This window comes from Neisseria sp. 23W00296 (assembly GCF_044772855.1).
Classification (GTDB): Bacteria; Pseudomonadota; Gammaproteobacteria; order Burkholderiales; family Neisseriaceae; genus Neisseria.
In genome coordinates, this window is sequence record NZ_CP173024.1 from 1566320 (window position 1) to 1620449 (window position 54130).

Consider the following 54130-nt stretch of genomic DNA (forward strand, 5'->3'; position numbering starts at 1 on the left):
CCGAACCGCAAACCTGGATAGGTTTCGCCACCCTGCTGCTGCTCGAAGTGGTGCTCGGCATCGACAATCTCGTATTCGTCGCCATACTGGCGAACAAAGTCAAACCCAAGCTGCGCGACCGCGCCCGCATCACCGGCCTGTCGCTCGCCGTCCTCCTGCGCATCGTCATGCTCGCCTTTATGGCGCACATCATGACCCTCACCTCCCCCTTCATGCACCTGGGCGCCCACCCCGTTTCCGGCAAAGACCTCATCATGCTCGCCGGCGGCCTCTTCCTCCTCTACAAAGCCACCACCGAGCTGCACGAGCGCCTCGAAGGCGCCAACCACTTCGCCGTCTCCGACAGCCACAAAAAACACTCGCCCTTCTGGGGCGTCGTCGCGCAAATCCTCATCCTCGACGCCGTTTTCTCCATCGACTCCGTCATCACCGCCGTTGCCATGGTCGAACACATCGTCATCGCCATGGCCGCCGTCGTCGTCGCCATGGCCGCCATGATGTGGGCGAGCAAAGCGCTTACCGAATTTGTCGACCGCCATCCCACCGTCGTCATGCTCTGCCTCGGTTTTCTGCTGATGATAGGCTTCAGCCTCATCGCCGAAGCCTTCCACTTCCAAATCCCCAAAGGCTACCTCTACGCCGCCATCGGCTTTTCCGTCCTCATCGAAATCTTCAACCAGATTTCGCAGAAAAACACCAAGAAAAACGACTACGCCGGCAGCTCCTGGCGCCAGCGCACCGCCGAAAACGTGTTGGGCATGATGGGCATCCGCGAAAGCATACTGGCGGGCGGCGAAGGCGGCAGCGAAGACAGCGAACACTTTGAAGAAAACGAAAAATCCATGATACGCAGCGTGCTCACCCTCGCTGAGCGCCCCATCCCCGGCGTGATGATTCCCCGCCGCGACATCGAGCGTCTCGACATCTCGCAAAGCAAGGAAGAGCAGCGCCAAACCCTACAAACCACGCCCTACTCCCGCCTGCTCGTCGTCGGCAAAGCGGGCGTCGACGAACCTTTGGGCTACATCAACAAAAAAGACCTGCTCGCCCAACTGCTCGACACGGGCGAGCTCAACATTCAGGCGGCCTTGCGCCAGCCGCTCGTCCTGCCCGACAGCACCACCGCCCTCAACGCCATCGAACTCTTCCGCAACAGCAGCGCCGACTACGCCCTAGTCGTCGACGAATTCGGCGCCGTGCTCGGCATGGTCACCATGAAAGACCTGCTCGAAACCATCGCCGGCGAATTTCCCGAAGAATTCGAACGCGAAGAAGACGCCGTTATCCAAGCTGACGGCCAAACCGACAGCTTCACTGTCGACGGCAGCCTTGAATACGTCGAACTTGCCCCCCAGCTCAACCTGCCGCCGCCCGAAGAAGACGCCCCCTTCCACACCGTCGCCGGCCTGATTATGGAAGAGCTGGAAAACCTGCCCGAAGTCGGCGAAAGCACCGACTACCACGGCTGGCGCTTCACCGTATTGGAAAAAGAAGGCCAACGCATCGAGCGCGTGCAAATCAGCCGCATCCCCGACGAAGAATAAAAACGCAAAGCCTGAGGCCGTCTGAAAATTTCAGACGGCCTCAGGCTTTGTATATAGAGGAACAACACAAGAAACTACGGTGTTGATTCGCCTCAGATTTTTGTGTTAGCTCACTATAAAACAAGCGCCGCTTCCATTCCCGTACAGCGGGAATGACGCCGACCGGACAAATCCGGCATTTTGCAAAAACTTTACAAACAGAACACCTCCACATCCCGCACGACACAAGAAGGCCGTCTGAAAGCACAGCTTGGCTGCAACCCAAGCCGCCATACGCTTTCAGACGGCCTCAAAATCCCTTAGCCGTCAAACAGAATTTCCACCGCCCTCCTTTACAGAACACAAACGCAGAAACCGCGCTGCCCGGGCGGTTCGGCCGCCAGCAAAGGCTGCCCCGCCGCTTTGCGGACGATTTACAAAACCTCAGGCCGTCTGAATGTGCCAAGCACAAAAAGGCCGCCTGAAAAAGCCCGCCCGCAAACGCAGACAGTTTTTTCAGACGGCCTGATCCTATTGCCCGTCAGCCCGCTTCAAACGTGTTGCACTGATTGATGTCGCCGCTTTCCAGCCCGCGTTTGAGCCAGTACATGCGCTGCTCGGATGTGCCGTGGGTGAAGCTGTCGGGCACGGCATAGCCCCTGCTGCGCTTTTGCAGGGTGTCGTCGCCGACGGCCGCTGCGGCGTTCATCGCCTCTTCGATGTCGCCCGCTTCGAGCAGGTTTTGCCGCTGCGCGTATTTCGCCCATACGCCCGCGAAGCAGTCGGCCTGCAATTCGAGTTTCACCGACAAGCGGTTGGCTTCGGCCTTGCCCGCCTGCTGCTGCATTTGGTGTACCTGCGGCAGGATGCCGAGCAGGTTCTGCACGTGGTGGCCGACTTCGTGGGCGATCACATAGCCGAAGGCCGTGTCGCCCGCCGCGCCGAGTTTGCTGCGCATTTCTTCGTAAAACGACAAATCGAGATAGACTTTTTTGTCGGCCGGGCAATAGAAAGGCCCCATCGCCGCCTGCCCCGTGCCGCAGGCCGTGCGCGTGCCGCCGGTGTAGAACACAAGGGTGGTCGGGCTGTATTTGGCGTTTTGCCGCGCGAAATATTCGCTCCAGGTTTTTTCCGTATCGGCCAACACCACGGCCGACAATTCGGCCAGTTGCGCTTCTTCCTGGCTGCTGACGCGCGTCTGCTGCGTGCTGCCGACGCTCAGTTGTGGCGAGCCGCCGACGATGCCCGATAAATCGACGCCGTAATACGCGCCGACGAGGACGACAATCAGGCCGACGATGCCCATGCCGCCCCCGCCTCCGCCGCCGCTTTGCCCGCGACGGTCTTCGATATTGCTGCTTTGTTCTCTGCCTTGCCAGCGCATGATGTGGTTTCCTTTATTTGAGATGTGGAGAGTGTTTTTAAACTTCGTTGAAACTTTGCTTTCAGACGGCCTCTGCGTTTTTACGCCTGAAAATATGCGGATACCGTCATTCCCGCGCAGGCGGGAATCTTGTTTCGGATAAGGCCTCAAACCGTTTTTCAAAAATTGTCGGATATCGACCAAGATTCCCGCCTGCGCGGGAATGACGCCGGTTGTTTTTTCAGACGGCCTACCATTCCCCGCGTTTGAGTTTTTCGATTTGGCGGCGGTCGCGCTTGGTCGGCCGCCCTTCGGGATAGGCCGTGCTGATGCGCGAGGCCTGGTCGAGAAGCTTCTGCGCTTCGCGTTCGGCCGCCACTTTTTCGTCTTCGCGGTAGAGCAGGCGCGCTTCGGACGCGGGGCGGCGCTGGTGGTTGAGGGCGAGCACGGTGATTTCGTAGGGCAGCGAATTGAGCGTCAGGCGGATAACGTCGCCCGCCGCAATGTTTTTGCTGTTTTTCACCTTCGCGCCGTTTACCAAAACGCGCCCCAGCTCGATATGCTTCTGCGCCAGCGCGCGGGTTTTGAAAAAGCGCGCCGCCCACAGCCATTTGTCCAAACGCATCGCGGTTTCCGCCACCATTTCCGTCCCTTTCCTACCTGCTGCAAAAGGCGGCAGTTTAACACGGCAGATGCGTCAGAATAAAAACTCTAAGGGGATGAAATAGCGCTTGCCCGCCTACCGTTTATCGCGTAAATTGCGCGCCTTGTTTCGCAAAAGCGCGCCATCCGCGTATGATATTGCGCGAAAACCCGATTAAAAAGTGAGAACGTCCGAATATGAAACCCGTCTTTCTTGACTTCGAGCAGCCCATTGCCGAACTGACCAAAAAAATCGAAGAATTACGTTTCGTCCAAGGCGAATCCGCCGTAGACATCAGCGACGAAATCGAACGTTTGCAGAAAAAAAGCAGCGATCTGACCAAATCCATCTACGCCAAACTCACCCCCGCACAGGTCTCGCAGGTTTCCCGCCACCCGCAGCGCCCCTACACCCTCGACTACATCACCGCCCTGTGCACCGACTTCCAAGAGCTGCACGGCGACCGTCATTTTGCCGACGACTACGCCATCGTCGGCGGCCTGGCGCGTTTTAACGGCCAAAGCGTCGTCGTTATCGGCCACCAGAAAGGCCGCGACACCAAAGAAAAAATCCGCCGCAACTTCGGCATGCCGCGCCCCGAAGGCTACCGCAAAGCCCTGCGCCTGATGCGTCTGGCCGAAAAATTCCGCCTGCCCGTGCTCACCTTCGTCGACACCCCCGGCGCCTATCCCGGCATCGGCGCGGAAGAGCGCAACCAGTCCGAAGCCATCGGCCGCAACCTCTACGAACTGACCAAGCTCAAAACCCCCGTTATCTGCACCATCATCGGCGAAGGCGGCTCGGGCGGCGCGCTGGCGATTGCCGTCGGCGACTATGTCAACATGCTGCAATATTCCACCTATTCCGTGATTTCCCCCGAAGGCTGCGCTTCGATTCTGTGGAAAACCGCCGAAAAAGCCGCCGATGCCGCCGCCGCGCTGGGCATCACCGCCGACCGCCTGCTCAAACTCGGCCTGATCGACAAAGTGATCGACGAACCGCTGGGCGGCGCACACCGCAACTACGGCGAACTGATGAACAACGTGCGCGAAGTGCTCACTGACCAGCTCCGCGCCGCGCAGGACATGCCGCAGGCCGACCTGCTCGAACGCCGCTTCGGCCGCATCATGGCCTACGGCCGGTTCGTCGAAAAATAAACACATGGCAAAGGCCGTCTGAAAGCGTTTTTCAGACGGCCTTTTTCGTTTTACCGTTAAAAAACTTTCCGCAAACACCCTATCCCCCATCCTGCCCCGCCTTTGCAGCGGGCAGCAGCGCGGGCAAAACCAAACATTGAGGCCGTCTGAAAACGGATTTTTCCCAAGCCGAAACCGCGCTTTCAGACGGCCTCAAACAGACAAAACAGCAAATGAAGAAAAAGAAAACCGGCAAACAATACCTCGGCCTGCTGCTTGTCTGCCTCAACGAAGGCTGCGACGACACCCTGCCCGACTACGGCGGCCTGGACCTTACCAACCGCAGCAGCATCCGCAGCATGGTTGCCGATTACATCGCCCCGCATTACCGCAGCTTGACCCCGTCCGAACAATTCCGCGTCAAAGAAAGCCTGCGCTACGGACTGAACTTCTGGCCGGAAAGCGACTTGGCGGACGCGTTTCCCTACGAATCCGTCGTTGCCGTCCCGCCGCAGATGCCCGTCCGCGAACTCTTCCGGCAAATCTGGTACGACCTGTTCGACGGCGAAGAACCGCTGGTTGGGAACCCCGAAGACTACGAAGAAATCCCGCCGTGTTAAACACCACCACGCACGAAACCCCCGCCGTCTTCATCAGCGGCGACAAGGACGGGCGCAGAATCGAATTTGCCGCCGATGCCGCCGCCTCCGCCGCACTTGCCCGACTGATGGCGCAAAACCGCAGCATCCGCCTGCCGCTGCCCGCCGACCCCGATGCCGCCCTGCCGCGCCCGTTTGCCTTTTTGCAACTGATCTGCGCCGATGCAAGCGGCGGGCTGCTGTCTGTCGGCATCAGCGACTCAGGCGACACCATCTGCCTCACCGGCGATGCCGCCTACGCCAAACTCATTGCCGCCTTGGAATATTTTTTCGACAGCGGCGCACAGGCGGGCGACCATTTCCATCTTGATGCCGCCGCACGCGACAGCCTGCTCCACTCCGCCGCCCCGGCATTGGTATTCGTCTGCCTGTAGGGCAGCACTGAGGCCGTCTGAAAACAGCCGCCAAAACCGATAACGCGCAACCCGGATACCGTCCGAACAAAGGAATCAAATAAACCAAACCGCAGGCGATCCGCCATATCACAGGCCGTCTGAAAGCCTTTTCGGTTTTCAGACGGCCTCTGCCAAAGCAAACGGCGCGCTTGCCGGACAACAAAAAGAAAGCCCTGCAATTTCTTGCAGGGCTTTCGGAATGCTGGCACGCCCACGGGGAATCGAACCCCGGTTACCGCCGTGAAAGGGCGATGTCCTAACCGCTAGACGATGGGCGCGTAGTTTTTCTGGCGCACCCGGAGCGATTCGAACGCCCGACCCTCTGGTTCGTAGCCAGATACTCTATCCAACTGAGCTACGGGTGCGAGAAAGATGCGGATTATATGGGCCGGCATTAGGGCTGTCAAGCATTCTTGCTGAAAATTTTCCGCCACGGCGGTAAAATACCGCCTTTTTCTTGAACGGTAACGGAATTTTAATGACGGATTCTTTGCGCTGGCGCGCTTTGGCAGAGTTTTTGACGGCATTCGGGCGGCCTGCGGTGGTGATCGATTTGGAAACCACGGGCGGCAATCCCGACAGCGACCGCGTCACCGAAATCGCCCTGCTGCGTTTCGACGACGGCGGCGTGACGCGCTATACGCATCTGGTCAATCCGCAGCGCGGCATCCCCGCCTTTATCGCCGCGCTGACGGGCATCGACGACGGTATGGTGGCCGGCGCGCCGCCGTTTGCCGCGCTGGCAGGCGAACTCTTGCTGCTACTGCGCGGCTGCGTGCTGCTGGCGCACAACAGCAAATTCGACTACACCTTTCTGCGCCGCGAGTTCGCCCGCTGCGGCCTGCATTTTGCCGTGCCGACGCTGTGCACGGTGCAGCTTTCGCGCCGCCTCTACCCGCAGTTTTTCAAGCACAGCCTCGAGAGCATCATCGAGCGCCACGGCATTGCCGCCGCGCCGCGCCACCGCGCGATGAGCGACGTGCTGGCGCTGGCAGACTATTTGGAAACCGCAGCAGCGGATTTGGGACGGGAAACGCTGGCGCAGCAGGCCGGCAAGCTGCTGCGTCCCCGTCTGCCGCCGGCCGGTTTGTCCGATGCGCTGGAGCGGCAGCTTGACGCTTTGTCCGACGGCCACGGCGTGCTGCTGTGGCTTGATGCGTCAGGCAAGCCGCTGCATCTGGCGGCGCACCGGCAGACGTTTTCCGAAGCGTCAGAGCTGCTGCACAAACAGAAACCTTTGCGCGCGGCGGCGGAAATCCGTTTCCTGCCCGCAGCAGGCGCGCTGCACGCGCTGATGCTGAAAGCGCAAACAGCGGCGGAATACGGTTTCAGGCCGTCTGAAAACGCGGCGGATCAGGAATATCTGACCGTGCGGCTGCGCAGCAATGAGCGCGGGCATTTGCAGGCAAGGCTGGTGCGGCTTTCAGACGGCCTGTCGGCAGAAAAGCCCAACGGCCTGTTCCTGCACAAGAAAGCGGCAAAACGGGCGCTGGACACATGGGCGCGCGAGCAGGGTTTGTGCCCCGCGCTGCTCGATATTCTGCCGCCTACCTTCGCCAAAAACGCGCCCTGCCCTGTGGCCGCTTGCGGCGGCTGCGGCGGCGAATGCGCGTCTTCAGACGGCCTGAATGCGCACAACCGCAAAACGGCCGATGCTGCGGCTCTGCTGCCGGTGGCGGACTGGGGCAAGGCGCACACGCTGGAAATCACGGAAACGGACGAGGCGCTGGGTAGCCTGTCGTTTTCCTGCTCGGGCGGCGCGCTGCTGATGCCCGACGGGCTGTGGTATTTCGACCGTTCGCTGCCTGCGGTGCTGAAAGAAAAGCTGCGTAAGGAGCGGCATACGGTTAAGGTGCTGGCTTAGGCGGCGCGGTGCTTTTGGCGAAAGCCGCTTGGCAAGGCGGGGGCATCGGCTGCGAAACCGGCTGTATCAGCCACAACAAAAGGCCGTCTGAAAAATATTTTCAGACGGCCTTCAAGCGGATACGGCTGGTTTATTTGCAGTATTTGGAAACGTCTTGGTTGAAGCGTTCGATCAGCGCTTCGCGTTTGTCGGTACGGGCGCTTTGCGCGTAGGACAGGTTCATCTGCGCGGTTTTGCAGTTGGCCTCGGCGGTCTGTTTGTTCTGCTCTTCGATTTCTTTGTTGCGTTTTTCCGCTTCTTTGTTCTGCTCGGCCAGCTTGGCGTTCAGCGCACTCTGCTGGTCGGCCAGCGACGGCGCGGCGTTGGGATCGCCCACTGTGGTGACGGAGGCGGGCTGCGTGGTGGCGCTGGCAGGCGGGGTGACTTTGTGGGTGCGGATGTTGATGATGGTGGACTGGGTGGGTTTGAGGCCGCGCGGCACGTCGGAATAGACGTTGCCTTTGCCGTCTTTCCAGCGGTATACCTCAGAACCAGCCGCATACAAACTGCCGGACACCAGCAGGCCGCCCAAAACCAATGCTTTTGCAATACGGGTAATGTGCATCGTTCAACTCTCTTCTATGTTCGTTATTCGGAATGGCGCGGATTGTACCGCATTTATCCCTATGCCGTCATGTTATCGCCCGTTTTGCCGCCAAACTGTTTGGGGCGGGCGCGGCAAATTTGATACAATGCCGTGCATCTTGCACAAACTGAAAGTTAAAGCATCATGCGTATCGTAGAAAAAGCCTACACCTTCGACGACGTCCTGCTCGTTCCCGCACATTCCCAAGTGCTGCCGCGCGACGTTTCCCTCAAAACGCAGCTCACCCGCGACATCTCGCTCAACCTCCCCCTCCTCTCCGCCGCCATGGACACCGTAACCGAAGCCCGCTTGGCCATTTCGATGGCGCAGGAAGGCGGCATCGGCATCATCCATAAAAACATGACACCCGAACAGCAGGCCAGAGCGGTGGAAAAAGTCAAACGCCACGAAAGCGGCATCGTTAAAGACCCCGTTACCGTTGCGCCCGACGTGTTAATCGGCGAACTGCTGGAACTGCGCGCCCAACGCAAACGCAAAATGTCCGGCCTGCCCGTTGTCAAAGACGGCAAAGTGGTCGGCATCGTAACCAACCGCGACCTGCGCTTTGAAAACCGCCTCGATTTGCCCGTGTCCGCCATCATGACCCCGCGCGAACGCCTCGTTACCGTGGCCGAAGGCACCAGCATCGACGAAGCGCGCGAACTAATGCACACCCATAAAGTCGAGCGCGTTTTGGTACTCAATGCCGACGACGAACTCAAAGGCCTGATTACCGTTAAAGACATCATCAAAACCACCGAATTTCCCAATGCCAACAAAGATTCCGAAGGCCGTCTGCGCGTGGGTGCGGCCGTCGGCACGGGCGCGGATACCGAAGAGCGCGTACGCGCACTGGTAGCGGCAGGCGCAGACGTTATCGTCGTCGATACCGCACACGGCCACAGCCAGGGCGTGCTCGACCGCGTGAAATGGGTTAAAGAAAACTTCCCCGGCGTGCAGGTTATCGGCGGCAACATCGCCACCGCCAAAGCCGCGCTGGACTTGGTTGCCGCAGGCGCAGATGCAGTGAAAGTGGGCATCGGTCCCGGCTCCATCTGCACCACCCGCATCGTTGCCGGCGTGGGCGTACCGCAGCTTACCGCCATCCACAATGTTGCCGAAGCCCTCAAAGGCACAGGCGTACCGCTGATTGCCGACGGCGGCATCCGCTTCTCCGGCGACGTGGCTAAAGCCCTTGCCGCAGGCGCGTCCAGCGTGATGCTCGGCGGTATGTTTGCAGGCACGGAAGAAGCCCCCGGCGAAATCGAACTCTACCAAGGCCGCTCCTACAAATCCTATCGCGGCATGGGTTCGCTCGGCGCAATGAGCCAAGGCTCGAACGACCGCTACTTCCAAGACAAACAGGAAAGCGCAGACAAATACGTGCCCGAAGGCATCGAAGGCCGCGTGCCCTACAAAGGCCCGATTGTCAACATCATCCACCAGCTCACCGGCGGCCTGCGCTCCAGCATGGGCTACCTCGGCTGCGCCACCATCCGCGATATGCACGAAAAAGCCGAGTTTGTCGAAATCACTTCCGCAGGCATGAGCGAATCGCACGTCCACGACGTACAAATCACCAAAGAAGCGCCGAATTACCACCGCTGATTGGCGATACCGATTTGACGTGATGCAAGGCCGTCTGAAAACGTAAAACGGGTTTTAACTCCGTTGAAGCTGCGCTTTCAGACGGCCTTTTTGCTTTGCCGCGGGCTTAAGCCTGCCGCTCGCGCATCAGGCGGATGATTTCCTGTAAGGCTCCCAGCTCGCGGTCTTTCTGCGCCAGCATTTCCGCTTGGTGTTTCTGCATCAGTTGCAGCTTGTCGATTTCGGCAGCCATTTGGATTTGGCTGTCGTAGATGTTTTGGTAGTTATCGGATGAAATGTTGTTGACGGACATGCTGTACCGCCCGTCTTCCTGCGCGATCAGGTTGAGGATGTCGGTGTCAAAGATTTCGGCGATCTGTTCCAGATGCGGCAGGTTCAGGCGCGTTTCGCCGCGTTCAATTTTTAGCGTAGCCGTTGGCCGACAAGCCCAGCCGCACGGCCAGCTCCTCCTGCGACCACTGCCGCTCTTCGCGCAGCGCGCGGATTTTCTCGTAGATTTTCATAACAACACTTTTCGTGTGTACCGCTCCACTTTTTGCTGCTGGCAGCATAATGTAAACGGCGTTTACAATTATTTAACCGATGGCAGCGGATTTTAGACGGTTTGGTCGCAGCCCGCCAGATCGGTTCACATTCGATTGTAAACTCTTACCAAGAACAACAAATGAAAACATTTTTTCGGCGCGCGCCTTTGCCGTATTGCTGGCTGCCTCCGCGTTAATCGCGGCAAACATAGCGCAGGCAGAACCGACGACGGAGGAGAAAAAACAGGCAGTAAGAGCCGCCATAAAAGCAGCAAGAGCGGAAGCCTGTGATGCCGGTTTTGAAAAAATCATGGTGCAGTCGGAACTGCCGCAGCCGGTTTATTTGGTGCTATAGGAAACAAGTGCCCCAGATTACTTTAAAGACCCCGATACAGGAGAAACAAGATGTTCGGGCGGTTCGGGCACGAATTACTACGGTCTAGCGCGGGTGGTGCAAACGGGAAACCGTTTTACCGTTACCGATAAAAATCTCTTCGACAAAATGGACAGAGCCAACGGAATCAATCCGAATCAGGATTATGAAGATCAGTCCAAAGCATTGAACAATCGTTTTATCCAATCCATAAAAGTTCTTGATGGCAGCCGCATCAGGGTAGTGGCAGACAAATACGCCCCGGCGCGGGAAGACGACTTTCAGGGAAACAATTTTCCCACCCGTCGCTGGCAGTACGAGATCAGTGTAACTAATATGAAGCTGCCGGATGCAAAACTGGTGTGCAAGCCGGAATACGTCGTCGACATTAAAGGCGAAAGCGTTATTTGCAAAAGATAGCCCTCTCAGATCGTCTGAAAAACCTTACAAATCCGTTTCAGACGATCTCTTTCCACAAAACCAAACACATTGAAAAGCGAGTTACCCATGACAAACAAAAAACTGATCCCCCTTGCTGCCGCTGTGTTCCTGCTGGCGGGCTGCCCTTTGCAGCAAGGCGACGACGAAACGAAAAAAGAGCTGGCCGCATTGAAAGAGCAGCTGGCGCAGCAGCAGAAACAGGAAGCCGAACGCGCCGAAAAAGCGAAGCTGGAAGAACAGGAAGTCAGACAGCAGCAGCGGGAAGATGAAATCTACCGCCAAGCGCAAGCGGACATGGAACTGAGGCAGGCATTTGAGGCGGAAGAGCAAAAGCAGGCGCAGGAAGAACAGGCCAAACAGGAAGCGGAAAAATCCAAGCAGGAGGCGTTGAAGAAAAAACCTGTGGAGAAGCTTGCACGTTATCAGGCGGTAGTGATCAGCGAGTCGGGCTACGGCGCACTGAACCTGCGCGGTTCGCCTTCGGCGCAGTCGGTGGTGGTTACCGAATTGCAGGACGGCACGGAAGTACAGGTTATTGCCGAAACCGATGTCTGCCACAATGGCGCCGCCTCGAAGCAACGCACGCGGTCTTTGTTTTTTATCAGAAGATTTTCCAAAAAATTCCACAAACCGCGTGCGTGGTTGTGCCACATACTCTACCTTCACAGCAGAGGCCGTCTGAAAACCCTGATTCGGGTTTTCAGACGGCCTTTTTGCTTTGCTGCGGCACAAACGTCAATCGCGCAGGCGCATTTCGGCGGCGCGGGCGTGGGCGGTGAGGCTTTCGCCGTGGGCGAGCAGGCTGGCGGTTTTGCCCAGCGTCTGCGCGCCCTGTTCGGAGACGCGGATAAGGCTGGAGCGTTTTTGGAAGTCGTAGGTGCCCAGCGGCGAGGAAAAACGGGCGGTGCGGCTGGTGGGCAGGACATGGTTGGGGCCGGCGCAGTAGTCGCCGAGGCTTTCGCTGGTGTAGCGTCCCATAAAGATTGCACCCGCGTGGCGGATTTTTTCCGCCCAGCGTTCGGGGTTTTCGACGGAGAGTTCGAGGTGTTCGGGGGCGATGTGGTTGGCGATTTCGCAGGCTTCGTCCAAGTCGCGCGCCAGTATCATCGCACCCCTGCCGCCCAGCGAGGCTTCGATGATGGCGCGGCGGGGCATGTCGTTTATCAGGCGGTTCATGGCCGTCTGAACGTCGTCGAGGTAGCTTTGCGAGGTGGCAATCAGTATGGCTTGGGCGATTTCGTCGTGTTCTGCCTGACTGAAGAGATCCATGGCCACCCAGTCGGCAGGGGTGCTGCCGTCGGCGATGACGAGGATTTCTGAGGGGCCGGCCACCATGTCGATGCCGACGACGCCGAAGACGCGGCGTTTGGCGGCGGCGACGTAGGCGTTGCCCGGGCCGGTGATTTTGTCGACTTGGGGGATGCTTTGTGTGCCGTAGGCGAGTGCGGCAACGGCCTGCGCGCCGCCGACGGTGTAGGCGCGGGTGACGCCGGCAACGTAGGCGGCGGCCAGTACGATGTCGTTGCGCTCGCCCTTGGGGGTGGGGACAACCATGATGATTTCGCCGACACCGGCGACGTGGGCGGGCATGGCGTTCATGATGACGGAGCTGGGGTAGGCGGCTTTGCCGCCGGGAACGTAGATGCCGACACGGTCGAGGGGGGTGATCTGTTGGCCGAGCAGGGTGCCGTCTTCGTCGGTGTAGCTCCACGATTCCATTTTCTGGCGGCGGTGGTAGCTTTCTACGCGGTGGGCGGCGGTTTGCAGGGCGGTTTGGATGTCGCGCGGCAGGCGGTCGAAGGCGGCCTGCAATTCGTGCTGCGTCAATGTGAGGTCGGCCATGCTTTGCGCGGCGGTGCCGTCGAAGCGGTTGGTGTATTCGATGAGGGCGGTGTCGCCGCGCCGCTGGACGTCGGCGCAGATGTCGGCGACGATGCGTTCGGTTTCGGGGTTTTGCGCGGTTTCAAAGGCGAGCAGGGCTTGGAGTTCGGCTTGGAAGGCGGGGGAGCGGGTGTCGAGTTTTTTCATGGTGTTGTTCCGTGGGCGGATTTGGTTTGGGTGTGGCGCACATGTTTTCAGACGGCCTTTGCGGTGTTTGAGGCCGTCTGAAAATGTTTGCGCGGCGGGCGGGAGGCGGGCTGCTTTATACCATTTGCCGCAGGGTGCGGACAACGGGGCGGGGCAAAGGTTGAAGCCGTCTGAAAATCGGGTTTTCAGACGGCCTGTACACTATCTTGCCGGAATATTTTTTAACTCAAAGTTGAAGCCTATCTTGTCGATTTTGGCTTCCTTGGCAATTTCTACCGCAGAAATTACTGTTTCATAGTCGGCATCTTTCGAGGCATCAACCGCCAAAACAGCATTGTTTTTTGGGTTTTTTGCTTTTATTTCAGCAACTACCTGCTCAAATGCCGATTTTAAATTTTCTTTGGCGATAGGTGTGGTCTCTCGGTTTAGATAGTATTTTCCTGCATCATCAACGGTAAGCCACACGGGATCAGTTGGCTGCTTCCCATCTACATCTTGAGCATTTTCTGATACTGTGGGCAAGTCAATTTGGATGGAGTGGGTCAGCACGGGCATGGTGATCATAAACACGATCAGCAGCACCAGCATCACGTCTACCAGCGGGGTGACGTTGATGTCGCTTACCGGTGCGTCGTCGTCGCCGTCGTTCATCGAAAAGGACATGGCTTACTCCTTGTCTTTTTTGTTCAGGATTTGCGCGTGCAGGTCGTGGCCGAAGGCGTTGAGGTCTTGCAGCAGGGTTTTGTTACCGCGCACGAGGAAGTTATAGGCCAATACGGCAGGAATGGCGGCGAAGAGGCCGACGGCGGTGGCAATCAGTGCTTCGCCGATGGGGCCGGCTACGGCAGCGATGCTGACTTGGCCGCTTTGGCCGATGTTGAGCAGGGCTTTGTGGATGCCCCATACGGTGCCGAACAGGCCGATAAACGGCGCGCTCGAACCGATGGAGGCAAGGGCGGTGAGGCCGCCGTCGAAACGGCGCATGATCTGGCTGATGCTGTATTGGATCTGGCGCAGCAGGTACGGGCCGAAGGGAACGCCGGATGCGAGGTTGGCATCTTTGTTGCGGTGGAAGGTTTCGTCGGTTTTCACTGCATCAAGCAGCATGTCGCTCATCGGCGATTCGTGTTCGCGGGCAATTTTCACAGCCTCTTCCAGCGATTTGGCATTCCAAATCAGCTCTTTGACGCGGGCGTTGCCGGCTTTGGCGCGGCGCAGTTTGATGGTGCGGACTATCATCACCGTCCAAGTGGCCAGACTCATGATGATGAGGATGATGAAGGCGGTGATCAGAACGAAATCGCCTTGTTTGAAAACGTGTAGTAAATCCATATTGTGCTGCTCTCTTTTGCTGTTGATTTGAAATTGGTCGACGGAGGCCGTCTGAACGCGTGTGCCGTTTTTTCAGACGGCCTCCGAGGGATTAATCGTTAAGCTCGAAAACGATTTTCGCGCCTTTGAAGCGTACCCATTTGCCGTGGGTTTGGTAATGCCCCGACATCGCTCCGCGTTTGGCCGCGGCGTCTAAGCGGGCATAGCCGCTGCCTTTGGTGATTTTCACCTCGGTGGCGCGTCCACTCGGATCGACGAGCACCTCCATCACAATCGTGCCGGTTTCGCCGTTTTCGACTGAAAGGGGCGGATAAGACGGTGTGGCCAGTCTGCCTCCGGCTTTGACGATGGCATTGCCTGCGCTGCCGCCGGCACCGTCACCACCACCGCTTCCGCCGCCGCTGCCGGGGCCTCTGCCCGACCCGGTGCCGGGGCCGTCTCCCGTGCCGTCGCCGCCGCCTCTGCCGCCGCCCGTTCCCGTGCTGCCGGGTTTGCCGTGGGCTTTCGGATCGGTGCCCTGCCCCTCGCCGCTGCCGGTACCGCCGGGAGCGGTGAATTCCGGTTTTTTCGCCGGAGGCGGCGCGGGAGGTGCGGGCGGAGCCGGTTTCGGCTCGAGCTTGGGTTCGGGTTTCGGTTGCGGCTTGGGCTCGATTTTTTCTTCCGGTTTTTCCTCTTTCGGAATGCGGATATCGGCTTTACGGTCGTGCGTAATCACCGGTTTGAGCTTAGGCTTTTCAGGTTCTTTCACTACCGGCTTCGGCTTCTCGATCGGTGGCCGGGGTTTGGGCTTCTCAGGCTCGGGCTGCGGCTCTGCCTGCTGAGGTTGCTCCGGCGCCGGAGCAGCCTCCGGCTCGCCCCCGCCTCCGCCGCCCGGCGGACCGAAAGCGGCCAAATCGACAAACTCCATATCTTCCACATCGGGAAGTTCGGGCTTGTTGTTGAGCAAAAGCAGCAGCGCAAACAGCGCCGCGTGCATCAGCACAACGAATCCGAAAACGGAAAAGGTTAATAGGCGGTCATTTTTCATAGGGACGGCATACTAATAAAAACAATTTTTGCTTGCAAGGTATTTTTTGCAGTTTTTTGTTTTTTCTTTACATATTCTAAACGGTATTAATTTGGAGATATTTGGGATTTGGCATTGATATATTTGAAATAACGATCGGTATTAGTACTGAACATTGCAGATAGCGTCACGGTATGTTTTATTCAGACCGTTTTGATTGAGATTCCGAAAATTATAAAAAAAGCCAAACCGGAATCCGATTTGGCTTTTTTCAGGATTTTGGTGGGTCGTGAGCGATTCGAACGCTCGACCAACGGATTAAAAGTCCGCTGCTCTACCGACTGAGCTAACGACCCATCGAATAATCGAAGTCGCGCATAATATCGGCGGAGCAGTCGGGCGTCAAGCGTTTTTTGTCTGCGGTGTTTTGACTTCGCTGAGGCTTCGCTTTCAGACGGCCTGACGCTGTTGTTGCTTGTTTAATGCTTAATCTTCTTATGCGTAGCCGGTTTTCAGAACGGTAATGCCGGTTTGGCCGAAAGACAGGGTGGTTTTCAGGCTTTCTATGGCGGCGCAGATGCGTTGGGTGACGGCTTCCGCTTCGGCCTGGTGTCGTTCGGTCATGCCTTCGGGCATTTTGCCGAAGAGGGCGGCGTCGAGCAGTTTTTCGGCGTGGATGCCGGGGCGGTGGTTGTGGATGACGGCGGGATCGGCGTCTCCGAACAGCGTGCCGACGACGGCGGCGCGGGTGAGGGCGATGCCGAGGGCGGCGTCTTCGCCGCCGAAACGGCGGAACAGGGCGTCCTGCGGGAAGCCGCCGCAGACCAGCAGGACGCTGCGGCGGAAGACCATATTGCCGCCGACGGTCATTTCCAGCCGCTGCCAGGCTTCGGCGAAGGCGGGATGGGCGGTGTAATGTTCGGGAAAACCGGCAGGACGCAGTTTGAGGCGGACGAGGGCGAGGTAGGGGATGGTTTCGAGGGCGAGATATGCGGGGGCGAGGGCTTCGGTTTCGTAGGCATCGTCGGCATCGAGAAAGGCGGCGAAATCAGCATCGCTCTGTAACACGCCCCAGTTACGGGCTTGGGCGGCGCCGACGTTTTGCGACAGGCGTGTGCAGCGGATTTGCGGGTGTTGTGCGGTAAGCTCCGCCATCACCTCGGCTGTGCGGTCTTGCGAGGCGTCGTCGACCAGCCAGACTTGACGCACGCGGCTTTGCGCCAACGCGCTTTCGGCGGCGGCGCGCAGGGTGGCGGCGGCGTTGTAGCAGGGAATAATGACGTCGAGGGTGGGCTTGTGGTCGGTTTGCATGATGGAGGCCGTCTGAAAAAATAATGGAAGTGTACTGGTTTGAGGCCGTCCCCGCCTTTACCCCTTCAGGACATAAACGCGGCGATGATGTTTCTGAAGGGCGGTTTGCGCTTTCAGACGGCCTTAATGGTATCCTGCCTCTGCCTTAATGTTAAAAGGAAGGTGCCGACTGCTGCGGAACGGTTTGGCGGCGGCATCGGCAAACAGGTAAACGAAAGGGGGTTTTATGTCTGACAAACTGACGCGTGCCGAGGCGGCGGTTTACCGTCTGCTGACGCTTGCCGACCGGCCCGATGAAACGGTGGAAGTTCTGTTCGGCAAACCGTTTGCGGCCGAAACGGGCGAATGGGTGTGTCCCTGCCGTATCGTCGGGGCGGGCAGGGACATGTGTTTTCGGGTTTTCGGTGCGGACGGCGTGCAGGCTTTGCAGTTGGCGTTTGCCGTTATCGACGGCGCGATGGCGGACAAAGGTTTGCGGTTGCTGTGGGACGGCGAAGCCTTCGGCGGTTTTAATAGTTAACCAAAATAGAAAATATACAGCGTTGCTGCGCCTTAGCTCGAAGAGGGCGGCTTTCTACGGCATTTAAAATGCCAAGAAAACCTGCCCCGTATTACCCATACTGTCTTTGGCTTGCGGCCTTGTATCTTTCCTATTTTGTTTCACTATACTGCGCCTGTGCTTTGAGTTTGGCCAATTCGGCCTTCACTTGGCGGACTTTGTCTTCGGTGAACAGCTTGGCGAGGTTGCGCCAGATGCTGTGGTAGCCGTAGGGACCCTGCTGCATTTCGCGTTTGGCTTCTTCTATCGGCCAGTTTTGGTAGACGATGCGGTACATGGCGGAGATAAGGCCGGTGCGGTCGGCGCCGTGGTAGCAGTGGATGAGAACCGCGCCGTGCGCCTGGCGCTGCTCGATCAGGTAGAGGGTTTCGGCGATTTGGCGCGGGGTGACGCGCCAAGTGAGCAGGGGTTTGTTGAGCAGGGCGAGGCCGTGTCCGGCGAGGGCGGTGTCGTTGTCGTTGCGGTCGAAATAGCGCAGGTTGACGACGCTTTTGACGCCCAGATCGGCAAGCTGCGGGGCATCGGCGCGGGTGAGCTGCTCGCTGCGGTAGAGTTTGTCGTCGATGCGGTAGAGGTTGGCATCCGCTTTGACGGGGGCGGCCCATTGGTAGGATTCGGCCGTGGCAGCGGCGTGAACGGCAGCGGGGATAAGGGCGCAGAGAATAAGGGCAATCAGGCGGGACATGGGTTTTCCTTTTGTCGGCGGAGCGGCTAGGGTATCATTCGCGGCTTTTTTCGGCCAACAGGTTTTTCAGACGGCCTCTGTATTTGGAAATTTTAAGAGGCGTAATTACCTCTTTACGCAAGAAGTCTTGTTATTAACTATCTAAAAGGAAATGCCATGCAGCCATTGGATCTAAAAGACATTCCGAATAGTGTGTTCCTTGAGGATATTGAAGAGCTCACAAGGGAATTTCCCGTTGAATTTCCTCAATTGTTTGAAAAATAATATCTTATTTGGATATAGATGCAAAATATGTCTATATCAATGATTTTATTGAGGATGAAAGCAGAAGCAATCATTTTTACGGTTATTTTTTTGATGCCCTCAATAAAAAGCTTTATCAATACTCGTTTGAAGAAAATAGTTAGCGTTTTCAAGAAGTAAATATTGAATCTTTAACAATGAAAGATACATTCAGTATTAAGGTATTAAATCTTCTGGGTAAACGGCAAGCATAAATTGGCTTGCCAAGCCCAATATTTTTTAAGGAGCATTCATCATGGCTCAGTTTTTTGCCATCCATCCCGACAATCCGCAAGAGCGACTGATCCGGCAGGCGGCGGAAATCGTGCGCAAGGGCGGCGTGATCGCCTATCCCACCGATTCCTGCTACGCGCTCGGCTGCCGTTTGGGCGACAAGGAGGCGATGGAGCGGATTCTGCGCATCCGCAAAATCGATTTGAAACACCATCTGACGCTGGTTTGCGCCGATTTGGCCGAGCTGGGCATTTACGCCAAGGTGGACAACGCCCAATTCCGCCAGCTCAAAGCGGCCACGCCCGGCAGCTACACCTTTATTTTGCAGGCCACCAAGGAAGTGCCCAACCGCACGCTGCACCCGAAACGCAAAACCATCGGCCTGCGCGTGCCCGACAACGCCATCGCCCTTGCGCTGCTGCGCGAGTTGGGCGAGCCGCTGCTCTCGTGCACGCTGATGCTGCCCGAAGACGAAGAGCCGCTCACCGACCCCTACGAAATCCGCGACCGCCTGGAGCATTCCGTCGATTTAGTGATCGACGGCGGCTGGTGTGGCACCGAGCCGACCACGGTGGTGGACATGACCGACGGCACGGTTTTGGTGCGCGAGGGACGGGGCGACAAGGCCGTGTTCGGCTTGTGAGGCCGTCTGAAAAGGCCGTCTGAAAGGGTTTGCATGAACAAAATCACGGACATTCTGAAATTCACCGGCTGCCTGCTATTGCTGTTTGTCGTGCCCACGCTGGTTTACACACTGGTCGACATCAACCGCCGCACTGGGCAGATCGGCAACACCGCCGCGCTTTACCAAACCGCCGTGTTCGCCGCCGTCGCCGCGCCGGTGCTGATTCTGTTTTACCGAGCCTACCGCACCGGCCGCCCTATCGGCGGCTACTTTGCCAAACCCGCAGACATCTCCCTGAAACGCAAGCTCTGCTGGGGCGCGTTTTACCTCGCGCTGATGCTGCTGGCAGGCGAATACGGCCTGCACGTGTTGAACTTTTTCTTCGACACACCCGTGAAAGACACGGAAAACCAGCAGGCAATTATCGAATGGACACGCCATCTGCCCGTATCTGTAGTGCTGGCCGACATCGTGCTGTTCGCACCGCTGGCGGAAGAATGGCTGTTTCGCGGCGCACTGTTCGGCCTGTTCGGCCGCAGCATCGATCAGCCCGAAGGCCGCGCCCACGCGTTTTTATCGTCCTCGCTGCTCTTCGGCTTCATGCACTCGGGAACGGACATCCCCGCCCTCGTCCTATACGGCACGCTCGGCGCAGTGCTGTCCGCCGCCTATCTGCACCTGCGCGACATCCGCTACCCCATCGCTATCCATATGGCGAACAACGCCGTGGCCATCGCCTCCGTTTACCTGTCTTCCTAAAAACAAGGCCGTTCCCGCCTTCGCGGGAATGACGTTTCTGAAAGCGCAAAACGGCCTTTAACTTCGTTGAAGCTGCGCTTTCAGACGGCCTCCCACACCAAGAAAGACCACACACCATGAATTTCGACCCCGCCTCCTTCCTTCTAATGATCGCGCCCGCCCTGCTGGCCATCACCCTGCACGAAGCCGCCCACGCCTACGCCGCCCGCTACTGGGGCGACAACACGGCGGAAAAACTCGGCCGCCTCACCCTCAACCCGCTGGCGCATATCGACCTGTTCGGCACCATCATCGTCCCCTCCATCCTGATTGTCAGCGGCTCGCCCTTCTTTTTCGGCTGGGCAAAATCCGTGCCCGTCATTACCCGCAACCTGCGCGACGCCCGCCTCGGCTGGCGCACCATCTCCATCGCCGGCCCGCTGGCCAACCTCCTGATGGCCTTCGCCTGGGCGGTGCTGATGGGGCTGCTGCCCGTCGTCCCCGTTTCCTTCGGCGAAGCGCTGGCCGGAATGGCAAGCTTCGGCGTCTCGTTCAACGCCTTTTTATTCGTGCTCAACATGCTGCCCATACTGCCGCTCGACGGCGGCCGCTTCCTCGACAGCTTCCTGCCCGCCAAATGGTCGGCGCAGTTCCAAAAAATCGAACCTTACGGCACATGGATCGTCTTTCTCGCCCTGATCGCCGGCCTGCTTGCCCCGCTGCTCGCCTATCTGGCCGAGCCGCTAATCAACGCCGCCCTTTTCCTCTCCCTGCTTATCGGCACCCTGCTGACGGGCGTTGTTATGTAGAAACCGACGCAGAGGCCGTCTGAAAGCGCAGTTTTCCTCTTTCAGACGGCCTAGGGCGTGTTGACATTCAGCTTGCGAAGCGGTTTTTTGAGGAAAAATTCGCGCCTGCAAGGAAAAAAGCGCAGCAAGATTGAATATCTTGCGAGCATTTTTGACGCGGCAGGCGTGGATTTTTACCAAAAATACCGCCGCAAGGCTGATTGTCAACGCGCCCCAGGGGCTGTTGGCAATTGGTATTGCCAACAGCCCCTAATCGTTTATGGCATAATGCCGCGTTTTTAACACAGCTTAACCACCTGCCATGACACGCAAAATCCTCGTTACCTCCGCCCTGCCCTATGCCAACGGCAGCATCCACCTCGGCCACATGGTCGAGCACATCCAAACCGACATCTGGGTGCGCTTCCAAAAACTGCGCGGCCACGACTGCCGCTACTGCTGCGCCGACGACACCCACGGCACGCCGGTAATGCTGGCGGCGCAAAAACTGGGCGTGCAGCCCGAAGACATGATTGCGCGCGTGCGCGAAGAGCATCTGGCCGACTTTACCGGCTTTCTCATCGGCTACGACAACTACTACTCCACCCACTCACCTGAAAACAAAGAGCTTTCCGAAAAAATCTACCTCGCTCTGAAAGCCAACGGCAAAATCGAAAGCCGCACCATCGAGCAGCTTTTCGACCCCGAAAAACAAATGTTCCTGCCCGACCGCTTCGTCAAAGGCGAATGCCCCAAATGCCACGCCGCCGACCAATACGGCGACAACTGCGAAGTGTGCGGCACCACTTATTCCCCCACCGAACTCATCAAACCCTACTCCGCCGTATCCGGCGCCACGCCGGTATTGAAAGAGTCCGAACACTTTTTCTTCAAACTCGGCGAGTGCGCCGATTATTTGAAACAATGGACATCGGGCAGTACCACCCTTTCAGACGGCCGCGAGCAGCCGCATTTGCAGGCCGAAGCGCTGAACAAAATGAACGAATGGCTCGGCAAAGACGGCGAAACCACCCTTTCCGACTGGGACATCTCGCGCGATGCGCCCTATTTCGGCTTTGAAATCCCCGGCGCGCCGGGCAAATATTTTTATGTGTGGCTCGATGCGCCCGTGGGCTATATGGCCTCGTTTAAAAACCTGTGCAGCCGTCTCGGCCTTAATTTTGACGACTATTTCCGCGCCGACTCCGACACCGAGATGTACCACTTTATCGGCAAAGACATCCTGTATTTCCACGCCCTTTTCTGGCCGGCGATGCTGCATTTCTCCGGCCACCGCGCCCCCACAGGCGTATTCGCCCACGGTTTCTTAACCGTGGACGGCCAAAAAATGTCCAAATCGCGCGGCACGTTCATCACCGCCAAATCCTATCTGGAACAAAAACTAAATCCCGAATGGATGCGCTACTACATCGCCGCCAAACTCAACAGCAAAATCGAAGACATCGACTTAAACCTGCAAGACTTCATCTCGCGCGTCAACAGCGATTTGGTCGGCAAGTATGTGAATATCGCCGCCCGCGCATCCGGTTTCATCACCAAACGTTTTGAAGGCCGTCTGGAAGACGTATCGGGCAGCGAGCTGCTGGCCAAACTCGCCGCCGAGAGCGAAACCATCGCCGCCGCCTACGAAGAGCGCGAATACGCCCGCGCCCTGCGCGACATCATGGCACTGGCCGACGCGGTAAACGAATACACCGACGCCAACAAGCCGTGGGAACTCGCCAAGCAGGCAGGCCAGGAAGCGCGCCTGCACGAAGTGTGCAGCGAGCTGATTAACGCCTTTGCCGTGTTGAGCGTCTATCTCGCGCCCGTGTTACCGCGTGTTGCCGAACAGGCCGCCGCGTTTTTGAACATTCCCGCACTTTCATGGAACATGGCCGCGCAAACCCTGCCCGCAGGCCACGCCATCAACAAATACGAACATTTAATGCAACGAGTGGAGCAAACCCAAGTGGACAACTTAATCGAAGCCAACAAACAAAGCATTCAGGCTGCCGCCGCACCCGCCGAAGCCGAGAGCCAATACGAAAAAGTCGCCGAGCAGGCATCGTTTGACGACTTTATGAAAATCGACATGCGCGTGGCCAAAATCATCAACTGCGAAGCCGTAGAAGGCAGCACCAAGCTTTTGAAATTCGACCTGGATTTCGGCTTTGAAAAACGCGTTATCTTCTCCGGCATCGCCGCCAGCTACCCGAATCCCAGCGAACTCAACGGCCGCATGGTGATTGCCGTGGCCAACTTCGCCCCGCGCAAAATGGCCAAATTCGGCGTATCCGAAGGCATGATTCTCTCCGCCGCCACCGCCGACGGAAAATTGAAACTCTTGGACGTGGACGCAGGCGCACAGCCGGGGGATAAAGTGGGTTAAACCGCCGCTTTTCATACCAAAGGCCGTCTGAAACCTCAAACAGGGTTTCAGACGGCCTTTGCTTGCCAAACAGATTCGGGCTTTACCGAAAATGAGCTTTCAGACGGCCTATTGCTGCCGCGCCGCCTTTTCCGCCAGTCCCGACAAACCCTGCCGCCGCGCCAACTCGTTTACCACGTCTTCCGCCCGCAGGCCGTGCGCCGAAAGCAGTACCATGCAGTGAAACCACAAATCGGCCGTTTCGTAAACCAAATGCGCCTTGTCGCCGTCTTTCGCCGCCATCAGCACCTCGCCCGCCTCTTCGATCACTTTTTTCAAAATCTTGTCGCCGCCCTTGTGAAAAAGCTGCGCCACATAAGAGCTTTCCGGGTCTGCACCCTTGCGCGAGTCGATAACGTTTTGGATTTCGTCGAGAATACCGCTGTTCATTGTTTCTGCTCCTGTTTGGAAAACCGGTTTGAGGCCGTCTGAAAGCCATATTTCAGTTTTCAGACGGCCTTTTGTCTGATTTAGCGACGGTCTGCGCCGCCGTAGATTTCCGCTTCGTCTTTGATAACCGCATCCGCCGTCTGCCAGACGCCGTCGCGCCATACTTTGTAAAAGCAGCTCTCCCGCCCCGTGTGGCAGGCGATGCCGCCGTTTTGCTCGATCCGCATCACCACAGCATCGCCGTCGCAATCGAGCCGCAGCTCGTGCACCTTCTGCGTGTGGCCGGAAGATTCGCCCTTCATCCACTGCTTTTGCCGCGAACGGCTGTAATAATGCGCGTAGCCCGTGGCCGCAGTCTGCGCCAGCGCCTCGGCGTTCATCCACGCCACCATCAGCACCCTCCCGCTCTGCCAGTCCTGCGCCACCGCGCACACCAGCCCGTCCGCACCGAATTTCACGCCCTGCAATACTGCTTCGTCCATCTGCTTTTCCTTTTATCAAACCCAAACCGCCCGAACGTTTCAGAAACATCATTCCCGCATAGGCGGGAACGGCCTTTCGGGTCAACCGGCTGTCACATCCGAGCCCGCACATTATGCCAACAATGGCCGCAGGCAAAAAGGCCGTCTGAAAACGAAACTTCAGCCCCAAGCGTTTTCAGACGGCCTCCAATCCATATTAAAATAAAGCCAAACCACAAACCGCCCGCAAACCATGTCCAAAAAAATCCTCATCATTTCCCCCAGCTGGATAGGCGACTGCGTCATGACCCAGCCGCTCTACCGCCGTCTGCACGAGCTTCATCCCGGCTGCACCATCGACGTGTTCGCGCCCAAATGGTCAATGGCCGTATTCGAGCGTATGCCCGAAATAAACGAAATCATCGAAAACCCCTTCGGCCACGGCGCGTTGCAGCTCAAAAAACGCTGGCGGCTCGGCCGCGAACTCGGACGGCGCGGCTACGACCAAGTCATCGTGCTGACCGGTTCGCTCAAATCCGCCATTATCGCGCTGGCCACCGGCATCAGGCAGCGCACGGGCTATGTGGGCGAATCGCGTTATTTTCTCCTAAACGACATCCGCAAACTCGACAAAGCCGCCCTACCCCTGATGGTCGACCGCTACACCGCCCTCACCCACCCTACCCAAGCCGACTTCAACGGCCATTCCGACAACCCGCGTTTTGCCATCGACCCCGCAAGCTGCCAAGCCGCCCTCGCCGCCCACGGCCTTAACACGGGCAAACCCGTTATCGCCTTCTGCCCCGGTGCGGAATACGGCCCGGCCAAACGCTGGCCGGCACGTCATTTTGCCGAACTCGGCCGCCGCTATCTTGCCCAAGGCTGGCAGGTATGGCTGTTCGGCTCGCAAAAAGACTTCCCCATCGCCGAAGAAATCAACGCCCTTTCAGACGGCCTCTGCACCAATCTTTGCGGCAAAACCAGCCTTTCCGAAGCCATCGACCTGCTCTCCTGCGCCGACACCGTAATCTGCAACGACAGCGGCCTGATGCACCTGGCCGCCGCGCTCGACAGAAAACTTGTCGCCGCCTACGGCTCGTCCAGCCCCGACCACACGCCGCCCCTAAGCCCGAAAGCCAAAATCGTCAGCCTGAACCTAGACTGCTCGCCCTGTTTCAAACGCGAATGCCCGCTGGGACACACCGACTGTCTGAACAAACTCACGCCCGATATGGTGCAAAACGCAGCCGAAGAATTGGCGGAAGAAAACAAGGCCGTCTGAACGGACTTCTTGAAAACAATATAGGCCATGCAGCAAAAGGCCGTCTGAAAGCATATCTTCCGCCCGAACACTTAGGAAACCGCTTGTTAACTTCGTTGGAACTTCACTTTCAGACGGCCTTTTTATGCCCATATGCCATATTTTTAAAACATGCCGCGCTAAAAACCATACACAGCGGCAAAATATCCCACAAAACAAAAGAAGCATTTCTTTTACTCTTTTTCATTCCCCGTTCCGAAAACGGCATCTTTTCCGAAAAAATCATCACTTCCACATCCGATTTCTGCCGTAAACAATCAAAAACAAACCCCATCATGCATTTTGCCGGGACGCCGTGCTTAAAAACGGTATAATGCGGCAAAAATTCCAACAGTTTCCGCCCAAGCCGATATGCAAAACAGAGCGGAACACATAACAAACCAGCACAACGGAGCAAATAATGACCCCCACCAGCCATCTGGTTCGCGACGAAATCCGCGCCATGTCGGCCTATGCCGTCGCCGCCGTGCCCGAAGACTGCATCAAGCTCGACGCCATGGAGCTGCCCTGCCGTTTTCCCGACGACATGATGCGGGAGCTGGCGCAAGAGCTGGCGCAGGCGCAGATCAACCGCTATCCCGCGCCCGACGCCTGCGGGGTACCCGAACTGCTGCGCGACACCTTCGCCATTCCCGATGCGGCGCAGATTGCCTTGGGCAACGGCTCGGACGAACTGATCCAACTCCTGCCGCTGCTTTTGGCCAAACCGGGCGCGAAAATGCTGGCACTCGAACCAAGTTTTGTCATGTACCGCCACAACGCGGCGCTGGCGGGCATGGAATACGTCGGCGTGCCGCTGAACGGTGATTTCACGCTCAACCTGCCCGCCGTGCTGGCCGCGCTGGAAACCCACCGCCCCGCCCTGGTTTTTCTCGCCTATCCGAACAACCCGACGGGCGTGCGTTTTGCGCGGGAAGAAGTACAGGCGGTTATCGACGCCGCGCCGGGCGTGGTGGTGGTTGACGAAGCATACGGCGCGTTCAGCGGCGACAGTTTCCTGCCGCAGGCGGGCGGCGAGGAAAAGCTGGTAGTGCTGCGCACGCTGAGCAAAATCGGTTTTGCCGGGCTGCGGCTGGGCTATGCCTGCGGCCATCCGTCGCTGATGGGCGAGCTGGCGAAAATCGTGCCGCCCTACAATATGAACCGCCTGAGCCTGACCGCCGCCGCTTTCGCCCTGCGCCGCTACGGCTGGGTGGCTAAGCAGATAGTGTCTTTAAAAGAAGAACGCGCGCGCCTGAGCGAAGCACTCGCCCGCCTGCCGCAGGTGCGCGTTTTCCCCAGCGAAGCCAACTTCGTCACCGCGCGCGTGCCCGATGCGGCGGCGGTATACGAAGCGCTGAAAGCGCACAATATTTTGATTAAAAAGCTGCACGGCTCGCATCCGCTGCTCGAACAGTGCCTGAGATTCACCGTCGGTTCGCCCGAGCAGAACCGTCAGGTTTCCAACGTTTTGCAAACACTTTTTTGATTTGAAAGGTCAAACCATGGATAAAAAAACCATCCGCACCGAAAACTTCCTGCGCCTCGTCGAAGAAGCGGGCAGCGTGTCCAAACTCGCCCGCGCCGCAGGCTATGCCAAACCCGCCTCGCTGCACCAGCTGCGCGCCCGCCTGAACAAAGAAGGCGAAAACGGACGCGGCATCTCCCACGTGCTCGCCGCCAAGCTGGAAAAAAGCATGGGCAAACCCAAAGGCTGGATGGACAGACGCCATCCCGAGAAAAAAGCAAAAGACACCACCTCGCAGGAAGCCGTTCAGACGGCCTTGGCCGAACAGACCGTGCAGGCCGCGCCCTTTGCCGCCCGCGAAGGCGACCGCGTCGTCACCGTCACCCGCAACACCAGCGAAACCCAAATCACCCTCACCCTGAACCTCGACGGCACAGGCAAAGGCCTCTTCGATACCGGCGTGCCCTTCCTCGAACACATGCTCGACCAAATCGCCCGCCACGGCATGATCGATCTCGACATCACCTGCAAAGGCGACACCCACATCGACGACCACCACACCGTCGAAGACATCGGCATCACCCTCGGCCAGGCGCTGAAACAGGCGCTGGGCGACAAAACCGGCATCCGCCGCTACGGCCATGCCTACGTCCCGCTCGACGAAGCATTGAGCCGCGTCGTCCTCGACCTCTCCGGCCGCCCCGGCCTCGTGTACAACGTCGATTTCGTCCGCGCCCTCATCGGCCGCTTTGATGTCGACCTGTTTGAAGAATTCTTCCACGGCCTCGTCAACCACAGCATGATGACCCTGCACATCGACAACCTCAGCGGCAACAACGCCCACCACCAGGCCGAAACCCTGTTCAAAGCCTTCGGCCGCGCCCTGCGCATGGCGGTGGAGTTTGACGAACGCATGGCCGGGAAAATGCCTTCCACAAAAGGCACGCTCACCGATTAGGCTTATTTAAAACACCGTCCCAACCGCCTGACCCGTCCTCCGGAGCAGGCGGTTTGTCCGCCGGTTCAAACCTTATTCCGTTTTTTCAGACGGCCTCCAACCCGCATCCGCACACCCGTTCAGGCCGTCTGAAAACACAACGTTTCGTTTCAAAGATACAAAAAACACAAAGGACACCAGCCATGAAAATAGCCGTCGTCGATTACGGCATGGGCAACCTCCATTCCGTTGCCGGCTCCGTGCGCGAAGCCGCCCGCATCAGCGGCGCAAACGTGCAAATCCTGCTCACCGGCTGGGCCGAAGAAGTGGCCGCCGCCGACAAAATCATCTTCCCCGGCCAGGGCGCGATGCCCGACTGCATGGCCGCCCTGCAACAGAGCGGCTTGGGTGAAGCCCTGTCCGACGCCCTGAAAAACAAACCCTTCTTCGGCATCTGCGTCGGCGCGCAGCTGCTGTTCGAGCGCAGCGAAGAAGGCGACACACCCGGCCTGGGCTGGTTTGCCGGCACCGTCGAGCGCTTTTCAGACGGCCTCACAGACGCGGCGGGAGGCCGTCTGAAAATACCGCACATGGGCTGGAACACCGTGCACCAGACGCAGCCGCATCCCCTGTTCGCAGGCATCCCGCAGGATACGCATTTCTATTTCGTCCACAGCTACCGCTTCGCCCCCGCCGATCCGTCGGTCGTCCTCGCCACCAGCAGCTATCCCGACCCCTTCCCCTGCATCGTCGGTCGCGACAACGTGTTCGCCACCCAGTTCCACACCGAAAAAAGCCACAACGCCGGCCTCACCCTGCTGAGTAATTTTTTACACTGGAATGGATAATTTGTGTAAAATGCGCTTTACATGCAGCCGCCATACCCCGCGTTTTGAGGACAAAGGCCGTCTGAAAGCGCAATCCCAACGAAATTAAAAAGCGTTGTGCCGCGCTTTGCCACCCAATAAAGGAAAAACCATGCTGCTCGTTCCCGCCATCGATTTGAAAGACGGAAGCTGCGTGCGCCTGCGCCGCGGCCTGATGGAAGAAGCCACCGTATTTTCCGATGATCCCGCGCACACCGCGCGGCACTGGCTGCAACAGGGCGCGCGCAGGCTGCATCTTGTCGATTTGAACGGCGCATTCGCGGGCGAACCGAAAAACTTCCCCGCCATCAAAGAAATCCTGGCGGCTGTGGCGGCGGACATTCCCGTCCAACTCGGCGGCGGCATCCGCGATCTGGCCACCATCGAAAAATACCTCGCCCTCGGCCTGAACGACGTCATCATCGGCACGGCGGCGGCGAAAAACCCCGATTTCGTGCGCGAAGCCTGCAAAGAATTTCCCGGCCGCATCATCGTCGGCCTCGACGCCAAAGACGGCAATGTCGCCGTTGACGGCTGGGCAACGCTCACCGGCCTCGACGCCGCCGAACTGGGCAGGCGCTTTGCCGGCGACGGCATCAACTCCGTCATCTACACCGACATCGGCCGCGACGGCATGATGAGCGGCATCAACATCGAAGCCACCGTCCGCCTGGCCGAAGCCATAGGCATCCCTGTTACCGCATCGGGCGGACTCACCGGCTTGGACGACATCCGCGCCCTGTGCGCCGCAGAAAGCAGGGGCGTCACCGCCGCCATTACCGGCCGCGCCATTTACGAAGGCAGCATCGATTTCGCCCAAGCGCAAAAGCTGGCAGACGAGCTGTCGCAAACCGTTTGACACACCGCGCCCGCAGCAGGCGCACACCGACAACACAAAATAAAAGGGATTAAAAATGTTAGAAGCATTCGTTTTAGGATTTTGGATGATCTGGTCGGCCGACCGCGACATTTACGCGCTGTCGGAAAGCCTCGGCTTTATGATTATCGCCGTCATCATCCGCGGCTTCATGTCCATGACCCTGCCGGCGATGGACGGCATATGGGTGGCGGAAATCGGCGTGCAGTGGATATACGTCGCACTGGTGCTCACCGCCGTCAACCGCCTGTCCAACAGCTTTGCCTCCACCCTCGCCATTTCCGTTATCGGCTCGCTCGGCTTTTACTGGCTCTCCCAGCCCGAACACATGAAAAGCATCCTGTCCCCCTTCGTTTCCTAACCCTCAGGCCGCCCCCCGACGGACGGCCTGTTTTTTTCGCAAGGAAGCACAGCATGGCACTGAGCAAACGCATCATCCCCTGCCTCGACGTCAAAGACGGCCGCGTCGTCAAAGGCGTCAACTTCGTCGGCCTGCGCGACGCGGGCAACCCCGTCGACATCGCCAAACGCTACAACGACGAAGGCGCCGACGAAATCGCCTTCCTCGACATCACCGCCTCCTCCGACAACCGCGACACCCTCCTCCACGTCATCGAAGCCGTGGCCGAACAAGTCTTCATCCCCCTCACCGTCGGCGGCGGCGTGCGCAGCGTCGCCGACATCCGCCGCCTGCTCAACGCCGGCGCCGACAAAGTCAGCATCAACACCGCCGCCGTCACCAACCCCGGCCTGATTGACGAAGCCGCAGGCTTTTTCGGCTCGCAGGCCATCGTCGTCGCCCTCGATGCCAAAGCCGTCAACCCCGACAACAGCCGCTGGGAAATCTTCACCCACGGCGGCCGCACCCCCACCGGCCTCGACGCCATCGAATGGGCGCGCGAAATGCAGCGGCGCGGCGCGGGCGAAATCCTGCTCACCAGCATGGACAGAGACGGCACCAAGCAAGGCTTCAACCTGCCGCTCACCCGCTCCGTCAGCGAAGCCGTCGGCATCCCCGTCATCGCCTCAGGCGGCGTCGGCAGCATCGCCCACCTCGTCGAAGGCATCACCGAAGGCAAAGCCGACGCCGTCCTGGCCGCCAGCATCTTCCACTTCGGCGAAGCCACCGTCCGCGAAGCGAAAGAAGCCATGCGCGCGGCAGGTATCGAAGTTCGCCTGTAAAATCCCGCATGCCGAGCGCTGTCAGACGGCCCCATCCATCAAGGCCGTCTGAAAGCGCTTTTTCCTTGTTCAGACGGCCTCCCGTTTGGAGCGGCACGCACCCTGTGGCAGAATGGCCATCCGCAAAACACACCCCAAGGAAAAAACATGATCCGCAAAACCGCCGCCTGCCTGGCCGCCGCCCTCCTTCTGGCCGCCTGCGATTCCGATGCCGACAAAATCGGCGACGCCAGCACCGTCTTCCGCATCCTCGGCAAAAACGACCGCATCGAAATCGAAGCCTTCGACGACGAAGACGTCAAAGGCGTCACCTGCTACCTATCCTACGCCAAAAAAGGCGGCCTCAAAGAAGCCGTCAACCTCGAAGAAGACGCCAGCGACGCCTCCGTCTCCTGCGTGCAGACCGCCCCCGCCGTCGAATTTTCCGAACAGGCCGTGCTCAAACCCAGACAAATCTTCCGCCGCAGCGCCAGCTTCGCCTTCAAAAGCACGCAAATCATGCGCTACTACGACCCCAAACGCAAAGCCTTCGCCTACATGGTATACAGCGACAAAATCATCCAAGGCTCGCCGAAAAACTCCCTCAGCGCCCTCTCCTGCCACGGCGCAGCCGCCGCCCCGCAGCCCGCCCCCGCAGGCCGCGAAACCGTCGGCGCCTGCATCATCCAACCCGCCCCGCAGCGCTGACCCTCCCGCTGCAAAAGGCCGTCTGAAAACAAAGCTCCAACCAAGTTAAAGCACCGTTTCAGACGGCCTCAAAGCAAAGAAAACCTGCAAATCCGATTCACTTCAAACTGCGGCACACAGCGTTTCAGACGGCCTTAACAACCGTAAACCATACAGCTCTGCCGCACAACTGACTTTTCAGACGGCCTTCAAACAGCCGTCCAGGCCGGGCATCTATGTCCGACCTACCGAACCCCGTTTCAGGCTGCCCAAAAAAGAAAAAAACATGCCCCGTTTCACCCAATCCGCCCTCACCGCCCCAGACACCCTCACCGTCAAAATCAGCCTGCGCCACCTGCGCAGCGCAGCCGCCTTTGCCGAGCGCATCGCCCAAGTCCTGTCCTTCCCCCGGCCCTGTCCCAATGCCGACGCGCTGGACGACCTGATGCGCGATTTGGCATGGCAGTCTGAAAGCCGTATCCGCATCCGCTTTGAACACCTGCGCGAACTACACAACCAAACCCCCGCCCTCGCCCGCCAAATCGCCGACCATTTCGCCATATGGCGCGAATACCGGCAGCAGCCGCGCTGCGGCAAAACCGTCTCCATCCATTTTTAACTTTAAAGCAGCCTGAAAATGCCCATCCGCAAATTCACCCGCAACAGCGCAGACAGCGCAGACAGCGAACACTACGACTACTGCGCCCGCCACCGCTACCCCGTTATCATCCTCGCCAATCTCGATGCCGAACACTGCACCCTGTTCTACGACATCACCGAGCGCGATTGCGACATCGCCACCGTCTCCGCCGCCGTGCGCCGAATCGCCGAAGCCTACGCCGAACTCTACGACCTGCCCGCCCATATCCGCGAGCGCTTCGCCGACCAGACCTATTATTTCAATGTCCCCGTGCGCCGCGAACACGCCGAATACGCCGCCGACGCGCTGTTTGACTATTTGCTGCGGCAGATTCGGGCAGCCTGAAAGCTGTCTGAAAACACTTTCAGGCTGCTTTTCAGACGGCATCCAAAGCAGCCTGCGGGCTACGCTTGCTTATGCAAAAATTACCTGCTCATACACATCCAGCGAAAAAAAAGAGGGGGCTGTACTAGATAAGCAGTCATGTCAGACTGCAAAAATGAAGATAACCCGTTGTAAACTAAAAAAGAGTATTCAAAAGAAACTGCTTCAGTTTTTTGTACTCGAAGTTACTGCCCGTTCGGCTGCTGATTTATTGGGCATCCACCCCAATTTAGCAGTGCTGTTTTACCGTAAGATTCGCGAAGTCATCAGCCATCATCTTTCATTGGAAGCCGATACGGTTTTTGGCGGCTCAATTGAGTTGGACGAGAGTTATTTTGGCGGACACCGCAAAGGCAAACGCGGACGCGGTGCGGCAGGAAAGGTGGCAGTCTTTGGCATTCTCAAACGCGGCGGCAAGGTTTATACCGTGGTTGTTGAAAACGCTAAAAGAGAGACGTTATTTCCTGTTATAACAAAGAAAATTATGCCTGACAGTATTGTCTATACGGATTGTTTGAGCAGCTATGATGTGTTGGATGTAAGCGGATTTACCCACCACCGCATTAATCACAGCAAGCTGTTTGCCGACAGACAAAACCATATCAACGGCATTGAAAATTTCTGGAATCAGGCAAAGCGCGTACTGCGCAAATACAATGGAATCGACCGTAAATTTTTCCCGCTTTTCTTGAAAGAATGCGAGTTCCGTTTTAACTTTGGCACACCCTCCGAGCAGCTTAAAGTGCTGCGCCGGTGGTGTGAAATTTAGGGCTTATCTAGTACAGCCCCAAAAAGAGAGCCGCAAGAATTTCTTAATCAATTGAGGGACGATAAATGATAAGGGGCTTAGGAAGCAAAATCGCCAAAAACAGTGATAAGCTTCTGAAATGAAATTAAAAAACAAGTATCAAAAGTTCAGCAAAATTTCCGAACCGCAATTTCGTCAAATCCTGCGGCTGTTTGCTTTGGATTTGACCGCCTCCGATACTGCCAGGCTAACCGGGGCTGTACTAGATAAGCCCTAAATTTCACACCACCGGCGCAGCACTTTAAGCTGCTCGGAGGGTGTGCCAAAGTTAAAACGGAACTCGCATTCTTTCAAGAAAAGCGGGAAAAATTTACGGTCGATTCCATTGTATTTGCGCAGTACGCGCTTTGCCTGATTCCAGAAATTTTCAATGCCGTTGATATGGTTTTGTCTGTCGGCAAACAGCTTGCTGTGATTAATGCGGTGGTGGGTAAATCCGCTTACATCCAACACATCATAGCTGCTCAAACAATCCGTATAGACAATACTGTCAGGCATAATTTTCTTTGTTATAACAGGAAATAACGTCTCTCTTTTAGCGTTTTCAACAACCACGGTATAAACCTTGCCGCCGCGTTTGAGAATGCCAAAGACTGCCACCTTTCCTGCCGCACCGCGTCCGCGTTTGCCTTTGCGGTGTCCGCCAAAATAACTCTCGTCCAACTCAATTGAGCCGCCAAAAACCGTATCGGCTTCCAATGAAAGATGATGGCTGATGACTTCGCGAATCTTACGGTAAAACAGCACTGCCGAATTGGGGTGGATGCCCAATAAATCAGCAGCCGAACGGGCAGTAACTTCGAGTACAAAAAACTGAAGCAGTTTCTTTTGAATACTCTTTTTTAGTTTACAACGGGTTATCTTCATTTTTGCAGTCTGACATGACTGCTTATCTAGTACAGCCCCGGCTAACCGGTATCAGCGTCCGAAGCATCAACACGCTCTTTCCTGAAATTGCGCCGGCGTTTGGCTGTCGAAAGCGAGCGGCAAACCCCTTTTGACGGCGTTGTGGAACTTGACGAATCTTACTTTGGCGCAAAGCGCATCCGTGGTAAACGCGGGCGCGGTGCCGGTGGCAAAACCGTCGTTTTCGGCGTACTCAAACGGGGCAACAAGGTCTATACGGAAATCGTTCCTGATGCGTCCAAAGCCACACTGCAAAAGGTAATACGCGGGCACATTTCTGTTGAGAGTGTTATCAATACTGATGGCCGGCGTGGTTATCACGGCTTGGTTGATATGGGTTTTGCAAAGCATTTCAGGGTGCGTCACGGGCAGAATGAATTTGCCCGAGGAGCGCAGCATATCAACGGTATCGAGTCGTTTTGGAGTTATGCAAAACACCGTCTGATACAATTTCACGGCGTAGCACGACATACGTTTTACCTGCACTTGAAAGAAACCGAATTCCGCTTTAATCACAGGCATGATGATTTGTACAAAGTGCTGCTGAAAATGCTGCGAAAAGATCCTTTGAAATGATTTTTGCTTCCTAAGCCCCATGATAAACAAAAACGATTTAGTATTTTGAAGAAAATGGCTTTGAAGTTTGTTTGGAAAAAAAGAAATCAAAATTAACCATACATGATATAGAAAGAGACGTTTTTTCTTTTTTAGAAGACTATCCAAATATGGGTTTTTATTTCGCAAAATTTCCAGAACAAACATTTGATATTTCAATAAATAACTTGGATTATTCTTTATTTGGAAAATGTTGGGCCGGGTATTTCCTGACAGATGAAAAAGGGTGTGTCGTATTGTTTAAAAATAAAGAAAAACATTTTTCCGATAGTGATTTTATATATACAAACAACTCATTACCTTACTTTCTAAAATCTTATTCGCTTTTTATGTCAGGAATATTTTTATTAAAGGCAAATAGGGAAATTTTTTTAGAAATGAGCAGCGAGGTATCTTCTTCATTAGTTGAAAAAATAAGTTTATTTGACAAACCAGCGGCGGAAGAAACAAATTTTTGGGGAATAATAAGTTATTTATAGTTAACCAAAACAAAAAGTATATAATTCTCTCCCTTAACTCCACACCTTACCCGTTCCCGTTTTATGGCCTACTCTATCGATTTCCGTCAAAAAGCATTAGACCACTACGAACAGCACGGCAACATCAGCCAAACCGCACGCACCTTCCGCATTACCAACCGAACCCTTTACCAATGGATTGCCCTCAAAAAGGAAACAGGTTCGCTGCAACACCGCACCAAAGGCGGCAATTCGGAACGTATCGACAAAGAAGAACTGCGCCGCTATGTGGCAGAACATCCCGATGCCTATCAATACGAAATAGCACAGCACTTGGGCTGCACCGCATCCAATGTCGGCTACCTGCTCAAAACACTCAAGATCACGCGTAAAAAAAGACAACCGTCTACAAAGAACAAGACCTCCAAAAAGTAACCGCCTACCGAAAACAGCTGGAACAATATTCAGAAATGCCAAAGGTTTACTTGGACGAAACGGGTTTTGATACTTTCTATTACCGCCCGTATGCCTATGCCTTGAGGGGACAGATTGTCAAAGCGCGGATTTCCGGCAAACGCTATGAAAGAATGTCATTGGTTGCCGCCCGTGCGGATGGGAAACTGATTGCGCTGATGGTTTACAAAGGCACGATGGACAGCAGCTTGTTTGAAGCGTGGTTTGGGCAGTTTCTGTTGAAGGAACTTAAAGAGCCTTCGGCCATTATTATGGATAACGCCCGTTTTCACAGGATGGCGGTACTGCGTGAAATGGCGCAGAGGGCAGGACATATCATTCTGCCGCTGCCGCCATATTCGCCTGAGTTGAACCCGATAGAAAAGGTGTGGGCGAATATCAAACGGCATCTGAGAAAAGTGATGTCCGGCTGTTTGTCTTTTGAGCAGGCTTTGTTGGATATTTTTTGTTTTGTTTGACTATATAGTGAGCCAAAATAAAAAATCTACGGCGTTGCTGCGCCTTGCCGTACTACCTGTACTGTCTGCGGCTTGCTGCCTTGTATCTTTTTTATTTTGACTCACTATATCTTTTCTATTTTGACTCACTATAAAAGGCCGTCTGAAAACGGGGAAACCCTTTCAGACGGCCTTTTGCATTGCGTGAGGACAAGGCGCGCCCGCCATCCGCGGCAACAGCGCCCTACCAGTTGTGTACGATTTTCCAAGCCATGCGCAGGGTAATCAGCAGCAACAGGATGCCGAAGCCTTTTTTCAGCTGCGCGGCGGGCAGTTTGTGCGAGATTTTCACGCCGAGGGGGGCGGACACCAGCGTGGCGGCGGCCAGCACGGCAACGGCGGGCAGGTAGATGAAACCGGCCGAGGCGGGTGGCAGGCCGGGGCTGTCTGCTCCGGCGTACCAGTAGCCCGCCGCGCCCGCCACGGCAATCGGCCAGCCCAATGCGGCGGAAGTGCCGACGGCGCGGTGGACGGGGACGTTGCAGAAGGTGAGGTAGGGCACGGTGAGCGAGCCGCCGCCGATGCCGATCCAGCTCGACAGGATGCCGAAGAGTCCGCCCATGCCAAAGAGGCCGCCGCGCCCGGGTAGGTGGCGGCTTGGCGAGGGTTTGATGCCCATCAGGGCGCGCACGGCGATGATGCCGATAAAGACGGTGAAGAAAATCTGCAAACCTTTGCTCGGCAGGTAGCGGGCAATCAGCGCGCCTGCGGCAACGCCGGCCAGGACACCGGGAATCATGCTTTGCAGAATCCGCCAGTCAACCGCGCCTTTTTTGTGCTGCGACAGGGCGCTGGAGAAGGAGGTGAACACCATCACGGCAAAGGATGTGCCGATGGCGGTGTGCTGGGCGTAGGCCGACTGCTCCAAGCCCTGCATCTGCAAAATCCACAATACCAGCGGCACGAGTATGGTGCCGCCGCCGACGCCGAACATACCGGCGATGATGCCGGCCAGCGAGCCGACGGCCAGCAGGATGATGATGGTTTCGGGTGTCCACATGGTTGCTTCTTTCTGTTGGCAAAAAGGCCGTCTGAAAGCGGGGTTTCAACGGATCTCGAACCCGACGGGGCTTTCAGACGGCATGAGTATTCAGGAGCGGCTTGTCTGCCGCACATACATTTCCTGCAGTTTGATGTATTTGTTGAGGGTGTAATTGGCGTAGTTTTTCGCCAGCGCGTAGCCCAATGCGCCGTCGAGAAAGCCGAGTTTGAGGAAATACATTTTGACGAAGGCCGTCTGCGGGCGCAGCCAGAGGTCGGCGAAGGGGCGCGGGCGGCGGCCTTCGCGCAGATAGCGCTCGGCAGAAAGGGCGGAATAGCGGTTCATTTTCGCCAGATACTGATCCCAGCCTTCGTAGGTGTAGTGCAGCATGGGGGCAGCGAGGTCTTTTTCGGGATAGGGGTGGACGGTTTTTTCGTGCACCAGTCCTTCGACGCGCACGCCTTCACGCGGCAGCAGGCGGGTGACGCGGTCGGGGCTGAGCGGGCCGTGCAGGACGGGGCGGCCGCCGAAGTGGTTGGTACGGATGACGCGGTAGGCGGTTTGTTCTCCGGCATCGGTGGCACGGCAGATTTCGGCGGCCAACTCGGGCGTGCAGCGTTCGTCGGCGTCGATGATGAAAATCCACGGGCAGGATGCCTGCTGTACGGCAAAGGTTTTTTGTGCGCCCCAGTCGCCGTTCAGGGCGCGGCGGATGACTTTCGCGCCGCACTCTTCGGCGATTTGCGCGGTGGCATCGTCGCTGAAATCGTCGATAACGATGGTTTCGGCGGCGAAGGGGCAGCTTTCGATACAGGCGCGGATGTTTTTTTCTTCGTTTTTCGCCAGGATTAAAACGCTGATGTCGGCCATGTCGTGTCCTTGTGTGCAAAAGGCCGTCTGAAACGCGGAGGGGTTTCGGACGGCCTGCCGTTTATTGGCTGATGCGGTTGCGTTCGCGCTCTTCGCGGCCTTCTCTGACCGCGCCGACGAAGAAGTAGATGCCTGCGGCGATGAACGCGCCGACGGTGACGGCGGTGAAGGTGAAGAGGAAGTTTTGCATGGTGTTTCCTTGTTGCGGCAGGCCGTCTGAAAGGCATTTTTATGTTTTCAGACGGCATGTGCGGGTTTGGCCGGGATTATTCCTCGGGCTCGTCGCCGTCGGTTTCGTCGCGCGTGCCTTCGGTGATTTGGATGTTCACACCGGCTTTTTCGCGGATTTTCGCTTCGATTTCACCCGCAACTTCGGGATTTTCTTTCAGCCAGATGCGGACGTTGTCTTTGCCCTGGCCGATTTTCGCTCCGTTGTAGCTGTACCAGGCGCCGGATTTTTCGATGACGCCGAGTTTGCCGCCGATGTCGATCAGCTCGCCTTCCCAGCTGATGCCTTCGCCGTAGAGGATGTCGAACTCGGCGGTGCGGAAGGGGGGCGCGACTTTGTTTTTGATGACTTTGACTTTGGTTTCTTTGCCGATGGGGCTTTCGTCGCCTTTTTTAATCTGGGTGCTGCCGCGGATGTCGATGCGCACGGAGGAATAGAATTTGAGCGCGTTGCCGCCGGTGGTGGTTTCGGGGTTGCCGAACATGACGCCGATTTTCATGCGGATTTGGTTGATGAAAACGACGAGGGTATTGGTTTTTTTGATGTGGCCGGTGAGTTTGCGCAGCGCCTGGCTCATCAGGCGTGCTTGCAGGCCGACGTGGCTGTCGCCCATTTCGCCTTCGATTTCGGCTTTGGGCACGAGGGCGGCAACCGAGTCGATGACAACCATGTCCACGCCGCCGGAGCGCACCAGCATATCGCAGATTTCCAGCGCCTGTTCGCCGGTGTCGGGCTGGGAGACCAGCAGGTCTTCGACTTTGACGCCGAGGGCGCGGGCATAAACGGGATCGAAAGCGTTTTCGGCGTCGATAAAGGCGCATACGCCGCCCGCTTTTTGGCATTGGGCGATGGTTTCCAGGCACAGGGTGGTTTTGCCGGAAGATTCCGGGCCGAAAATTTCGACGATGCGGCCGCGCGGCAGGCCGCCGACGCCCAGTGCCAGATCGAGGCCGAGCGAGCCGGTGGAAATAACCTGCAGATCTTCGTCGGGGCTGCTGCCGTCCATTTTCATGATGGAGCCTTTGCCGAACTGTTTTTCAATCTGCGCCAGGGCGGCGGCGAGGGCTTTGCTTTTGTCTTCTGCCATGATGTTCTCGTGTTTGGGAAACAGTGAAAATAAACGCGCGGATTATCGCATAAGGGGAGGCCGTCTGAAAGCGTTTCGCCCTTTCAGACGGCCTCCTGCGGCGACAAGCCGTTTATACGATTTCGGCTTTTTCGATGATAACGGGCTCTACGGGCACGTCGTCATGGTAGCCGTGGCTTTTGGTGGCGACTTTCTCGATGGCGTCCACCACGTCGAAGCCGTCGGTCACTTTGCCGAAAACGGCGTATCCCCAGCCGTGCAGGCTGGGCGAGGTGTGGTTGAGGAAGCCGTTGTCTTTGGTGTTGATGAAAAACTGCGCCGAGGCCGAGTGCGGCGCCTGGGTGCGCGCCATGGCGATGGTGTATTTGTCGTTGGAAAGGCCGTTTTGCGCTTCGTTTTCGATGGGGTCGCGGGTGGCTTTTTCGCCCATGTCGGGGTTCATGCCGCCGCCTTGGATCATGAAGCCGGGAATGACGCGGTGGAAGATTACGCCGTCGTAAAAGCCGTCTTTCACATACTGTTCGAAGTTGGCGGCGGTAAGCGGTGCTTTTTCGTGATCGAGTTCGAGGGTGATGACGCCTTTGTTGGTGGTCAGTTTGATCATGGGGTTTCCTTTATGTATACGGATGGAGGGAGGGAGGAGGCCGTCTGAAAAGGCTTTCGGGCTTTCAGACGGCCTGTACGGATTAGGGGCTGTTGACAATTGGTTTGCGAAGCGGGTTTTGCGTCAGAAAACAGCAGATGCAAGGCACAAACCGCAGCAAGGTTGGACACCTTGCGAGGATTTGCAACGCGGCAGATGCCGTTTTATGGCGGAAAAGCCGCCAAAACGCTGATTGTCAACACACCCTAATGTTGCCTGTCGAGCCAGCGTTCTGCGTCGAGGGCGGCCTGGCAGCCGGAGGCCGCGCTGGTGATGGCTTGGCGGTAGGTGTGGTCTTTCACGTCGCCCGCTGCCCATACGCCTTCGATGTTGGTTGCGCCGACATCGCCGCCGCTGCCGCCGCGCGTTTTGAGATAGCCGGTTTCGTCCATGTCGAGTTGGCCTTTGAAGATGTCGGTGTTGGGCTTGTGGCCGATGGCGATGAACACGCCTTTGACGGCGATGTCTTCGCTCGCACCGTTGTGAAACTTGATGCGCGCGCCGGTTACGCCGCTGTCGTCGCCGAGGATTTCTTCCAGCACGGCATCGGTTTTCAGAATGATTTTGCCTTCTGCCACGCGCTGCATGAGTTTGTCGATCATGATTTTTTCGGCGCGGAAGCTGCTGCGGCGGTGGATAAGGGTAACGGTGTCGGCGATGTTGGCAAGGTAAAGGGCTTCTTCTACGGCGGTGTTGCCGCCGCCGACCACGGCGACGTGCTGCTGTTTGTAAAAGAATCCGTCGCAGGTGGCGCAGGCGGATACGCCGCGTCCGGCAAAGGTTTCTTCACTGGGCAGGCCGAGGTATTTGGCGGAGGCGCCGGTGGCGACGATAAGGGCGTCGCAGGTGTATTCGCCCGCGTCGCCCGTGAGTTTGAAGGGGCGGCTTTGCAAATCGACGGTGTGGATTTGGTCGAAAACCATTTCCGTACCGAAACGCTCGGCGTGGGTTTGGAAACGCGCCATCAGCTCGGGGCCCTGCACGCCTTCGGCATCGGCCGGCCAGTTGTCCACTTCGGTGGTGGTCATGAGCTGGCCGCCCTGTTCGATGCCGGTGATGATGACGGGCTTGAGGTTGGCGCGGGCGGCGTAAACGGCGGCGGTGTAGCCTGCGGGGCCGGAGCCGAGGATGATGAGTTTGTGGTGTTGGGACATGGGTTTCCTTTCGTTGCACCTGCATGACGGAGGCCGTCTGAAAAGGCGGTTTCTCTTTCAGACGGCCTCAATGTGTAAAAAACGCTTTGAGGCCGTCTGAACGTTTATCTGCGGCGGCGGCCGCCGAAGAATCCGCCGCTGCGGCGCTGCGGGCGGTAGTTGGGCTGGGCGCGGTCGGTGGGGCGGTAGGCGCCGGCCTGTTGTCCTGCGGGGCGGCTCGGACGCAGGGAGGACGGCACGTTGGGGCGTTTGCCTTTGTATTGCTGCTCGTAGCGGCTGCGTACCTGCTGCGTGGCGGGGGTGACGGGGGCGCGGCTGAACCGGTTGGCCAGCGCGTTGCCGATAAACGCGCCTGCGGCCGCGCCGACCAGGCTTTGCAGCAGCCAGTTGCCGCTGGAATGGTCGTAAACATACTGCTGGCCGTCGCTGCCGGTAACGGTTTCGCCGTTTTTGCCTTTTTCCTGCGCTTCGGCCGACAGGGTTTCGTTTACCGCGTCGGGGTTGAGCCGGTAGACGGTTTGGTCGGCGGCGGAAGCGGCCTGCGCCTGCAATTGGGCGATTTGCTGCTGCTGGTCTTTGAGCTGCTGTTCGAGTTCGGCCTGCCTGTCGTTGCCGCAGGCGGCGAGGGAGAGGGCGGCAAGGGCGGGAAGGATGTAGCGGGTTTTCATACGGGTTCCTTGTCGTGTGTTGTGGGAATGTGCGCCTCCATATAGGGCGCGGCGGCGGGGAAATCAAGGCCGTCTGAAAACGGGCGCGGCAGATGCGGCGCTTTCAGACGGCCTCAGGCGCTATTGTCCCGACGATTCGAGTTTCTGGTGTCCCTGTTTCAGCTTGATTTTGCTTTTCAGATAGTCCAGCAGGCTCGAATACATGCGGATGGCGCTCTGCTGCGCGATTTGTTTGCGGACGAGGTTTTTCTCCTCCGCGCTTGCCTGCGGCACGGTCACCGACTGCACTTCCATCAGCACGGGCACGGGCAGTCCTTCGAGCAGAACGTAGGCCGGTTTGCCCTCTGCCGGGCGGGCTTTGGCCAGTGCGGCGAGTGCCTGCGGCGGCAGACGCATGCGGGCGTCGGCGGCGCTCAGGGTTTCGACGGGCGACCAGGCCAGCTCGGGTTTGCCGCTTTTTTGCAGCTCGGCCAGCAGTTTTTTGCCCTGCTCCTGCGCGGCTTTGGCCGATTCGCTGTTGAGGTAGGCGGCGCGCACTTCTTCTTTTGCCTGCTCAAACGAGGGCGTGCTCTCTTCGCGGGTTTCGCTTGCGCGTACCACCCAGTAGCCTTCGCCCACGGCAATCGGGTCGGAATTGTGTTTTTTCTTGAACACTTCGTCACCGAACAGGGCTTCCACCAAATCGGCGGGCAGCTGCGCCTGCTGCGCTTTGTCTTTGGTCAGCCAGTCGCCGCCTTCTTTTACCTGCAGGCCGGTTTTCTCGGCGGCGGCTTTCAGGCTGTCGGGTGAATCAAAAGCGGCCTGTTGCAGGATTTCGCGTGTTTTCGTCAGCGTCTGCCGCGCTTTCTGCCGTTTCAGATCGGCTTCGATCTGCGCTTTGGCTTCGTCGAAGCTTTCCGAGCCGCGGACGTTGTCGATGTGCACGATGTGGAAGCCTTCGTCGGTTTCCACCAGCTCTGTCGCGCCTTTGCCGAGTTTGGCAACGGCGGCTTTGAAGGCTTCGGGCAGCGGCGTGTCTTTGCCGATTGCGCCGAGGCTGCCGCCTGTCTGCGCCGTGCCTTCGTCCTGCGAATATTTGCGCGCCAGATCCGCGAAGGTGTCGGGCGCGGCTTTGGCTTCGGCCAGCACTTTTTCCGCTTCGGCCTTCACGGCGGCTTTGTCCGCTGCGGCGGCTTTAAACATGATGTGCGACACTTCGCGCTGCGCTCCGGCAGCTTTCTGCCGCTCGTCGAAGGCTTTTTTCACTTCGTCTTCGCCCACAGTCTGTTTGTCGGCCAGCGCGTCGGCGGAAAGTTCGATGTATTGGAATTTCACAGCCTGCGGGCGGACGTATTTGCTTTTGTCTTTGTCGTAATAGGCTTTGAGCGCGGCATCGTCGGCCTTCACCTGCGCGGCAAAGTTTTTCGGGTCGAGCATCACGGTACGCACGGTGCGGTCGGCCAGCACGGTTTCGGCGTAGCGCGCGTATTGCGCGTCGGTGACGATGTTGCCGTTGGCGGCGAGGTTGACGAGGTTTTGCAGCTGGAACTGGCGGCGCAGAGTATTGAGGAACTGCTCTTCGTTCATGCCGCTCTGTTGCAGGAAGTTGCGGAATTTTGTTTCGTTGAAGCGGCCGTTTTCGTCGTGGAAACCCGGATCGTCGACGATCACCTGTTTTAACTGCGCGTCGGACACGGCGATGCCCATCATTTTCGCGCCTTCGGTGAGGAAGGCGCGTTCGGTCAGCACGGTCAGGGCATCTTGCGGACTGCCCAGTTTTTCGTCGCGCTGCGCCTGCTGCACACTGTGCGTGCTGATTTTTTCGCCGCCGACTTTGACGATATAGTCCGATCCTGCGGCGATGATGCCGCCCGCGCCGAAGCCGACGAAGGTGAGCGCAATCAGACCCAGCAGGATTTTGGCCGGGCCGCGGTATTTTTCTACGGTGGAAAACATGGTGTGAATGCCGGTTGTGTAGGTAAAAAAAGGGCGCCATTGTAACCGATTTCGCCTGTACCAGAAACACGGAAAAAGGCCGTCTGAAAAGCCTGTTTCGGGCTTTCAGACGGCCTTTTGCCCGGGCGGGCGGCGGCGGCTTTTGGACTGCATCAATCAGAGAAAATTTCAAAAAGTCCGCCCGGACAGGTTCGCCCTACCCTGCTCCGTTCCGGTTTTCAGACGGCCTCAATCGGGCAAAGGCCGTCTGAAAGCAGCCTAGGGTCTGTTGGCATTCAACTTGCGGGACGGTTTTTTGAGTAAAAAATGCCCGAATGCAAGGAAAAAAGCACAGCAAGTTTGGACACCTTGCGGGCATTTTTGACGCGGCAGGCGGGTATTTTTACCAAAAACACCGCCGCAAGGCTGATTGTCAACAGACCCTAGTACCCGCCCAAAAGCTGTTCGCGGGTAAGCAGGAAGACGAAGCCGTCGCCGCCACTCGTTTCCAGCCAGGTGAAGGGCAGCTCGGGATAGGCGGCTTCGAGTTCGGCGCGGTTGTGGCCGATTTCCACCAGCAGCACGCCGTGCGGGTTGAGGAATTTGGCGGCGTGCAGCAGGATTTGCCGCGTGGCGTCGAGGCCGTCTTCGCCGCTGCCGAGCGAAAGTTCCGGCTCGTGCAGGTATTCGGGCGGCAGTTCGGCGACGGATTCGGCGTCGACGTAGGGCGGGTTGGAGACAATCAGGTCGTATGTGCCGTCCAAGCCCTCGAACAGGTCGGTGTGTATCAGGTTGACGCGCTCTTCGAGGCCGTAGTCTTCCACATTGACGGCGGCCACTTCCAGCGCGTCGAGGCTGATGTCGGCGGCGTCGACCACGGCGTCGGGATAATGGAAGGCCGCCTGAACGGCCAGACAGCCGCTGCCGGTACACAAATCGAGCACGTTGTGGACGAGTTCGTCGTATTCGATCCACAGCCGCAGCGGCTCGCCCAACAATTCGGCAATAAAGGAGCGCGGCACAATCACGCGCTCGTCGACGTAAAAATCAAAATCGCCCTGCCGCGCGTGGTGCGTCAGATAGGACACGGGCAGACGCTCTTTCACGCGCCGTTCCATCAGGCCGAGGAGCTCCTCTTTTTCAGACGGCGTCAGACGCGCATCGAGATAGGGTTCGAGCACGTCCAGCGGCAGATTGAGCGTGTGCAGAATCAGATAGGCGGCCTCGTCGTGGGCGTTGTCACTACCGTGGCCGAAAAAAAGCCCCGCTTCGTTAAAGCGGCTGACGGCGAAACGCAGCAGGTCGCGCACGGTGAAAAGGTGTTCGGCGGCTTGGGTGAACATGGTTGGCCTCGCGTTAAAAAAGGCGCGGATTATACCGCAAGGCCGCCGCGGCGGGTTTCAGACGGCCTCAGCCCGCCGCTGGACAAGGGGCTTTACATTTTGCATAATCCGTAAAATTTTGTTTGATTGTTTAAAGGAAAACCGATGAAACCCCTGTTTCTCGCCGCCGCGCTGGCCGCCCTCGGCCTGAGCGGATGCAGCAGCACCGGCGGCAAAACGCCGCAGGAAATGGTAGAGTATTCCATGGAGCGCAGCCTGTCGAAAGACTACAGCTACAATTTTTCCGCCGAAGCGCGCGTGTCGCTCACCGGCCAAAAAGACGGACTTGCCCCCAAAACGGCGCAAAAAATCACCGAAGACACGGCCAAAAAGCGGGAAACACTGGAAAAACTGCTTGCCGACGGCAAAGTGCCCGAAGACGAGCGCGTTTGGGTCGTCATGGCCGAAGCGGCCAACCTCCAACCGGGCGGCCTGGCCTACCGCGCCATCTCCCAAATCACCGACCCGCTGGCCGCCTCGCCCGCCGCCCATTCCTATTTCGACAAAAGCCGTCTGAAAGCCGAAGGCGCGGTGGACATGGCGGCGGGGAAAATCGAAATCGTGCCCGAAATCGCCGTCAAAGGCCGCAACGAAAGCCTGAACATCCGCATGCCCGTGCTGCTGGACACAAAAGACATGTCGGCCATTGTCGAGCTGCCCGAATCGGTTGCTGCCGCCATGTCGCTAACGGTTGGCGAAAAAACCGCCAAGCGCCTGCAAACCCTGCCGATGCGCTTCACGCTGCAAGACATCGACGACACAAACGAATGGGCGAAACTGCCCGTCAAATCGGCGGCCAAAGCCCTGTTCGCCGCCGCCTACCGCAGCTACGCCGATATGCCCGAAGGCACCTACACCGCCCTGCCGCTCGACGCCTACGGCCGCAGCATCGGCGCTGCCTACCGCATCGGCTATCGCGAAGACAAAGCCTTTGTCAACGCCTACACCGCCAACCTCTACAAACACTTCTCCGCCGAACTTACCCGTTTGGAAAAAGAAGCCCCCGAAACGGGCATTTCCGCCGAAGGCTACAAAGCCGTGCACGAACAGGCCGCGCAGCTGAACCGCATCTTTGCCGAAGGCTGGATGCTACCGGAAGATGCCGATACCGACAGCGAGTCCGTGCGCTCCGAAGTCGAACGCTACCGCCGTCTCAAAGACAAATACGGCAGGATGGCGCCGGTCGAAGACATGATCTGGCAGGTCGACATCTATCTCGATAGCAAAGGCCGCTTTGTCGGACATCGCCGCTACACGCAGATCAACGGCAAAGAAAACGCCTTCAATATCGACATGACTCGCAGAATGTACAACTTCGGCAAACCGAAATTCACCTTCCGCCCCGATCCCGCGCAAACCGTCAGCATGAAAGAATATGCCGACGCACTCGCCGAACGGCGTAAGAGCCGCCACGGCAACAGCGCCGACACCGGAGCAGGAAATGCCTATCCCGCCTCCCCGTGCGCCACTTACACGAAAAAACACAAACAATCCGCCGGCTGCACCAAACGCTGAACCGGGCTGTAAAGGCCGTCTGAAAGCGCAGATTCGACACAGCCGAAACCGCACTTTCAGATGGCCTTCCAAACGCGGCACCACTGATGCGGCGGCCGTAGCCAACCCGTCCGATGTGCAAACATCGTGCCGCTTTTGCTTCAATTTGCGCCGCTTTGTGTTATCGTTGCGAAAATTCCGGCAATATTATTTTCAAACCCTTTCTCCAACATCCTATCCAATCACTTAAAAAAGGTAGCTTCACAATGGAAAACTGGTCGCAAACACTGGGAGCAGGCACGCTCCTGGGCATTGCCGCGGGCGCGGTATTGCTGATTTTGCTGCTCATCGTCAAATTCCGCATCCACGCCCTGCTGACCCTGATTATCGTCAGCCTGCTCACCGCGCTGGCCACCGGTTTGCCGGTCAACCACATCGTCAACGACGTGCTGGTGAAAAACTTCGGCGGCACGCTCGGCGGCGTCGCCCTGCTGGTCGGCCTGGGCGCGATGCTCGGGCGGCTGGTGGAAACCTCGGGCGGCGCGCAGTCGCTGGCCGACGCGCTGGTGCGCGCCTTCGGCGAAAAACGCGCGCCCTTCGCGCTGGGCGTCGCCTCGCTGATTTTCGGTTTCCCCATTTTCTTCGACGCCGGGCTGATGGTAATGCTGCCCATCGTTTTCGCCACCGCGCGGCGCATGAAAGCCGAAGTGCTGCCCTACGCCATGGCCTCCATCGGCGCGTTCTCCGTGATGCACGTCTTCCTGCCGCCGCACCCCGGCCCGATTGCCGCCGCCGAGTTTTACGGCGCGAACATCGGACAGGTGCTGATGGTCGGCCTGCCTGTCGCCGTCATTTCCTGGTATTTCAGCGGCTACCTGCTGGGCAAATTGCTCGGCCGCACCATCCATGTGCCCGTGCCAGACTTTCTCAGCGGCGGCGCGCAGGACAACGACCAACCCAAAACCCCCGCCCCCGCGTCCACCGTTATCGGCATCCTGCTGATTCCCATGGTGCTGATTTTCCTCAACACCGGCTTGGCCACCCTCATCAGCAAAAAAGCGGTTGATGCGGACGAAACCTGGGTACAGATGCTGCAAATGATCGGTTCGACCCCCGTCGCCCTGCTGATTTCCGTGCTGGCCGCCATGATCGTGCTCGGCCGCAAACGCGGCGAACAGGCTTCGGCTCTGGAAAAAACCATAGATGGCGCACTCGGCCCCGTCTGCTCCGTTATCCTCATCACCGGCGCGGGCGGCATGTTCGGCGGCGTATTGCGCGCCTCGGGCATCGGCAAAGCGCTGGCCGACAGCATGGCCGACCTCGGCATCCCCGTTTTGCTCGGCTGCTTCCTCGTCGCCCTTGCCCTGCGTATCGCCCAAGGCTCGGCCACCGTCGCCCTCACCACCGCCGCCGCCCTGATGGCGCCCGCCGTGGCCGCCGCAGGCTTTAACGACTGGCAGCTTGCCTGCGTCGTCCTCGCCACCGCCGCAGGATCGGTCGGATGCAGCCACTTCAACGACTCGGGCTTCTGGCTGGTCGGCAAACTGCTCGACATGGACGTGCCCACCACCCTGAAAACCTGGACGGTCAACCAAACCCTGATCGCCGCCATCGGCTTCGCCCTGTCCGCAGCCGCCTTCGCCGTGTTTTAAGGAGCAGACATGACGGTACACTTTGTCATCATGGGCGTGTGCGGCAGCGGCAAAACCACCGCCGCCCAAGCTCTGCAAAAACAGCTCCGAGGCTGCCCCTACGCCGAAGGCGACGACTTCCACACCCAGGCCAACCGCGACAAAATGGGCGCAGGCATCCCGCTGACCGACGCCGACCGCGCCCCCTGGCTCGAAAGCCTGCGCGGCTGGATGGACGCACAGGCGCAGGCGGACGCGGCCTACTCCGTCGTCACCTGCTCCGCCCTCAAACAAATCTACCGCGACATCCTGCGCGGCGCCGAAGGCCGCGTCGCCTTCATCCACCTCGCCCCGCCGCACGATGTCAACCTGCGCCGCATGACCGCGCGCAAAGGCCACTACATGAAAGCGGGCATGCTCGATTCGCAACTGGAAATACTCGAAGAGCTCTCGGCAGACGAATACGGCGTCAAAATCGTCAACGGCGGCACACCCGCCGAAGCCGCAGCCGCCATCGCCGACTGGCTCGGCCGCGAAAACCTCGTCTGACGCCGCACACAAAAAAGGCCGTCTGAAAAACCGTGGCACAAACGGCTTTCAGACGGCCTTTTATCAGGAGTCCGCCCGTGAACACCCCCTTCCCCGACCGGTTCGACGAACTGGCACAGCTCGAAGCCGAAGCCAAAGGCGTTTTGTCCGATTTTCCACTCATCATCAACGGCCGCGAAACCCGTTTCACCTTTTACGATCCGGCGCGCCTGCGGCAGGACATCGAAGCCGAAAGCGGCAACCCCTATATCCGCATCGGCAACCTCGTCGTCCTGCCCCGCGTCAGCAAAGAAAACATCCTGCTGTTTGTTCAAGACCTGTCCGAAGCTGACGCAGACGGAAAGGCCGTCTGAAAAACGGCGGCGGCTGAAACTGTAAAAACAGCCCGAAACCCGCCGCCATGTGCCGCTTCGCCCCCTCCCCTGCGCTCACGCGGGGGAGGGTTGGGGAGGGGGTGGCATTTCGCAGAAATGCTTTTACTGCCGCAGTTCCCGCAAAAGTTGCCGCAGCGGCGCAAGTCCCCACCCTAGCCCTCCCCCGCGCGGGCGGGGGAGGGAATCAGGTAGCGGCGGCAAAGGGGCAAACGGCCTGAAAGCAAAACGGTGGCCGTCTGAAAAACGGTGGCCGTCTGAAAAACGGTGGCCGTCTGAAAAACGGTGGCCGTCTGAAAAACGGTGGCCGTCTGAAAAACGGTGGCCGTCTGAAAAACGGTGGCCGTCTGAAAAACGGTGGCCGTCTGAAAAACGGTGGCCGTCTGAAAAACGGTGGCCGTCTGAAAAACGGTGGCCGTCTGAAAAACGGTGGCCGTCTGAAAAACGGTGGCCGTCTGAAAAACGGTGGCCGTCTGAAAAACGGTGGCCGTCTGAAAAACGGTGGCCGTCTGAAAAACGGTGGCCGTCTGAAAAACGGTGGCCGTCTGAAAAACGGTGGCCGTCTGAAAAACGCCGCTTCTGTCGAAGCGGCGTTTTTCAGACGGCCTTGTGGCGGCGCGGGTTCAGCTTTTGCGTTCGGGGTGGGTCAGGTGGTAAATCTGCGCCACGGCATCGACGAGGCCGCTGTCGCCGCCGCCTTTGGACAGGGTGTGGGTGGGCGAGTGCAGGAGTTTGTTGGTGAGCTGGACGGAGAGGCGTTCGAGCACTTCTTCGGGCGAGGCGCCTTTGGCGAGCTGCTTCATGGCGTTTTCGAGAACGTGGCGGCGGGCGCGTTCGCCTTCGTCGCGCAGGGCGCGGATCAGGGGGACGTTTTCGCGGCTTCTCTGCCATTCGAGAAATTCGGCAACTTTCTGCCCCACCATGGCTTCGGCCTGCGCTGCCGCTTTCTGCCGCGCTTCGCGGCCGCTCTGTACGACTCCGGCCATGTCGTCGACGGTGTAGAGGTAGATGTCGTCGAGTTCGGCAATTTGGGCTTCGATGTCGCGCGGCACGGCCAGATCGAGCATGAAGACGGGCATTTGGTTGCGCAGTTTGAGGGCGTTTTCGACCATGCCTTTGCCGACGACGGGCAGGGGGCTGGCGGTGGAGGAGATAACGACGTCGTAGCGGTGGAGGATGGCGGGGATGTCGGCCAAAAGGCAGGGTTCGGCGTGGATGCCGAGTTTGCCGCACAATTCTTCGGCGCGCGCAAGGGTGCGGTTGGCAACGGTCATCAGGCGCGGGTTTTCGGCGGCGAAGTAGGTGGCGACGAGTTCTATCATTTCGCCCGCGCCGATAAAGAGGACGTTGAGTTTGCCCACGTCGGGGAATATTTGGGCGGCCATTTTCACCGAGGCGGCGGCCATGGAAACGGACTGCTCGCCCACGGCCGTGCCGCTGCGGATTTCTTTGGCGACGGAGAAGGTTTTTTGAAACAGGGCGTTGAGCCAGCTGCCGAGGGCATTTTGCTCCTGCGCGGTCTGCACGGCGTCTTTGAGCTGGCCGAGAATTTGCGGCTCGCCCAGCACCATGCTGTCGAGACCGCAGGCAACGCGGAAGGCGTGGCGGACGGTGTCGCTGCAACCGTAGGTGTAGAGATAGGGGCGGATTTCTTCGGGGCTGAGGGCGCGCTCTGCGGCCAGCCAGCCGGTGACGGCTTCGGCATCGCCGACGCAGTAGAGTTCGGTGCGGTTGCAGGTGGAGAGAATGACGGCTTCGCGCGCGGCGCCGCTGTCGGTCAGACCGGCAAGCGCTTCGGGCAGCGCATCGGCGGAAAACGCCAGTTTCTCGCGGATGCCCAGCGGCGCGGTTTGGTGGTTCAGTCCGATAACGGTCAGCTGCATGGCGGGAGGCGGAATGAAAAAACGGCGTATTATAGCAAATTCAGACGGCCTTTATTCATGAAAATGCAATATGAAGCCGCAGAAACGGCGGGATTGAAATAGTGTATGAAGGCCATAAACGGCCTCTCTGCGCAAAACCGCCCGCAGGATAAGGGCGTATAATCCAGAGCCGCCATAAGCCTATAATTTCAAGTTATAAACAAACCGCAAACCAAAGGAACACCGCCATGGCCGAACAGCAGAAAAACGATGCCGCCAATCCCGAACCGGAAGGCGGTTCAAGCCCCGAAACCGCCGCCGCTCCGTCGGGCGAAACCAAAGCCAAACCCGCCATCAAAATCAATGACGCAGCCGACGCGAAAGCCAAACCCGCCGCAAAAACCAAAGCGGCAGGCAAGCCCAAAGAGCAGGTGATCAAGCTCTACGAATCCGGCAAGCGCATCCATCCGAAAAAGGCCGAAGGCCGTTTTGCCAAGCTGCGCATCGCAGCCATCCTTGCCACCCAGTTTGTGTTCTACTGCATCCCGTGGTTCAACTGGTCAGGGCGGCAGGCCGTGCTGTTCGACATTCCCAACCGCCACTTCTTCATCTTCAACCTCTCCTTCGGCATGGCCGACCTGATTTACCTCGCCCTGCTGCTGATTATCTGCGCCTTCGGCCTGTTTTGGTGGACAACCGTGGCCGGACGCCTGTGGTGCGGCTACGCCTGCCCGCAAACCGTGTACACCGAAATCATGCTGTGGATAGACCACTTCGTCGAAGGAGACCGCAACAAGCGCCTGAAACTCGACAAAGAACCGTGGAACGCGCGCAAAATCCGCATCAAGCTCACCAAATACCTGCTGATTTTCGCCGTCTGCGCCTGGACGGGCATCACCTTCGCCGGCTGGTTCACCCCCATCCGCGACTTCGTGCCCGCCCTCTTTAACGGACAGGCGGGCGGCGGCGCCCTCTTTGCCGCCGCCTTCTACGGCTTCGTCACCTGGCTCTTCGCCCACCAGATGCGCGAACAGGTGTGCAAACACATGTGTCCCTACGCCCGCTTCCAAAGCGCAATGTTCGACCCCGACACCCTCATCATCTCCTACGACACCGAACGCGGCGAGCCGCGCGGCGCACGCAAGAAAAACGTCGGCCGCGACGAAACCGATTTGGGCGACTGCATCAACTGCACCATGTGCGTGCAGGTCTGCCCCGTCGGCATCGACATCCGCGACGGCCTGCAATACGAATGCATCGGCTGCGCCGCCTGCATCGACGCCTGCGACGACATCATGGACAAAATGGGCTATCCGCGCGGCCTTATCCGCTACACCACCGAAAATGTCCTCGAACACAAATACGGCGACGGCGACATCAAAAAACAACTGCTGCGCCCGCGCGTTATCGGCTACGGCGCCGTCCTGGCCGTGGTCGTTACCGCCTTCCTCGTCGGCGTGGCCACCCGCCAGACCCTGCGCGTCGACATCATTAAAGACAGGGGCGTGATGGTGCGCGAAAACAGCAAAGGCTGGCTGGAAAACGCCTACAACCTGCGCATCATCAACAACAGCGAAAAAGAGCAGACCGTCACCGCCGCCGTCGCCGGTTTCGACGACATCGCCCTCACCGGCCTGCCCGAAGGCGGCGTCAAAGTCGGCGGACGCGAAACCCTCACCATCCCCGTGCAGGTTTCCACCATCCCCGAATACGCCGACAAAGGCAGCCACTCCATCGAATTCACCTTCACCTACCGCGAAGAAGGCAGCGCCGAAGGCCACACCATCACCGAAAAATCCAACTTCATCGGAGAATGACCGTGAACGGGCAAACCCCTAAACCCTGGTACAAAGAACCCTGGCCGTGGCTGCTGATGTCCGGCCCCGCCATCGTCGTCGTTGCCGCCTTCGTCACCCTCTGGCTGGCCGCCAGCAACAGCTCCGACCTCGTCAGCGACGACTACTACAAAGACGGCAAACACATCGACCTCGACATCAAGCGCGACACCGCCGCCATCGAACGCGGCATCAACGCCCAAGTGCTCATCAGCCCCGACGGCAGCGCCGTGCGCGTCTACCTTTCCGGCCGCTTCGAAAACAGCGTGCCCGTCAAACTGACCCTGATGCATCCGGCGAAAAAAGAATTCGACCAAAGCATCGTCCTGCAAAAATCCGCCGCCCCGCCCTCGGGCGACAAAACCGAATTTACCGGACGCTTCGCCACCCTGCCTCCCACCCAACACTGGTACGTCCGCCTCGAAGACACCGCCCGCATCTGGCGCGTGGAAAACAAATGGATTACCGGCCAGGGCGGCTCGGTCAGCCTCGCCCCGGTGAAAAACCTCGCCAACGCGGCGCAGCAGCGCTAGGGGATTGACATTCGGCATTGCGGCAAGAGGCCGTCTGAAAGCTTAAACCGCCGTCATTCCCGCGCAGGCGGGAATCTTTTACCGGTTACGGACGCATGGTTTCACTACCGTGTGTTGCGGCTCAGACAAGATTCCCGCCTGCGCGGGAATGACGGAACACATCGGCGGCTTGGAGCGAGACCGGACAAAGTTTTAACAGCATGGAAAATGTCGGGTTTCCAAACCCTGCCTGACTATAAAAGGCCGTCTGAAAATATTTCAGACGGCCTTTCTGCATTCAAATTAAACGGCTTACAGATTCGGATTGACGATAATCTTCACCGCCGATTCGTTATTGTGAATCAGCCGCTCGAAGCCTTCCGAAACCAGCTCGTCGAGTTTGATGCGCTGGGTGATGAAAGGTTCGAGATTGATTTTGCCTTCTTCCACCAATTTGATGGTTTCCTGATGGTCGTTGCAGTAGGCGATGGTGCCGCGCACGTCCAATTCCTTCATCACCACGCTGTGCACGTTGATGGTGGCCGGATGGCTCCAAATCGACACAATCACCATTTTGGCGGTGGGTTTGCAGGCTTCAATCAGCGTGTCCATCACTTTGTTGACGCTGGTGCACTCGAAGGCCACGTCCACGCCTTCGCCGTTGGTGAGTTTCTTCACTTCTTCCACTACGTCCACTTCCGACGGGTCGAGAATGTGGTCGGCCACACCGGCTTCGCGGGCTTTGTCTTTGCGCGCTTTGCTCAATTCGGTGATGATGACTTTCAAGCCTTTGGCTTTCAGAACCGCCGCCAGCAGCAGACCAATCGGACCCGCGCCGCCCACCA

60 protein-coding genes, 3 tRNA genes and 3 pseudogenes (2 of these 66 cut by a window edge) are annotated in these 54130 nt (G+C 58.0%); 35 read left to right on the plus strand and 31 right to left on the minus strand.

From position 1 onward, the window contains the following. Together ACG2K1_RS07815 and ACG2K1_RS07820 are read left to right on the plus strand one after the other, a co-directional pair. Positions 1–1544: the 3' portion of a TerC family protein gene (locus ACG2K1_RS07815; protein ID WP_395429433.1), read on the plus strand. Its footprint begins 19 nt before the window's first position; 1544 of the gene's 1563 nt are visible here — the last part of the coding sequence; its start codon lies beyond the left edge, outside the window; it ends in the stop codon at positions 1542–1544. Positions 1545–1724: 180 nt separating this feature from the next. Next, positions 1725–1847, plus strand: a complete 123-nt coding sequence (locus tag ACG2K1_RS07820; RefSeq protein ID WP_395429434.1) for a hypothetical protein — start codon at positions 1725–1727, stop codon at positions 1845–1847. Positions 1848–2064: 217 nt separating this feature from the next. Here the strand turns inward: ACG2K1_RS07820 and ACG2K1_RS07825 are convergent, their stop codons facing one another. Together ACG2K1_RS07825 and ACG2K1_RS07830 are read right to left on the minus strand one after the other, a co-directional pair. After that, complete coding sequence (locus ACG2K1_RS07825; protein ID WP_395429435.1) at positions 2065–2907, minus strand: neutral zinc metallopeptidase; 843 nt, start codon at positions 2905–2907, stop codon at positions 2065–2067. A gap of 229 nt (positions 2908–3136) precedes the next feature. Next, positions 3137–3529, minus strand: a complete 393-nt coding sequence (locus ACG2K1_RS07830; RefSeq protein ID WP_009426022.1) for an RNA-binding S4 domain-containing protein — start codon at positions 3527–3529, stop codon at positions 3137–3139. Positions 3530–3726: 197 nt separating this feature from the next. Here ACG2K1_RS07830 and ACG2K1_RS07835 point away from each other — a divergent pair, with 197 nt between their 5' ends. The 3 genes from ACG2K1_RS07835 (at position 3727) to ACG2K1_RS07845 (ending at position 5698) form a co-directional block, all read left to right on the plus strand. Further along, on the plus strand, positions 3727–4686 hold the full coding sequence (locus tag ACG2K1_RS07835) for an acetyl-CoA carboxylase carboxyltransferase subunit alpha (protein ID WP_395429436.1): 960 nt from the start codon (positions 3727–3729) through the stop codon (positions 4684–4686). A gap of 212 nt (positions 4687–4898) precedes the next feature. Continuing rightward, complete coding sequence (locus tag ACG2K1_RS07840; protein WP_009426019.1) at positions 4899–5285, plus strand: hypothetical protein; 387 nt, start codon at positions 4899–4901, stop codon at positions 5283–5285. Beyond that, positions 5279–5698: a hypothetical protein gene (locus tag ACG2K1_RS07845; RefSeq protein WP_395429437.1), complete on the plus strand. Its 420-nt coding sequence runs from the start codon at positions 5279–5281 to the stop codon at positions 5696–5698. Before ACG2K1_RS07840 ends, ACG2K1_RS07845 begins: the two co-directional genes overlap by 7 nt. A 224-nt stretch (positions 5699–5922) precedes the next feature. On the opposite strand, the gene ACG2K1_RS07850 is transcribed toward ACG2K1_RS07845, so the two are convergent. Together ACG2K1_RS07850 and ACG2K1_RS07855 are read right to left on the minus strand one after the other, a co-directional pair. Then, a tRNA-Glu gene (locus ACG2K1_RS07850) sits at positions 5923–5997 on the minus strand. 10 nt (positions 5998–6007) lie between these two features. Further along, positions 6008–6084, minus strand: a tRNA-Arg gene (locus ACG2K1_RS07855). A 113-nt stretch (positions 6085–6197) separates the two neighbouring features. On the opposite strand from ACG2K1_RS07855, the gene ACG2K1_RS07860 reads away from it, so the two are divergent. After that, entirely contained in the window at positions 6198–7583 is a 1386-nt protein-coding gene (locus ACG2K1_RS07860; protein WP_395429438.1) for an exonuclease domain-containing protein, read from the plus strand. 130 nt (positions 7584–7713) lie between these two features. Here the strand turns inward: ACG2K1_RS07860 and ACG2K1_RS07865 are convergent, their stop codons facing one another. Further along, positions 7714–8187: a DUF4124 domain-containing protein gene (locus ACG2K1_RS07865; RefSeq protein ID WP_009426016.1), complete on the minus strand. Its 474-nt coding sequence runs from the start codon at positions 8185–8187 to the stop codon at positions 7714–7716. 165 nt (positions 8188–8352) lie between these two features. Here ACG2K1_RS07865 and guaB point away from each other — a divergent pair, with 165 nt between their 5' ends. Next, positions 8353–9816 (plus strand): IMP dehydrogenase, encoded by a 1464-nt coding sequence (gene guaB, locus ACG2K1_RS07870; protein WP_009426014.1) that lies wholly within the window; start codon positions 8353–8355, stop codon positions 9814–9816. 106 nt (positions 9817–9922) lie between these two features. Here the strand turns inward: guaB and ACG2K1_RS07875 are convergent, their stop codons facing one another. The 3 genes from ACG2K1_RS07875 to ACG2K1_RS07885 form a co-directional block, all read right to left on the minus strand. Continuing rightward, the gene (locus ACG2K1_RS07875) at positions 9923–10108 is read right to left on the minus strand and encodes a hypothetical protein (RefSeq protein ID WP_009426013.1); all 186 of its coding nucleotides are present in this window, start codon (positions 10106–10108) and stop codon (positions 9923–9925) included. Positions 10109–10211: 103 nt separating this feature from the next. After that, positions 10212–10319, minus strand: coding sequence for a helix-turn-helix domain-containing protein (locus tag ACG2K1_RS07880; protein ID WP_232304381.1), 108 nt, complete (start codon positions 10317–10319; stop codon positions 10212–10214). A 72-nt stretch (positions 10320–10391) separates the two neighbouring features. Further along, entirely contained in the window at positions 10392–10652 is a 261-nt protein-coding gene (locus ACG2K1_RS07885) for a hypothetical protein (protein ID WP_395429439.1), read from the minus strand. A 190-nt stretch (positions 10653–10842) separates the two neighbouring features. Between ACG2K1_RS07885 and ACG2K1_RS07890 the strand changes: the two genes are divergently transcribed. Continuing rightward, entirely contained in the window at positions 10843–11133 is a 291-nt protein-coding gene (locus tag ACG2K1_RS07890; RefSeq protein ID WP_036496002.1) for a hypothetical protein, read from the plus strand. An 81-nt stretch (positions 11134–11214) separates the two neighbouring features. Here ACG2K1_RS07890 and ACG2K1_RS07895 read toward each other — a convergent pair whose 3' ends face one another. From ACG2K1_RS07895 to ACG2K1_RS07925, 7 genes are all read right to left on the minus strand, one after another. Then, a complete protein-coding gene (locus ACG2K1_RS07895) occupies positions 11215–11805 on the minus strand; it encodes a hypothetical protein (protein WP_157058122.1) in 591 nt (196 codons plus the stop codon). Between the two features lie 84 nt (positions 11806–11889). Beyond that, positions 11890–13182, minus strand: a complete 1293-nt coding sequence (hisD, locus tag ACG2K1_RS07900) for a histidinol dehydrogenase (protein ID WP_395429440.1) — start codon at positions 13180–13182, stop codon at positions 11890–11892. Positions 13183–13383: 201 nt separating this feature from the next. Next, complete coding sequence (locus tag ACG2K1_RS07905; protein WP_395429441.1) at positions 13384–13845, minus strand: ExbD/TolR family protein; 462 nt, start codon at positions 13843–13845, stop codon at positions 13384–13386. A gap of 3 nt (positions 13846–13848) precedes the next feature. Continuing rightward, on the minus strand, positions 13849–14514 hold the full coding sequence (locus ACG2K1_RS07910; protein ID WP_009426004.1) for a MotA/TolQ/ExbB proton channel family protein: 666 nt from the start codon (positions 14512–14514) through the stop codon (positions 13849–13851). Positions 14515–14605: 91 nt separating this feature from the next. Next, the gene (locus tag ACG2K1_RS07915; protein WP_009426003.1) at positions 14606–15541 is read right to left on the minus strand and encodes an energy transducer TonB; all 936 of its coding nucleotides are present in this window, start codon (positions 15539–15541) and stop codon (positions 14606–14608) included. Positions 15542–15800: 259 nt separating this feature from the next. Continuing rightward, positions 15801–15876, minus strand: a tRNA-Lys gene (locus tag ACG2K1_RS07920). Positions 15877–16015: 139 nt separating this feature from the next. Further along, positions 16016–16831, minus strand: coding sequence for a glycosyltransferase family 2 protein (locus ACG2K1_RS07925; protein ID WP_395429442.1), 816 nt, complete (start codon positions 16829–16831; stop codon positions 16016–16018). Positions 16832–17057: 226 nt separating this feature from the next. Here ACG2K1_RS07925 and ACG2K1_RS07930 point away from each other — a divergent pair, with 226 nt between their 5' ends. Beyond that, the gene (locus tag ACG2K1_RS07930) at positions 17058–17351 is read left to right on the plus strand and encodes a DUF6968 family protein (RefSeq protein ID WP_036496009.1); all 294 of its coding nucleotides are present in this window, start codon (positions 17058–17060) and stop codon (positions 17349–17351) included. 130 nt (positions 17352–17481) lie between these two features. Here ACG2K1_RS07930 and ACG2K1_RS07935 read toward each other — a convergent pair whose 3' ends face one another. Next, entirely contained in the window at positions 17482–18075 is a 594-nt protein-coding gene (locus ACG2K1_RS07935; protein ID WP_395429443.1) for a tyrosine-protein phosphatase, read from the minus strand. Between the two features lie 538 nt (positions 18076–18613). Between ACG2K1_RS07935 and ACG2K1_RS07940 the strand changes: the two genes are divergently transcribed. From ACG2K1_RS07940 to metG, 5 genes are all read left to right on the plus strand, one after another. After that, on the plus strand, positions 18614–19234 hold the full coding sequence (locus ACG2K1_RS07940) for an L-threonylcarbamoyladenylate synthase (RefSeq protein ID WP_395429444.1): 621 nt from the start codon (positions 18614–18616) through the stop codon (positions 19232–19234). A 33-nt stretch (positions 19235–19267) separates the two neighbouring features. Next, complete coding sequence (locus ACG2K1_RS07945; protein ID WP_395429445.1) at positions 19268–19975, plus strand: lysostaphin resistance A-like protein; 708 nt, start codon at positions 19268–19270, stop codon at positions 19973–19975. Between the two features lie 116 nt (positions 19976–20091). Beyond that, a complete protein-coding gene (locus ACG2K1_RS07950) occupies positions 20092–20763 on the plus strand; it encodes a site-2 protease family protein (protein ID WP_009425995.1) in 672 nt (223 codons plus the stop codon). Positions 20764–20820: 57 nt separating this feature from the next. After that, complete coding sequence (locus tag ACG2K1_RS07955) at positions 20821–21045, plus strand: hypothetical protein (RefSeq protein ID WP_157697478.1); 225 nt, start codon at positions 20821–20823, stop codon at positions 21043–21045. Positions 21046–21064: 19 nt separating this feature from the next. After that, entirely contained in the window at positions 21065–23134 is a 2070-nt protein-coding gene (gene metG, locus ACG2K1_RS07960; protein WP_395429446.1) for a methionine--tRNA ligase, read from the plus strand. A 108-nt stretch (positions 23135–23242) separates the two neighbouring features. On the opposite strand, the gene ACG2K1_RS07965 is transcribed toward metG, so the two are convergent. Further along, positions 23243–23563: a phosphoribosyl-ATP diphosphatase gene (locus ACG2K1_RS07965; RefSeq protein WP_009425993.1), complete on the minus strand. Its 321-nt coding sequence runs from the start codon at positions 23561–23563 to the stop codon at positions 23243–23245. An 80-nt stretch (positions 23564–23643) separates the two neighbouring features. Then, positions 23644–24045 (minus strand): phosphoribosyl-AMP cyclohydrolase, encoded by a 402-nt coding sequence (hisI, locus tag ACG2K1_RS07970; RefSeq protein WP_009425992.1) that lies wholly within the window; start codon positions 24043–24045, stop codon positions 23644–23646. Positions 24046–24277: 232 nt separating this feature from the next. Between hisI and waaF the strand changes: the two genes are divergently transcribed. Beyond that, the gene (gene waaF, locus ACG2K1_RS07975; protein WP_395429447.1) at positions 24278–25306 is read left to right on the plus strand and encodes a lipopolysaccharide heptosyltransferase II; all 1029 of its coding nucleotides are present in this window, start codon (positions 24278–24280) and stop codon (positions 25304–25306) included. 109 nt (positions 25307–25415) lie between these two features. Here the strand turns inward: waaF and ACG2K1_RS07980 are convergent, their stop codons facing one another. Then, on the minus strand, positions 25416–25676 hold the full coding sequence (locus tag ACG2K1_RS07980; RefSeq protein ID WP_157058121.1) for a hypothetical protein: 261 nt from the start codon (positions 25674–25676) through the stop codon (positions 25416–25418). A 69-nt stretch (positions 25677–25745) separates the two neighbouring features. Here ACG2K1_RS07980 and hisC point away from each other — a divergent pair, with 69 nt between their 5' ends. The 11 genes and pseudogenes from hisC to ACG2K1_RS08035 form a co-directional block, all read left to right on the plus strand. Beyond that, complete coding sequence (hisC, locus tag ACG2K1_RS07985; RefSeq protein ID WP_009425989.1) at positions 25746–26813, plus strand: histidinol-phosphate transaminase; 1068 nt, start codon at positions 25746–25748, stop codon at positions 26811–26813. 16 nt (positions 26814–26829) lie between these two features. Next, entirely contained in the window at positions 26830–27750 is a 921-nt protein-coding gene (gene hisB, locus ACG2K1_RS07990) for an imidazoleglycerol-phosphate dehydratase HisB (protein WP_009425988.1), read from the plus strand. A gap of 182 nt (positions 27751–27932) precedes the next feature. Continuing rightward, complete coding sequence (gene hisH, locus ACG2K1_RS07995; RefSeq protein ID WP_395429448.1) at positions 27933–28577, plus strand: imidazole glycerol phosphate synthase subunit HisH; 645 nt, start codon at positions 27933–27935, stop codon at positions 28575–28577. A 130-nt stretch (positions 28578–28707) separates the two neighbouring features. Continuing rightward, on the plus strand, positions 28708–29454 hold the full coding sequence (gene hisA / locus ACG2K1_RS08000) for a 1-(5-phosphoribosyl)-5-[(5-phosphoribosylamino)methylideneamino]imidazole-4-carboxamide isomerase (protein WP_009425986.1): 747 nt from the start codon (positions 28708–28710) through the stop codon (positions 29452–29454). Positions 29455–29509: 55 nt separating this feature from the next. Beyond that, positions 29510–29833 (plus strand): hypothetical protein, encoded by a 324-nt coding sequence (locus ACG2K1_RS08005; RefSeq protein WP_009425985.1) that lies wholly within the window; start codon positions 29510–29512, stop codon positions 29831–29833. Positions 29834–29886: 53 nt separating this feature from the next. After that, a complete protein-coding gene (gene hisF, locus ACG2K1_RS08010) occupies positions 29887–30654 on the plus strand; it encodes an imidazole glycerol phosphate synthase subunit HisF (protein ID WP_395429449.1) in 768 nt (255 codons plus the stop codon). 147 nt (positions 30655–30801) lie between these two features. Further along, positions 30802–31341, plus strand: coding sequence for a CreA family protein (locus ACG2K1_RS08015; protein WP_395429450.1), 540 nt, complete (start codon positions 30802–30804; stop codon positions 31339–31341). A 265-nt stretch (positions 31342–31606) separates the two neighbouring features. Next, positions 31607–31939, plus strand: a complete 333-nt coding sequence (locus ACG2K1_RS08020; RefSeq protein ID WP_036495991.1) for a barstar family protein — start codon at positions 31607–31609, stop codon at positions 31937–31939. A gap of 18 nt (positions 31940–31957) precedes the next feature. Then, positions 31958–32305 carry a hypothetical protein gene (locus ACG2K1_RS08025; protein WP_395429451.1) on the plus strand — a complete coding sequence of 116 codons (348 nt, stop codon included), beginning with the start codon at positions 31958–31960 and terminating at the stop codon, positions 32303–32305. A 154-nt stretch (positions 32306–32459) separates the two neighbouring features. Then, on the plus strand, positions 32460–33113 hold the full coding sequence (locus tag ACG2K1_RS08030; protein WP_402835800.1) for an IS1595 family transposase: 654 nt from the start codon (positions 32460–32462) through the stop codon (positions 33111–33113). Positions 33114–33231: 118 nt separating this feature from the next. Further along, positions 33232–33348: pseudogene (locus ACG2K1_RS08035) on the plus strand (IS1595 family transposase); the annotation flags it as partial. Positions 33349–33365: 17 nt separating this feature from the next. Here ACG2K1_RS08035 and ACG2K1_RS08040 read toward each other — a convergent pair. Then, the gene (locus tag ACG2K1_RS08040; protein WP_402835802.1) at positions 33366–34019 is read right to left on the minus strand and encodes an IS1595 family transposase; all 654 of its coding nucleotides are present in this window, start codon (positions 34017–34019) and stop codon (positions 33366–33368) included. A gap of 38 nt (positions 34020–34057) precedes the next feature. On the opposite strand from ACG2K1_RS08040, the pseudogene ACG2K1_RS08045 reads away from it, so the two are divergent. The 3 genes and pseudogenes from ACG2K1_RS08045 to ACG2K1_RS08055 all read left to right on the plus strand — a co-directional run. Next, positions 34058–34634, plus strand: a pseudogene (locus ACG2K1_RS08045) (IS1595 family transposase); the annotation flags it as partial. Between the two features lie 71 nt (positions 34635–34705). Next, a complete protein-coding gene (locus ACG2K1_RS08050; protein ID WP_402835805.1) occupies positions 34706–35152 on the plus strand; it encodes a hypothetical protein in 447 nt (148 codons plus the stop codon). Positions 35153–35215: 63 nt separating this feature from the next. Further along, positions 35216–36063 (plus strand): annotated as a pseudogene (locus tag ACG2K1_RS08055) (IS630 family transposase). Between the two features lie 223 nt (positions 36064–36286). On the opposite strand, the gene ACG2K1_RS08060 reads toward ACG2K1_RS08055, so the two are convergent. From ACG2K1_RS08060 to prmB, 9 genes are all read right to left on the minus strand, one after another. Beyond that, positions 36287–37102, minus strand: coding sequence for a sulfite exporter TauE/SafE family protein (locus ACG2K1_RS08060; protein ID WP_395429154.1), 816 nt, complete (start codon positions 37100–37102; stop codon positions 36287–36289). A 90-nt stretch (positions 37103–37192) separates the two neighbouring features. Further along, positions 37193–37954, minus strand: a complete 762-nt coding sequence (locus ACG2K1_RS08065) for a glycosyltransferase family 2 protein (protein WP_009426844.1) — start codon at positions 37952–37954, stop codon at positions 37193–37195. A gap of 61 nt (positions 37955–38015) precedes the next feature. Continuing rightward, on the minus strand, positions 38016–38144 hold the full coding sequence (locus ACG2K1_RS08070) for a hypothetical protein (RefSeq protein WP_009426843.1): 129 nt from the start codon (positions 38142–38144) through the stop codon (positions 38016–38018). Positions 38145–38220: 76 nt separating this feature from the next. Further along, positions 38221–39270: a recombinase RecA gene (gene recA, locus ACG2K1_RS08075; protein ID WP_395429155.1), complete on the minus strand. Its 1050-nt coding sequence runs from the start codon at positions 39268–39270 to the stop codon at positions 38221–38223. 112 nt (positions 39271–39382) lie between these two features. Continuing rightward, on the minus strand, positions 39383–39874 hold the full coding sequence (locus ACG2K1_RS08080) for a peptidylprolyl isomerase (protein ID WP_009426841.1): 492 nt from the start codon (positions 39872–39874) through the stop codon (positions 39383–39385). Positions 39875–40119: 245 nt separating this feature from the next. Continuing rightward, a complete protein-coding gene (gene trxB, locus ACG2K1_RS08085; RefSeq protein ID WP_395429156.1) occupies positions 40120–41067 on the minus strand; it encodes a thioredoxin-disulfide reductase in 948 nt (315 codons plus the stop codon). Between the two features lie 104 nt (positions 41068–41171). Next, positions 41172–41735 (minus strand): hypothetical protein, encoded by a 564-nt coding sequence (locus ACG2K1_RS08090; protein ID WP_009426839.1) that lies wholly within the window; start codon positions 41733–41735, stop codon positions 41172–41174. A gap of 120 nt (positions 41736–41855) precedes the next feature. Beyond that, positions 41856–43670, minus strand: a complete 1815-nt coding sequence (locus ACG2K1_RS08095; protein ID WP_395429157.1) for a SurA N-terminal domain-containing protein — start codon at positions 43668–43670, stop codon at positions 41856–41858. 422 nt (positions 43671–44092) lie between these two features. After that, on the minus strand, positions 44093–44992 hold the full coding sequence (gene prmB, locus ACG2K1_RS08100) for a 50S ribosomal protein L3 N(5)-glutamine methyltransferase (protein ID WP_395429158.1): 900 nt from the start codon (positions 44990–44992) through the stop codon (positions 44093–44095). 144 nt (positions 44993–45136) lie between these two features. Between prmB and ACG2K1_RS08105 the strand changes: the two genes are divergently transcribed. The 4 genes from ACG2K1_RS08105 (at position 45137) to ACG2K1_RS08120 (ending at position 49058) form a co-directional block, all read left to right on the plus strand. Next, complete coding sequence (locus ACG2K1_RS08105; protein WP_395429159.1) at positions 45137–46546, plus strand: hypothetical protein; 1410 nt, start codon at positions 45137–45139, stop codon at positions 46544–46546. A gap of 245 nt (positions 46547–46791) precedes the next feature. Further along, entirely contained in the window at positions 46792–48177 is a 1386-nt protein-coding gene (locus ACG2K1_RS08110; protein WP_395429160.1) for a GntP family permease, read from the plus strand. A 9-nt stretch (positions 48178–48186) separates the two neighbouring features. Further along, positions 48187–48705 (plus strand): gluconokinase, encoded by a 519-nt coding sequence (locus tag ACG2K1_RS08115; protein WP_395429161.1) that lies wholly within the window; start codon positions 48187–48189, stop codon positions 48703–48705. 77 nt (positions 48706–48782) lie between these two features. Beyond that, a complete protein-coding gene (locus tag ACG2K1_RS08120) occupies positions 48783–49058 on the plus strand; it encodes a hypothetical protein (RefSeq protein WP_009426831.1) in 276 nt (91 codons plus the stop codon). A gap of 641 nt (positions 49059–49699) precedes the next feature. Here ACG2K1_RS08120 and hemA read toward each other — a convergent pair. After that, a complete protein-coding gene (hemA, locus tag ACG2K1_RS08125) occupies positions 49700–50959 on the minus strand; it encodes a glutamyl-tRNA reductase (protein WP_395429162.1) in 1260 nt (419 codons plus the stop codon). Between the two features lie 227 nt (positions 50960–51186). Here hemA and ccoG point away from each other — a divergent pair, with 227 nt between their 5' ends. Beyond that, a complete protein-coding gene (ccoG, locus tag ACG2K1_RS08130) occupies positions 51187–52755 on the plus strand; it encodes a cytochrome c oxidase accessory protein CcoG (protein WP_009425180.1) in 1569 nt (522 codons plus the stop codon). A 2-nt stretch (positions 52756–52757) separates the two neighbouring features. Continuing rightward, positions 52758–53306, plus strand: coding sequence for a FixH family protein (locus tag ACG2K1_RS08135; RefSeq protein WP_198142877.1), 549 nt, complete (start codon positions 52758–52760; stop codon positions 53304–53306). Positions 53307–53597: 291 nt separating this feature from the next. On the opposite strand, the gene ACG2K1_RS08140 is transcribed toward ACG2K1_RS08135, so the two are convergent. Further along, positions 53598–54130: the 3' portion of a 2,3-butanediol dehydrogenase gene (locus ACG2K1_RS08140; protein WP_395429163.1), read on the minus strand. 532 nt of this gene lie beyond the right edge of the window; only the last 533 of its 1065 coding nucleotides appear in the window; the start codon falls outside the window, past its right edge — the gene reads right to left on this strand; the stop codon is at positions 53598–53600.

What these genes read in the sequence shown, in the direction of transcription:
- ACG2K1_RS07825 (WP_395429435.1), bottom strand. Translation starts at nt 2,907, where the DNA reads ATGCGCTGGCAAGGCAGAGAACAAAGCAGCAATATCGAAGACCGTCGC.
- ACG2K1_RS07830 (WP_009426022.1), bottom strand. Translation starts at nt 3,529, where the DNA reads ATGGTGGCGGAAACCGCGATGCGTTTGGACAAATGGCTGTGGGCGGCG.
- ACG2K1_RS07835 (WP_395429436.1), top strand. Translation starts at nt 3,727, where the DNA reads ATGAAACCCGTCTTTCTTGACTTCGAGCAGCCCATTGCCGAACTGACC.
- ACG2K1_RS07840 (WP_009426019.1), top strand. Translation starts at nt 4,899, where the DNA reads ATGAAGAAAAAGAAAACCGGCAAACAATACCTCGGCCTGCTGCTTGTC.
- ACG2K1_RS07860 (WP_395429438.1), top strand. Translation starts at nt 6,198, where the DNA reads ATGACGGATTCTTTGCGCTGGCGCGCTTTGGCAGAGTTTTTGACGGCA.
- ACG2K1_RS07865 (WP_009426016.1), bottom strand. Translation starts at nt 8,187, where the DNA reads ATGCACATTACCCGTATTGCAAAAGCATTGGTTTTGGGCGGCCTGCTG.
- guaB (WP_009426014.1), top strand. Translation starts at nt 8,353, where the DNA reads ATGCGTATCGTAGAAAAAGCCTACACCTTCGACGACGTCCTGCTCGTT.
- ACG2K1_RS07875 (WP_009426013.1), bottom strand. Translation starts at nt 10,108, where the DNA reads ATGTCCGTCAACAACATTTCATCCGATAACTACCAAAACATCTACGAC.
- ACG2K1_RS07880 (WP_232304381.1), bottom strand. Translation starts at nt 10,319, where the DNA reads ATGAAAATCTACGAGAAAATCCGCGCGCTGCGCGAAGAGCGGCAGTGG.
- ACG2K1_RS07885 (WP_395429439.1), bottom strand. Translation starts at nt 10,652, where the DNA reads ATGATTTTTTCAAAACCGGCATCACAGGCTTCCGCTCTTGCTGCTTTT.
- ACG2K1_RS07890 (WP_036496002.1), top strand. Translation starts at nt 10,843, where the DNA reads ATGGACAGAGCCAACGGAATCAATCCGAATCAGGATTATGAAGATCAG.
- hisD (WP_395429440.1), bottom strand. Translation starts at nt 13,182, where the DNA reads ATGAAAAAACTCGACACCCGCTCCCCCGCCTTCCAAGCCGAACTCCAA.
- ACG2K1_RS07905 (WP_395429441.1), bottom strand. Translation starts at nt 13,845, where the DNA reads ATGTCCTTTTCGATGAACGACGGCGACGACGACGCACCGGTAAGCGAC.
- ACG2K1_RS07910 (WP_009426004.1), bottom strand. Translation starts at nt 14,514, where the DNA reads ATGGATTTACTACACGTTTTCAAACAAGGCGATTTCGTTCTGATCACC.
- ACG2K1_RS07915 (WP_009426003.1), bottom strand. Translation starts at nt 15,541, where the DNA reads ATGAAAAATGACCGCCTATTAACCTTTTCCGTTTTCGGATTCGTTGTG.
- ACG2K1_RS07925 (WP_395429442.1), bottom strand. Translation starts at nt 16,831, where the DNA reads ATGCAAACCGACCACAAGCCCACCCTCGACGTCATTATTCCCTGCTAC.
- ACG2K1_RS07930 (WP_036496009.1), top strand. Translation starts at nt 17,058, where the DNA reads ATGTCTGACAAACTGACGCGTGCCGAGGCGGCGGTTTACCGTCTGCTG.
- ACG2K1_RS07935 (WP_395429443.1), bottom strand. Translation starts at nt 18,075, where the DNA reads ATGTCCCGCCTGATTGCCCTTATTCTCTGCGCCCTTATCCCCGCTGCC.
- ACG2K1_RS07940 (WP_395429444.1), top strand. Translation starts at nt 18,614, where the DNA reads ATGGCTCAGTTTTTTGCCATCCATCCCGACAATCCGCAAGAGCGACTG.
- ACG2K1_RS07945 (WP_395429445.1), top strand. Translation starts at nt 19,268, where the DNA reads ATGAACAAAATCACGGACATTCTGAAATTCACCGGCTGCCTGCTATTG.
- ACG2K1_RS07950 (WP_009425995.1), top strand. Translation starts at nt 20,092, where the DNA reads ATGAATTTCGACCCCGCCTCCTTCCTTCTAATGATCGCGCCCGCCCTG.
- metG (WP_395429446.1), top strand. Translation starts at nt 21,065, where the DNA reads ATGACACGCAAAATCCTCGTTACCTCCGCCCTGCCCTATGCCAACGGC.
- ACG2K1_RS07965 (WP_009425993.1), bottom strand. Translation starts at nt 23,563, where the DNA reads ATGAACAGCGGTATTCTCGACGAAATCCAAAACGTTATCGACTCGCGC.
- hisI (WP_009425992.1), bottom strand. Translation starts at nt 24,045, where the DNA reads ATGGACGAAGCAGTATTGCAGGGCGTGAAATTCGGTGCGGACGGGCTG.
- waaF (WP_395429447.1), top strand. Translation starts at nt 24,278, where the DNA reads ATGTCCAAAAAAATCCTCATCATTTCCCCCAGCTGGATAGGCGACTGC.
- hisC (WP_009425989.1), top strand. Translation starts at nt 25,746, where the DNA reads ATGACCCCCACCAGCCATCTGGTTCGCGACGAAATCCGCGCCATGTCG.
- hisB (WP_009425988.1), top strand. Translation starts at nt 26,830, where the DNA reads ATGGATAAAAAAACCATCCGCACCGAAAACTTCCTGCGCCTCGTCGAA.
- hisH (WP_395429448.1), top strand. Translation starts at nt 27,933, where the DNA reads ATGAAAATAGCCGTCGTCGATTACGGCATGGGCAACCTCCATTCCGTT.
- hisA (WP_009425986.1), top strand. Translation starts at nt 28,708, where the DNA reads ATGCTGCTCGTTCCCGCCATCGATTTGAAAGACGGAAGCTGCGTGCGC.
- ACG2K1_RS08005 (WP_009425985.1), top strand. Translation starts at nt 29,510, where the DNA reads ATGTTAGAAGCATTCGTTTTAGGATTTTGGATGATCTGGTCGGCCGAC.
- hisF (WP_395429449.1), top strand. Translation starts at nt 29,887, where the DNA reads ATGGCACTGAGCAAACGCATCATCCCCTGCCTCGACGTCAAAGACGGC.
- ACG2K1_RS08015 (WP_395429450.1), top strand. Translation starts at nt 30,802, where the DNA reads ATGATCCGCAAAACCGCCGCCTGCCTGGCCGCCGCCCTCCTTCTGGCC.
- ACG2K1_RS08020 (WP_036495991.1), top strand. Translation starts at nt 31,607, where the DNA reads ATGCCCCGTTTCACCCAATCCGCCCTCACCGCCCCAGACACCCTCACC.
- ACG2K1_RS08025 (WP_395429451.1), top strand. Translation starts at nt 31,958, where the DNA reads ATGCCCATCCGCAAATTCACCCGCAACAGCGCAGACAGCGCAGACAGC.
- ACG2K1_RS08030 (WP_402835800.1), top strand. Translation starts at nt 32,460, where the DNA reads ATGAAGATAACCCGTTGTAAACTAAAAAAGAGTATTCAAAAGAAACTG.
- ACG2K1_RS08040 (WP_402835802.1), bottom strand. Translation starts at nt 34,019, where the DNA reads ATGAAGATAACCCGTTGTAAACTAAAAAAGAGTATTCAAAAGAAACTG.
- ACG2K1_RS08060 (WP_395429154.1), bottom strand. Translation starts at nt 37,102, where the DNA reads ATGTGGACACCCGAAACCATCATCATCCTGCTGGCCGTCGGCTCGCTG.
- ACG2K1_RS08065 (WP_009426844.1), bottom strand. Translation starts at nt 37,954, where the DNA reads ATGGCCGACATCAGCGTTTTAATCCTGGCGAAAAACGAAGAAAAAAAC.
- ACG2K1_RS08070 (WP_009426843.1), bottom strand. Translation starts at nt 38,144, where the DNA reads ATGCAAAACTTCCTCTTCACCTTCACCGCCGTCACCGTCGGCGCGTTC.
- recA (WP_395429155.1), bottom strand. Translation starts at nt 39,270, where the DNA reads ATGGCAGAAGACAAAAGCAAAGCCCTCGCCGCCGCCCTGGCGCAGATT.
- ACG2K1_RS08080 (WP_009426841.1), bottom strand. Translation starts at nt 39,874, where the DNA reads ATGATCAAACTGACCACCAACAAAGGCGTCATCACCCTCGAACTCGAT.
- trxB (WP_395429156.1), bottom strand. Translation starts at nt 41,067, where the DNA reads ATGTCCCAACACCACAAACTCATCATCCTCGGCTCCGGCCCCGCAGGC.
- ACG2K1_RS08090 (WP_009426839.1), bottom strand. Translation starts at nt 41,735, where the DNA reads ATGAAAACCCGCTACATCCTTCCCGCCCTTGCCGCCCTCTCCCTCGCC.
- ACG2K1_RS08095 (WP_395429157.1), bottom strand. Translation starts at nt 43,670, where the DNA reads ATGTTTTCCACCGTAGAAAAATACCGCGGCCCGGCCAAAATCCTGCTG.
- prmB (WP_395429158.1), bottom strand. Translation starts at nt 44,992, where the DNA reads ATGTTCACCCAAGCCGCCGAACACCTTTTCACCGTGCGCGACCTGCTG.
- ACG2K1_RS08105 (WP_395429159.1), top strand. Translation starts at nt 45,137, where the DNA reads ATGAAACCCCTGTTTCTCGCCGCCGCGCTGGCCGCCCTCGGCCTGAGC.
- ACG2K1_RS08110 (WP_395429160.1), top strand. Translation starts at nt 46,792, where the DNA reads ATGGAAAACTGGTCGCAAACACTGGGAGCAGGCACGCTCCTGGGCATT.
- ACG2K1_RS08115 (WP_395429161.1), top strand. Translation starts at nt 48,187, where the DNA reads ATGACGGTACACTTTGTCATCATGGGCGTGTGCGGCAGCGGCAAAACC.
- hemA (WP_395429162.1), bottom strand. Translation starts at nt 50,959, where the DNA reads ATGCAGCTGACCGTTATCGGACTGAACCACCAAACCGCGCCGCTGGGC.
- ccoG (WP_009425180.1), top strand. Translation starts at nt 51,187, where the DNA reads ATGGCCGAACAGCAGAAAAACGATGCCGCCAATCCCGAACCGGAAGGC.